Below are 57,671 nucleotides of genomic sequence, written 5' to 3'. Positions count from 1 at the left end.
ACCCACCCTACGCGCTTGGTCGGGTGGTGGGTTTCACCCACCCTACGGCGCAGCGGGGCCGGTTGCCGCGGCCCAGGTGGGGGCGGTCTTCGGGTGATCTTCGATTGCAGGGGTGTGGCGTGAGGCCTGCCGTGCGGGGCGGCTGGCCTCACTCACTGGCCTCAGGCGCCGGCTTCGGCCATGGCGGCAGGGGTTTGCTGGTGGCTCATCAGGCGCCAGCCGTCGCCATCGTCGACATAGGTGGAGGCGCAGAGGGCGGTGTAGAGGGTTTCGCCGTTGCGCTCGGCTTCGGCCTTGTAGGCCAGCACCGCCACAGGGCCCTGCCGGGTGAAGCTGCGGTCGTGGAAGGTGACGGAGCGCCAGGGCTCGCCACCTTCGAGCCCCTTGAGCGAGGCCTCGGCGGAGAGGATGCCTGCCGGGTAGGGAAACACGAAGACCGCATCGTCACGGGTGACGGAGCGGGCGAAATCGGCACCGCTGGTCCACGAGGTTTCTTCGATCTTCCAGAGGTTGGCTTCTGTGCTGTCGGGGGACATGTCGGGCCTCCTTTCCACTGCTCAACGGGCGGGGGGCTGCCGGGGTTCCCGATGACGGGAACGTGAGGCGGTGACGCGCCGGGGCGATGCTAGCCTGCGGCCGGGATGACACGGAACCTCGTGGACAGGGAGACACCTGATGAACAAACCGACCCCAGCGCGCCGGATGACGGCGGCCGATTTTCACCCCAAGCTGCTCGAGATGTACGACGGCTACGTGCATGGCAAGATGACCAAGCGCGACTTTCTCGCCGGTGCCGGCAAATACGTGGCCGCCGGTGTGACGGCCGCCGCCGTGCTGGAGACCTTGCAGCCAAACTACGCGCTGGCCCAGCAGGTGGCGCCCGACGATCCTGAGATCGAGACCGAGGTTGTGGAATACGACAGCCCCGAGGGCCATGGCACCATTCGCGGCCTGATGGCGCGCCCGGCGGGCGTGGAGGGCAAGATCCCGGCGGTGCTGGTGATCCATGAGAACCGGGGGCTGAACCCCTATATCGAGGACGTGGTGCGCCGCGTGGCCAAGGCGGGCTTTCTGGCGCTGGGCCCGGACGGGCTGACCCCGGCGGGCGGCTATCCGGGCAATGACGACGAGGGGCGCGAAATGCAGCGCGGGCTCGACGGGGCCAAGCTGATGAACGACTTCTTCGCCGGGTTCGAGCATCTGATGGGGCATGAGGGCTCCACCGGCAAGGTGGGGGCCGTGGGCTTCTGCTATGGCGGGGGCGTGTGCAATGCGCTGGCGGTGGCCTATCCGGAGATGGGGGCGAGCGTGCCCTTCTATGGCCGCCAGGCGGCGGTGGAAGATGTGCCGAAGATCCAGGCACCGCTGCTGCTGCACTACGGCGAGCTGGACGAGCGGATCAACGCGGGTTGGCCGGAGTACGAGGCGGCGTTGAAGGAGAACGGGAAGGTCTATGAGGGGCATATCTATGCCGGGGCCAACCACGGATTCCACAATGACACCACACCCCGGTATGACGAGGATGCCGCGACGCTGGCCTGGGAGCGGACGGTGGAGTGGTTCAACCGCTATCTGACGTAGAGCGCGGGGCGCGCCGGGCAGCGCCGACCCGCGGGGTGGCGCTGCTGACGCTCGCTCGTGGCACTTTATGGCGCAGCTTGGGTGCTTCCTCGATGGTGAGCACACCCCTCACCAAAGCGCCGCCCCGGGGGGCGGGTCGGCGCTGCCCGGCGCCTTACGGCGCGCATCGGGCGGCGCCACTCTGGAACGGCGCGTCAGGGGCTTGGGGGACATGTCCCGCGCCTACCGCCCCGAAAACAGCGTGCCGAAGATGCCGCGCACCAGCGCCTTGCCGCTGCGGGTGCCGAGCTGGCGGGCGAAGCTCTTGGCGAAGGCCTCGCCCACGCTGTCGGAGCGCGAGGAGCGGGAGCGGGTGGGTTTGGAGGTGGAGCGGGTCACGCCCTTGCCGGAGTAGCGCCGCCCGGCCTTGAACTCGCGTTCGGCCATCGGGGCCTCTTCCTCTTCGGCCTCGGCGGCCTCTGCGGCCCTGGCGGCCTCGGCGGCCCGCTTGGCCAGCATCTCGTAGGCGCTGTCGCGGTCGATGGCGGCGTCATACTTGCCGGCGACGGGAGAGGTGGCGATGAGGGCCTTTCGCTCGGCCTCGGTGATCGGGCCGAGCTGGGAGGAGGGCGGGCGGATCAGGGTGCGCTCGACCACGCCCGGCGCGCCCTTGCGGATGAGGAAGGAGGTCACCGCCTCGCCGGTGCCGACCTCGCGGATCGCGTCTTCGGTCGAGAAGCGGGGGTTGTCGCGGTAGGTTTCGGCGGCCTGTTTCAGCTCGCGGCGGTCCTTGGCGGTGAAGGCGCGCAGGGCGTGCTGCACCCGGTTGCCGAGCTGGCCGAGGATATCCTCGGGCACGTCCGCCGGGTTCTGGGTGCAGAAATACACCCCCACGCCCTTGGAGCGGATCAGGCGGGCCACCTGCTCGACCTTGTCGACCAGCGCCTTGGGGGCGTCATCAAAAAGCAGGTGGGCCTCGTCGAAGAAGAACACCAGCTTGGGCTTGTCGGGGTCGCCCACCTCGGGGAGCATCTCGAAGAGTTCGGAGAGCATCCAGAGCAGGAAGGTGGCGTAGAGCTGGGGCGAGCCCATCAGGCGGTCGGCGGCGAGGATGTTGACGCGGCCCCTGCCCGCCTCGTCGGTGAGAAAGAGATCGTCGAGCGAGAGCGCGGGCTCGCCGAAGAACCGGGTGGCACCCTGGTTGTCGAGCACCAGCAGGCTGCGCTGGATCGCCCCGATGGAGGCGGTGGAGACATTGCCGTAGCGCAGCGACAGCTCGGAGCGGTTTTCGCCGACCCAGACCAGCAGCGCCTGGAGATCCTTGAGGTCGAGCAGCGGCAGGCCCTGTTCGTCGGCCACGCGGAAGGCGATGTTGAGGATGCCCTCCTGCGCCTCGGAGAGATCCAGCAGGCGGGAGAGCAGCAGCGGGCCCATCTCGGCGACGGTGGTGCGCACCGGGTGGCCCTGTTCGCCGTAGAGATCCCAGAAGGTGACGGGAAAGGCGGAATAGGCGTAGTCGGCAAAGCCGATTTTTGCGGCGCGCTCCATGAAGGGGGCGTGCAGCTTGGCCTCGGGGGAGCCGGAGCGGGCGAGGCCGGAGAGATCGCCCTTTACGTCGGCCATGAAGACCGGAACGCCATTGGCCGAGAAGCTCTCTGCGAGGATCTGAAGCGTCACCGTCTTGCCGGTGCCGGTGGCCCCGGCGATCAGCCCGTGGCGGTTGGCATAGTTCAGCAGCAGCTCCTGTGGCGTGGCGTAGTCTTCCCCGCCGCCGCCCACGAAAATCCCCTCGCCCATGAGGCCCTCCAAATAAGTTTCGGGCCCAACATAAAGTATTAACCCTTGTCTGCCAGTATTCATCTTGTTCGGGCCTCTGTCCTCTTGGCCCGGATTGACTTCCTCCCTGTCAGACTGGCCGCGTCACACCTGTGGCGCGGCATTTTTTTTAGCGTGTTCAATTTCTTGGGGGGTGTTCTTTTAGCGGTTGACGGCTGCGGCAAGTTGCCATAGCGTCCCGGCATCAAGTCGGCCAGTCCGGCAGGGAGAACCAAATATAGCGGCTGAAAACAGTCGTCCGGGCCATCAAAACGGACCCGCACAAAAGGGCCTCTCGGGGCCCTTTTTCAGTGCCCGGACGGGTGGCGGATCGGGGGGATCGCGCGCCGTGCCTGCCCGCCTGAGCGAGTTGCCCATCGCCCTGCCCCGCTGCCAGATCACGGCCCCGTCAGTGGTCCCGGATTTCTCCCTGACATCCCCCGCGCCCTGTGCTAGACGGCTCCACGATTTCAAAACCCGAGAAGGTTGTTGAGGACTATGCAGAACCTGACGAAAGCGAGTTTTCTTGCGCTGATGATCGCCGCCACGCCCCTTTGGGCGCAGGAGACGGCCACCGAGGAAACCCCGACCGAAGAGACCACCACCGAACAGGGTGCCACCGAGGCGCCCGCAGGCGAGGCGCCTGCCGCCGAGGAGGCCGAGGCCGCCGGTGAGGGCGCATCCCAGACCCCTTCGCCCGATGACGGGCTCGCCATGGGCACCCCCGAGGGCGAGGAAGAGCAGCCGGCCGGCGGGCTCTTCACCAAGGAGACCCACGGCGACTGGCAGCTGCGCTGCGTGCCCGCCAATGGCGACCAGCCCGAGCAGTGCCAGCTTTACCAGCTTCTGAACGACCAGAACGACAACCCGGTGGCCGAGATGAACCTCTTCGCCCTGCCCCCCGGTGGCCAGGCGATTGCCGGGGCCAACATCGTGACCCCGCTGGAGACGCTGCTGACCGAGCAGATCACGCTTTCGGTCGATGGCTCGCAGGGCAAGCGCTACCCCTACACCTTCTGCACCCAGATCGGCTGCATCTCGCGGATCGGCATGACGGCGGCGGATGTGAACGGCTTCAAGGCCGGCAATGCCGCCACGCTGACGCTGGTGCCCGCCGGGGCGCCCGACCAGAAGGTGCGGCTGAAAGTGTCGCTGACCGGGTTCACCGCCGGGTTCACCGCGCTTCAGGCGGCCCTGCCCGCGGCCAACTGAGCCGGGCCACAGGCCGAAAAGATCAGACGCCGCCCTTCGGGGCGGCGTTTTGCGTTTCAAGCCTCGAGGATGCGCCGGACCACCGGGGCGAAGAGCGGTCGCATGGCCTGCACCAGCCCCGGGGTGAGCGCGGCCCAGCGGTAGGAGAAGATCAGCCCGGCCTCGGCGGGGCTGCCTTCTGCCGCGTGATCCCACGTTTCGGGCAGGCCGGGCGGGGCCTCGAAGGTGAAGAGGTGCCAGAGCTGCGGGGCGGCATAGCCGGGCTCCCAGGGGCGGTGCCATGTGCCGATGGCGCGGGGCGCGGTGAGGGAGAGGCCGGATTCCTCATGCAGCTCGCGGATGGCGGCGGCCTCGGGGGCCTCGCCCGGCTCGAGGGTGCCCTTGGGGAGCTGGTCGCCGGTTTGCGGGTGGCGGAAGATCAGCAGCTCGCGCGCCGTGGCCGGGCCGCGCAGGACGGCGGCGAGGGCCTTGGGGGTGGGCGGGGCGTTGCGCGGGTGCATGGGGGGAGTTTGGCGGGCGTGGCGTGCTTTGCAAGCCTCGGAGTGGGGGGCCAGCCCCCCACGCCCCCCGGAGATATTTGCAGCAAGAAAATGCACAGGGGGCGCGCTTTGTCAGGGGCGCATTTGAATTGAATTTTACGGAGGTAGCGGGGGCGCTGCGGGTTTGGGGGCGGTCAGACCTTTTTCAGCGCCAGCACGGCGTTGAGCCCGCCAAAGGCGAAGGCGTTGGAGAGGACGGTATCGACCTGCGCCTCGCGGGCCTCGTTGGGCACCACGTCGAGCGCGCATTCGGGGTCGGGCTCCTCGTAGCCGATGGTGGGGGCGATGATGCCGTCGCGGAGCGCCATGATGCAGGCGAGAAGCTCGACCGCGCCGGTGCCGCCGATCAGGTGGCCGTGCATCGACTTGGTGGAGGAGATCATCAGCTTGTCGGCGTGGGAGCCGAAGACATCGGCCACCACGGCGCATTCGGTCTTGTCGTTGGCCGCCGTGCCGGTGCCGTGGGCGTTGATGTAGCCGACCTCCTCGGGGTTGATGCCGCCGTCGCGCATGGCGCCGCGCACGGCGCGGGCTGCGCCTTGCTTGGAGGGCATGACGATGTCGGAGGCGTCGGAACTCATGGCGAAGCCTGCGACCTCGGCGATGATCTCGGCACCGCGGGCGCGGGCGTGCTCATACTCCTCGAAGACGAAGACCGCCGCCCCCTCGCCCTGCACCATGCCGTTGCGGCCCAGCGAGAACGGGCGGCAGGCGTCCTTGGACATGACCCGCAGCCCCTCCCAGGCCTTCACCCCGCCGAAGGAGAGCATGGCCTCGGCCCCGCCCGTGACCATGGCGCGCGAGGCGCCGGAGCGGATCATGTGGAAGGCCTGCCCCATGGCGTGGTTGGAGGAGGCGCAGGCGGTGGCGACCGAGTAGCTCGGGCCCTTGAGGTTGTATTCCATCGACACGTGGGAAGTGGCGGCGTTGTTCATCAGCTTGGGGATGACGAAGGGATGCACGCGGTTCTTTCCGTCTTCGTAGACGGTGCGGTAGTTCTCGTCCCAGGTGTTCACCCCGCCGCCGGCGGTGCCGAAGATCGCCCCCGCCTCATCGGCCAGAAGCCCGTGGAACTCGAGCCCGGACTGGGCCATCGCCTCCTTGGCGGCCAGCATGGTGAACTGGGTGAAACGGTCGTAGAGCGCGATCTGCTGGCGGTTGAAATGGGCCTCGGGGTCGAAGTCGCGGACCTGCCCGCCGATCTGCACCGAGAGCCGTTCGACGTCGCGCACGTTGATCGGTGCGATGCCGCATTTGCCCTCGGCCAAGGCTTTGAGGGTTTCGGGCACGCTTTTGCCGAGCGCGTTGATGGTGCCCATGCCGGTGATGACGACACGTTTCATGGATCGGGTCATCGACCTGCCTTTCAGAATTCTGCCAGGCCGGTCAGGCCTGTTCTTTCACCAGCCCCTGAACCGCCTCGACGATGGCCGCGACCGAGGAGATGTCGAAATCGCTCTCGGAGGGCTCGTTGGCGTTGAAGGGAACCTGGATGTCGAAGGCCTCTTCGATGGCAAAGATGCTTTCGACCAGCCCGAGGCTGTCGATGCCGAGGCTTTCGAGGGTGCTGTCCATCTTCACGTCCGAGGGCTCCAGCACCGCCTGCTCGGCGATGATCTGGATGACCTTGTCTTTGACTGCGTCCGACATACCGCCCACCTGTCTGTTACGCTACGTTGCTCATTTATGTGCTCGAGTCCGGTTTGGAAAGCTTCTTTCTCAACTCTGTAACGTCTCTATGAAGCTTGGGAAGGCGGCGTAGGCCCTTGTAGCTTTCGATCGAGGCTTTCATTTCCATCGCCGGATTGCCCAGCATCACCCGGCCCTTCGGCTGGTTGGTGCGCAGCAGGGTGCCAGCGCCGGCGATCACGTCATCGCCGATGTCGAGGTGGTCGGTGACGCCGGCCTGGCCGCCGAGCACCACGCGGTCGCCGAGCCGGGTGGAGCCGGCGATTCCGACCTGGCCGCAGAGCAGGCAGTCGCGCCCGGTGCGGACGTTGTGGCCGACCTGCACGAGGTTGTCGATCTTGGTGCCCGAGCCGATCTCGGTGGCATGGATGGTGCCCTGGTCGATGCAGGAATTTGCGCCGAGTTCGACATCGTCGCCGATGGTGACGCCGCCGAGGGAGTGGATGCGGGCATAGGCCTGTTGGCGGGCCTCGCCGCGCTCGCCCAGCGTGCTGCGCACGGCCTCGACCGCGCCGGCCTCGGGGGTGACGAAGGAAAAGCCGTCGCCGCCGACCACCGCGCCGGGCTGGGCGATGAAGCGGGCGCCGATGGTGACGGAATGGCCGATGCGCACGCCTTCGCGCAGCAGGCAGTCGGGGCCGATGCGCGCGCCCTCGGCAATGGAGACATGGGCGGCGATGCGGGCGTTGGGGCCGATGGAGGCCCCTGCCCCGATCACCGCAAGCGGGCCGATGGCGGCGCCTTCGCCGATCTGGGCGGTGGGGTCGATCACCGCGGAGGGGTGGATGCCGGGGGCGATGCGCGGCCCGGCGTCGAGCATGGCGGTGAGGCCGGCCATGGCGTAGCGCGGGCGGGGTGCGAAGATGACCGCGGTCAGGTTCATTGCCTGCCAGTCCGCGCCTTCCCAAACCATGGCCGCGCGCGCCTGCCCCTCGGAGAGACCGGCGGCGAACTTCGGGTCCATCGCAAGGGCGAGAGCCTCAGGTCCGGCGCGGGCGGGTTCGGCGGCGTGGGTGACGGCAAAGGCACCATCGCCCTCGAAGCGGGCTCCGAGGGCGATGGCGATGTCTTCTATCGTGAGGGTGGTCACGGGGATCAGCTTTCGACCCCGCGCAGCTTCACCCCCATCTCGGCCATGGCGTTCCAGATGCGGGCGTCGCGGCCGTAGATGTCGTCACGGTAGTTCATGTGGCCACGGGCCTGGGTAAAGGCGGTGCGGTAGATCAGGTGAACCGGGATCTGCACGTCGAGCTTGACCATGCTTTCGGCCCCGGTGCGCAGGAGCGACTGGAAGGTGCCCTTGGGGTCGTCGGTCTGGCGCGCCAGCAGGGCGTAGGCGAAGTCGAAGGGGTCGGCCAGCCGGATGCAGCCGTGGGAGAAGGCGCGGACATCGCGGTTGAACAGGCTCTTGGAGGGCGTGTCGTGCAGGTAGATGTTGTACTTGTTCGGGAACATGAACTTGACCAGCCCGAGCGCGTTGCTGCGCGAGGGCGGCTGCTTGATGGCGAAGGGGAAGTTGCGGGCGTTGTAGGCCCGGAAGTTCACCGCGCCGCGCGGCACGACGCGGCCGCGCCGGTCGATCAGCTTGAGGTGGCCGGCGGCGTTGGGGTTGCGCTGGAACAGCGGCAGATATTCCTTGGTGGCGATCGAGCGCGGCACGTTCCAGGTGGGGTTGATCACCATGTGCTCCATGGTGTCGGAAAACTCGGGCGTGCGCTGGTCGGGGACGTTCTTGCCCACCACCGAGCGGGTTTCGAAGGTGACCTTGCCGTTGTCGATGATCTGGGCCTTGAAGCTGGGGATGTTCACCAGCACGTGGCGGGCGCCGCGCGGGCGGTTCAGCCAGCGCTCGCGCTCCATGGCGACGATGACCGACTCCAGCCGCTTGACCGGCGAGACGTTGAGGGCGGCGATGGTGCCCGGCCCGGCGACGCCGTCGGCGCTGAGGCCATGGTCGATCTGGAAGGTCTGCACGGCGCGGGTGATCGCGGCGTCATAGGTCTGCGTGGCCGAGCGGCCGAGGTAGCCCATGGCTATGAGGCGGTTGCGCAGGGCGACCACGGCGGGCCCTTGCTGGCCCGGCTCCAGCGCCTTGACCTGCACCTGCGGCCCCCAGCCGCCCTGGGCGATGCGGTTCTCGAGCTCGAGCTTGCCGCGCATCAGGCGCACATATTCGGGCGTGCGGGGCATGAGGGTGCGGAAATAGGTGATTGGCTCCTGCGAGGCGAAATCGGCCAGCAGCGCCTCGGGGGCGCGGCGGGGGATGTCGCGGACGATGCCGCTGTCGATCCGGCGCGGCTCGGTGGCGCCCGATTGCAGGTCGCGGGAGAATTGCACCAGCATCTGGGCGGCCATGACCTCGACCTTGCCGCGCTCGCGGGTGGAGCCGGCGGCGGCGAAGGCGGCGCGCAGCTCTTCCGGGTCGTAGCGCAGCGAGGGCAGCCCGTGATCGTCGGCCGAGGCGAGCGCGCGCAGCAGGGCGCCGCGGCGCTGGCCGTCGGATTCGCCGGTGAAGAGCGGGGCGTAGTCGCGGTTGCGGTAGAAGGCACCGATGCTCTCGTCGACCGAGGCGGCCTCGGCCACGGCCTGCTTGAAGGCGGAGATCTGGAATTGCGAGGTGACGTCCTGTGCCGCCAGCGGCGGGGCCACGAGGCTGGCGCAGCCGAGGAAAAGCGCCGCAAATCCGGCCCTTGCAAGCCGAGATGGCGCAGGATTGCCCCCTGTGAAGACAGAACTGGCCGGGCTGAACAGGTGGGTAAGAGTCATCTCGTCCTCGGGTAAATCACTTGGTTGAAACAGGATTACCCAAGGTTCCCGGCAGCTTCCATGATTGTCGACTCACTTTTGAGTCAGTTCGGGAGGGCGTGATGCGGGGATGTCGCGGTGCCTGGTAAAATAACTGTTTCAGTTCAGTGTATTGGGGCAAAAATGCGGCGCGGGATCTGTTGCGCCAAAGCCGCGCCGCGGGCTGGTCATTTTCTGGGCGCAATCAACGAGATATTAAGCAAATTCCTGCCTATTGGGTGCTGAATATGCAGCGCGACAGAATTGCGCCTTGGCCGGAGAATCGCTTTGTGGCATAAAAATCTTGCATCTGGGGATGAGATGACAACGCGGTACGTCGAAAAGACGGCCAGGGGCACGGGGACAGGCATGACCACGGAGACAGGATCACCGAAATTCTCGCGGCGCGGGGTACTGGGAGCGTTTGCAGCAACAGCACTGGTTGCAGCCCCAACGTATACCAAGGCCGCCGGGTTCCTTCGAGGCGCAGGAGATATTCGCCGCCTCAAGATGTACAACGGCCGGACCGGCGAAAGCATGGACGCGATCTACTGGATCGAAGGCGACTACATCAAGGACTCGGTCAAGGAAGTGAACTACTTCATGCGGGACTGGCGCCGCGACGAGGTGAAGGCGATCGACATCCGCACCCTCGACATCATCGCCGCCGCCCACAACCTGCTGGATGTGAACGAACCCTACATGCTGCTTTCGGGCTACCGCAGCCCGGCCACCAACGCCATGCTGCGCTCGCGCTCCTCCGGCGTTGCCAAGAACTCGCTGCACCTGAAGGGCCAGGCCGCCGACCTGCGGCTGAAGTCGCGCTCGGTGAACCAGATGGCCAAGGCCGCCGAAGCCTGCCGCGCCGGTGGCGTGGGCCGCTACCACGGCTCCAACTTCGTGCACATGGATTGCGGCGTGGTCCGCAGCTGGGGCGGCTGACGGCGCTTCCCCTCACCATCCGATGAAAACGCGCCTGGGCCTGCCCGGGCGTTTTTCGTTTTGGGGGCCGGGTGCAGGCGGGCGGTTGCCAGCCCGGGGGGCGGCGCTAGATGCGCGGGACCACCACAGAAAGCCCTGACATGATTCCCTATTCCGTGCTCGATCTCTCCCCTGTTCCGCAGGGGGCCACCCAGGCCGAGGCGCTGGCCAATACCGCCGCGCTGGCCCGCCATGCCGAGGCGTTGGGCTACAGGCGCTACTGGATGGCCGAGCATCACAACATGGTCGGCATCGCCAGCGCCGCGACCGCCGTGCTGATCGGCCACGTGGCGGGCGCGACCAGCACGATCCGCGTGGGCGCGGGCGGCATCATGCTGCCCAACCACGCGCCGCTGATGGTGGCCGAGGCCTTCGGCACGCTGGCCACGCTCTATCCCGACCGGATCGACCTTGGCCTTGGCCGCGCGCCCGGCACCGACATGGCCACCGCCCGCGCCCTGCGCCGCGGCCTCTCGGGCGGCGATACCTTTCCGCAGGACGTGGTGGAGCTGATGGGCTTTCTGGGCGAGGCCGAGGAAGGCCAGAGCGTGCGCGCCGTGCCCGGCGCCGGCACCCATGTGCCGATCTGGATGCTCGGCTCATCGCTCTTTGGCGCCCAGCTCGCCGCCCATCTCGGGTTGCCCTATGCCTTTGCCTCGCATTTCGCCCCCGCCGCGCTGGACGACGCGATTGCCACCTACCGCGCCGGCTACCGCCCCTCGGCGGTGAACCCTGAACCGAAATTCATGTTGGCGATCAATGTCTTTGCCGCCGACACTGATGCACAGGGTGAACGGCTGCGCACCTCGATGCAGCAGGCTTTCCTGAACCTGCGCCGTGGCCAGCCGGGCTATCTGCCCGCCCCGGTCGACGACATCACCGCCATCGCCAGCCCCGCCGAGCTGGCCATGGTCGAGCAGGCCCTGAGCGTCAGCGCGGTGGGCAGCAAGGCGACGGTGGGCGCGGCGCTGGAGCGCCTGATTGCCCGCTACGCGCCCGACGAGGTGATCCTGACCGGGCAGATCCACGACCATGCGGCCCGGATGAAGAGCTTTGCCATCGCCGCCGAGGTGCTGGGCGGCTAGCCAGCCCGACAGGGCGATGTTGCGCCCCTGCCCCGGATCACCCCGCGCCGGAGGCCCGGGGCCGACTTCGGTTGGCCCCGCGCTCCGGGCTCGGCTAAACTGCTGATGGAAATGTCCGCAAGACCCGCCGCAACAGGGCCATGGAACAGCAGGAGCAGAGTGAAATGCGCGTGACCTCGATTACCCCGATGAAGAACGAAGGCCCCTATATCCTGGAATGGGTGGCCCACAATCGGGCCATCGGGATCAATGACATGCTGGTTTTCACCAATCATTGCACCGATGGCACCGACCTGATCCTCGAGCGGCTGGACGAGATGGGGCTGGTGCGGCACATGCCCAACCCCTCGATCATGATGCCCGCGCCGCGCCACCACATCGCCCTGACCCGCTACGTGAACGAAATGACCCGCCTGCGCCGCTCGGACTGGGTGACGAACCTCGATGCCGATGAATTCGTGCGGGTCAACACCGGCAAGGGCAGGCTCGAAGACCTGTTCAACGCCGTGCCCGATGCCCATTGCATCACCCTGTCGCTGCATACCTTCGGCTGCGGCTGGGTCGACGAGATTGCGCCGGACGACAAGATGGTGACGGAGACCTTCACCTATCGGGGCGACAGCGAAAGGAGCCGCAACCCGGTGAAGTACATTGCCCGCGGCGATTTTCCTTGGGTGAAGTTCAGCAACAACTCCCCGGCGATCGAAGAGGCCGATCTGGACCGGGTGAACTGGGTCAACGGCAGCGGCACCAGGCTTTCACGCGAGCAGATTGCGGAGCCGTTCAAGGGCATGTTGGCCTCGGAGTCGGGCTTCGATCTGGTGGATGTGGCGCATTACACGATCCGGTCCTACCAGGGTTTCCTGGTCCAGCGCGATCGCGGCTCGGCCAACCCGATGAAGGGCCGGCCGGAAGACGAGCTGGACCTGGAGCAGGCGCTGAAATACTGGCGCCGGTTCAACAAGAACGACGTGAAGGACGAGAGCTTTGCCGCCCTGCCCGGCTTGCGGGACGCGGTGGAGGAGCTGCTGAAGGATGCCGAGCTGCGCAGTCTGCATGAGGCCGCCCTCGCGTGGCACCGGAACCGGGCGCAGGAGCTGTTGCAAAAGCCCGATTACCGCGAGCTTCACGACACCATCCGCGGCCTGCCGGAAGACACCCGCGCGCTCGCCTGACCCTTCCGGCACAGGCCCGGCTACCGCCTTTGCCCCCGCGCGGTTCGCTGCGCGGGCTAAGGGTGCGCGGCGCGGCGTGACACGGCGTGCGGCGCTCCATCCGGTGCGCTGGCACGGCCGGTAGCATTAACCTTTGCCCGCCCCCGTTAACCAAAATTTAACCATTTTTATCAGTGCGTTAACCCTATTTTCCTTTACTCGCAGCCCACCTCTCGCATATCCCTGAAGCCAACGTCAGGGCTGCCTGACCGGCTTGTCGGATCATTGCTGGGGTCTGTTCACCATGAAAACTGCCATCGTCCACTATTGGCTCACCGGGATGCGCGGTGGCGAGAAGGTTCTGGAGGAGCTCTGCCGGCTCCACCCCGAGGCCACCATCGTGACCCATGCCTATGACCCGGAGGCCGTGAGCGACACGATCCGACGCCATGAGGTGCGCGAGACCTTCATTGCGCGCCTGCCCGGCGGGCGGCGCAATCCGCAGCGCTACCTGCCGCTGATGCCGCGCGCGCTGGAAGCGCTGGACATGGAGGAGTTCGACCTCGTGATCTCCTCCGAGGCGGGCCCGGCCAAGGGGGTCGTGACCCGGCCCGATGCGCTGCACCTGTGCTACTGCCATTCGCCGATGCGCTACATCTGGGACCAGTTCCACATCTACCGCGCCGACTCCGGGCTCGCCGCCCGCGCTGCGATGTCTCTCTTTGCCCCGAGGCTGCGGCGCTGGGACATGTCCTGCGCCGCGCGGGTCGATGCGATTGCCGCCAATTCCGCCTATGTCGCCCGCCGGATCTCGAAGGCCTGGGGCCGCAGGGCCGAGGTGATCCACCCGCCGGTGGACTTCGAGGGGTTTGCGCCCGCTCCGGGCACGCAGCCCGAGGATTACTGGCTCTGGGTCGGGGAGCTGGTGAGCTACAAGCGCCCGGAGCTGGCGATCGAGGCCTTCACCCGCTCGGGGCGCAGGCTGATTGTGATCGGCGACGGGGCGCAGCGGCGGAGGCTGGAGGCCAGCGCGGGCGCGAATGTGCAGTTTCTGGGCCGGGTGTCGGCGGAGGTGCTGAAGGACCATTCGGCGCGCTGCCGCGGGCTTGTCTATCCCGGGGTCGAAGACTTCGGGATCACGCCGCTGGAGGTGATGGCGGCCGGGCGCCCGGTGGTGGGATTTGCCCGGGGCGGCCTGTGCGAAACCAATATCGAGGGAGTCACCGGCCAGTTCTTCCGGGAGCAGAGCCCGGAGGCGGTGATTGCCGCCATCGAGCGCGCCGAGGCGTGGTTGCCCGATTTCCGGCCCGAGAAGGCCATGGCCCATGCCGCGGGTTTCGGGGCGAAGCGCTTTTGTGCCGAGTTCAGCGCCTTTGCCGCACGGGCGGAGGCGGCTGTTCAGCTCAAGCCGGTTGCCCGGCAGCCCCGCCCGATCCGGGCGCTGGGGGCTGCCAGGCCGCTGACCATGGCGCTCAGACCCCGGCCGCAGTTTCGAGCCAGGCCGTCAGCGCCGATGTCTCTGCGCCGGTGAGCGCACGGTCGATGACGCCGTAGGCAAAAAGCCGGTCCTCCTGCGGCAGAGTGCGCGCCCCTGCCCCGATGGTCTGCCCGGTATTGATCACCACGCCCGCGGCCGCGCTGGCCCAGAACTCGGTGGCATTGCTGCCGAGGTCCGGCAGGGTGGCGCTGAGGGCGTCATCCGCGAGGTCGTGGCCGAAGTAGGCAAGGCTGCGCTGCCCGGCTTCCGTCACGTCGAAGGCGCCGTTGACCTGCTGGCAAGGCGTTGCCGTGGTGCCGGCCTCGTATTGCGCCCCCTCCAGCCAGAAGAACACCACCGGCGAAGAGCTTCCACCCTCGACCGGGGCGCGGGCCAGCAGTTGCAGCGGCGCGGGCGCGGGCGTGCCCGCCGCAGTCAGCGCGTGGGTCTGCCAGCTGGGGCCGAGCGCGGGAAAGGCGTAGCCGTGGCTGGGGTGGCGCAGGGCCAACACCGGGGCGCTGTCGTCATAGGCGGCGGCGACGATGGAGACCGTGACGCTGGCCGGCGATGCGCCGGGCGTATCTGTCTGGAGGCAGGAAAAGTCGTTGGGATGGCCGAGGTTGCCCCCGTCCAGCCGCCAGAGGTCGGCCGGCAGCCCGTTGGCGCGGGGCTTGATCCGCAACCGGCTGAGGCGGTTGGTGTGGTAGGTCGCATTGGCGATTTCGGAGCGGTGGTAATAGCCGTCGAAGGCCGCCGTGATCTCGCCCCCCTGCACCGCCAGCCCCTCGATCGCATAGCCGCCGATGACGACATATTGCTTGAGCAGGCTGCCGGTGTGCGGGTTGTAGACGCCGATCCGCCCCTCGATATCGTTGTTGCCCGACGAGATCAGCAGCCAGCCGGTGGCGGGGTCGAGCGCCGCGTGGTCGATCATCACACCGGTGTCGAAGCTGGTGATCACCGACCAGTCGTCGGCGCTGTGCAGCGTGATGGTGGAGCCGGGGAACTGTGAGGTCCAGAAGCCGTTGCGCCCGGCGTCATGGGCCAGCGCGTTGGCATCGACGAGGCTGTGCACGTGGCTGTCGCCGCTGCCGTCGGGCGCGACCCGGCGGATGCTGCCCGCCCCGGCATTGGCGCCGGAGCCCGCGTAGTAGATCCAGGTGCCGTCGAAGGCGAGGCCCTGGGGGTTGGCGGCAATGGGGATCTGGGCCGCGACGGCGCCGAGATCGGGGGAAAGGCGGACCAGCGAGGGCGCGGCACCGGGAGCGCCGGGCGAGGCAAGCCCGTAGTTGCCTACCCAGAGATCGCCCTCGGCCCAGGTGAGCCCGGTGCAGGTGAAGCCCCGGGAGGCCTCGGCACCGCTGGCCCCGTCGGGCAGCGGGGTTTCGGCCAGCGCGGGCAGGTGATTGCGCAGCGGCGCCTTGCCCGCCCCGCCGTGCAGGGTGAGCCAGCTGCCCGAATTGTGGCTGTTGTTCAGCAGGTTGCGCCGCCCGCCGGCCGGGGTGCGGCCGAGCGTGGGGCGCTGGCCGGCGCTCGCTTGCAGGGCGTCGTGGCCCTGAAGGGTGCCGTCGCGCACCCGGCCCACCCCCTGCCCCGCCGCCAGCACCGGCTGGGCGCCCGCATCGTCCTGCCAGAGCCCGCCTGCGGCGGCGGCATCGAACCAGGCCCCGAGCGCGCCGCCCTCAAACAGCGCCCCGGGCCAGAACCTCTTGCGCCCGCTGCGGAGCGGACCAACGCCAACGCCGATGTCCATGCGCTCACTCCCAGCCGATCAGGCCGGCGGTGGTGCCGGTGGCCAGCACCCGGTGCGCCCGGAACGGCAGAACCTGCCCGGCGGCGAGATCGTAGCTCACCTCCTGCCCGTTGCGGTCGCGCAGCACCGCGGTGCCCGCGATGTTGCAATAGAGCGCGCGCGGCACCACCGGCAGGTCGGTGCCATCGGAGGGGGTGATGGAAAAATGCACCTCGGCCGGGGTGGTGAGGCTGCGCATGTGGCCTGCGAAATTGTCGGTCATGTTAGCTGATCCTGGGTTGCTGCATTCGGGTGAGTGCTAGCAAGAGCAGGGTCAAGACCGCGTTAGGCCACCGTGCGGTGAGGGCGGACCGGCGCGCGCGGTGACGGGCCGGAGGCGGCGCGGGATCTGGCCGCGGTGGTAGAGCCGGGTCAGGGCGAAGGCGATGACATAGACCACCGGGATGGCGTTGGAGGGCGTGTAGAGGCGGTGTTCGGTCAGCGACATGAGCAGCAGCAGCATGATCAGCAAGCTCCCCAGCCGGCAGATCGGGTCGCTGGAACGGCTGAGCAGCCTGTCGATCCGCGCGAAGGCCAGCAGCACCAGCAGCAGCCCGACGGCGCCCTGCTCGGCCAGCACGTTCAGAAAGCTGTGGTGGGCGTGGGCATCGCTGTGGTTCACCGGGTCGGGCAGGATCATGGCCGGGTCTTCGGGCGGGGCGTGCTCGTCGTCGTAGGCGCCAAAGCCCACGCCGAGGAGCGGCGCGCGCAGCCAGAGGTCGATGGCGCGGGGCCAGAGGATGGCGGAGCGGTTGAAGACGTTGACGCTGTTGCCCCAGAGCAGCGCGCTGCCCTCGTAATTGGCATGGAAGTAGCGCTGCGCCCGGGGCGAATACTCGACCTTGTAGAAGGCATGGGTGGTTTCGTAATGCTTGATGTGGCCTTCCACCGCCGTGGCCAGCGTCAGCCCCAGCAGCCCGAGGAAGACCAGCCAGCGCAGGCGGCGTCCTGTGCCGAGGGCGGCAAAGCATGAGGTGGTGAAGAGGGCGAGGATGCTGCCGCGCGAGCCGGTCAGGAAGACCGCGAGGCAGAGGGAGCAGAACAGGATCAGCCGCCAGCGCCCACGGAAGACATAGAGCGAAATCAATGCGATGGCCGCATAGAACCCGCCTGCCGCGTTATGGGCGAGAAACAGCGCGTTGGCCGAGAGCTTGTTGCTGTCGAAAGGATAGCCCGCCGCGAAGGCCAGCAGCGAGAGCACGGTGAGCAGGCGCAGCAGCATTCGCGCCGAACCGGCCTGCACCATCACGATGCCCGAGACCAGCGCCGCCATGGTCACGAAGAAATTGCCGTCGCGCCGGTAGAAGCTGAAGCTGGCGAAGCTCGCGGGGTCGTAGAGCAGGGTCGAGAGGGTGGTGAGCGCGATCAGCAGGGGCAGCGGCCAGATGTGGGTGAGGATGCTGAGGGCGCGGCGCGAGTTGACGGCGTAGAGCGCGAAGGGCGCGCCGAGCACCGAGATCGGCAGCAGGTTGGTGAAGGAGAACAGCGGCAGCGAGGAGATCAGGAAGCCGAGTGTTCTGCGGATCGGGCGGGCGCTCATCGGCGCGCCTCGCGGGCCGTGGGGGCAAGCGGCGGGGGCGGTGCGGCGGGCCGTCCGGTGAAGGTGGCGTGGGGCGCGACATCTTCGAGCACGAGGCTTGCGGCGCCGATCCGCGCCCCCGCCCCGACCGTCACCGCGCCCAGCACCATGGCCCCGGCATAGAGGCAGGCGCCCGCATCGAGGGTCGGATAGGCCGGGCGGGCCTCGTGGCGCAGCCCGAGGGTGACGTTCTGGTAGAGCGTCACCCCGGCCCCGATTCGAGCCCCCTCGCCCACCACCACCCCGACCGGATGGGGCAACCGCAGGCCGGGGCCGATGCTGGCGTGGAGCGAGATGAAGCAGCCATGGCGCGCCACCCCGTAGCGCCAGAGCAGCGCCGCCAGCAGCCGCCCCGGCGGGCCGTGGCGCTGGAGCCGGCGGGCCATGCGCCAGCAAGTGAGCGCCGCAAAGCCAGGCGATTGCAGCCAGGCGAGCGGCAGGGCGGCAAGGCTGTGGCGCCCGGTGTTGGCCAGCAGGTCGCGGCGCAGGGTGGAGGGGGGCCTGGGGGCGCGGCTCATGGGCGTGCCTGTGCCGCGGCGGCGGCTTGCAGAATGGTTTCGAGCGCGGGGTAGAAGCCGGTCTCTTCTGCCGTGCCCTTGAAGCCGACGAGGCCGGGAAAGGCGGTGGCGAGGCTTTCACGAAAGGCCTCGGGGCCGTTGCGGGCGGCGCGGGCCATGAGCGCGGTGAGGGCTTCGGGGCGGTCGGCCTCGTAGCACCAGCCGAGCCGCTGGTCGCGCACCACCTCGGTTGTGCCGCCGGTGCCTGCGGCAAGGGTGGGCAGCCCGCGCACCGCCGCCTCGATCAGCACCCGGCTCTGCGGCTCGTGCCAGAGCGAGGGCACCACCATGGCATCGGCGCGGCCGAAGACCTCATCGGGCGCGACCTGCCCGAGCCATTCGACCGCGCCCGCCGCGCTGCGCGCTTTCAGCCCTGCGACGTAGCCCGCGCTCCCCTGCCCGCCGATCAGCAGCCGGGGTGCGACCCATGGCGGCAGACGCGCAGGCAGGGCGGCGAAGGCGGCGAGCAGCACCTCGAGCCCCTTTTCCGGCGAGAGCGCCCCGAGGTAGCCGAAGGTGAAGCAGCCGGGCGGCGAATCGGCCCTGCGGGTGGGCACGGTGGGGAGGGCGCGGTTGGTGTTGGTGTTGTGCAGCACATGGGCCTCGGCCTGCGCAAAGACGCCGCTGCCCGCAAAGCGCCGGCGGACGAAATCGCTGACCGCGATGGTGGTGCCCACCGAGCGGGCGGCGCGGCGCTTGCGGGCGGTCAGCACCCGGCACCCCAGGCAGGGCGTGGCGCAGTTTTTGCCGGTGCGGTGCATGCTGGTGCGCGGGCAGAGCAGCGCATAGTCACGCAGATGCTGGCAGACCGGCACGCCGAGTTCCCTAGCCACGCGGTAGAGCGCGGGCTGAAGGGCGGCGGAGTTCTGGGCATAGATCAGGTCGAAGCGCTCGGCGGTGAGAAAGGCCGCAAGCTCGGCGCGGTCGATGGCCCCGAGGCCATTGCGCAGGTGCCAGAGCGCGCGGGCGAGCCGCCCGGCAGGAGCCTTGCCGACCTCGGGCAGGTAGCTGTTGCGATAGCGCAGCCGGTGCAGCCGGTAGGGCCCGCCGCTTGCGCAGGGTCCGGGCGCGGCCCCCGCCTGCCCGGCCCGGCCGAGCGAGAGCACAACCACCTCGTGGCGCTGCGACAGGTTCTCGGCGGTGTGGCGGCTGGAGATTTCGGCGCCGCCTTCCTTCTGCGGGGCGAAGGTTTGGGCCACGAGACAGATCTTCATCGGTGGGCCGCCCCTGCCCGCCCGAGCGCGCGGGCCAGCACCGGGGCGGCGGCGCGCAGGCCGGTCGCCAGCCCGGTGTGGCGGGCCAGCGCGAGGGTATAGGCAATATTGGTGAGCCAGAGCCCCGCCGACCAGGCCAGGGCGGCCCCGAGTGCCCCGGCCCGCGCCGCGGCGAGCGCGATGGCAAGGCAGGTGAGCGCTGCCATCACCGTGCTGATGCGGCTGTAGCTGCGATGGTGGCCGCTCCAGATCAGCGCCGATTGGGCAAGGCCGAAGAGGGCGAAGGAGAGGCTCGCGGAGGTCAGCACGAGGGCCAGCGGCAGCGCCGCGACGTAGCTGGCGCCGAGCAGGCGCAGCCCCGGCAGGGCGAGGAGCGCGGTGCCGGCGGTGCCCAGCAGCGCCCCGGCGGCCATCAGCAGGCTGGCGCGGGCGAGGGTCCGGCGTGCCGCGCCCCTGCCCTGCCCGAAGGCCTGCGCGATCATCGGTGCAGAGGCCTGCGAGGCGGCGGCGATGGGAAAGCGGGCGAGCGCGGCGATGCGCTCGGCGGCCAGCAGCAGGGCGGCGGCACCGGGCTCCAGCATGAGGGCGCCGACCAGCCCGGCGGCGCGGATCAGCACCGCATTGGCGACCTCGCCGGGCCAGAGCCTCAGCCCCGACCGGAGCGGCGCGGGGGCGGGATCGGGGGCGGGTTGCGGGGCGGGCCCGGTCCGGAGGGCGCGGTGCAGGAACAGGGCTTCGAGCGCGAGGGCCAGCAGCAGCGAGGCGAGGAAGAGCAGCAGCGCGGCTTCCAGCGTCATTTCCTGCCCGAACGCCAGCACCAGAGTGCCGCCGCAGACCGGCACCAGCGTTCGGACCAGCGAGAACCCGAGCTGCGACTGCCAGATCCGCCCGACCGCCCGCAGGCAGGTGCGCCCGAGCCCGAGCTGGGCGGAGGCCCCGGCGATCAGCCCGGTCAGCAGGGCGACCGGAAGGCTGTGGGTCGCGTGGGTGGGCAGGCCGAGGGCGCAGGCCGCCAGCAGCCCGGCCAGCAAAAGCGCCGTGGCCGCGCCGATCTGGCGGCGGCTGGCGGCCAATTGGCTGCGGATCTCGCCCGGAGCCCCGCGCGCCCAGGCGCGGGCGGCGGTTTGCAGCAGGATCTGGTCGCGGCCCATGGTGATGACCAGCACCGCCACCAGCGCGACGTTGAGGACATAGAGCGCGGCGGCGAAGGCCTCGGTCGGCAGGGTGCGGGCGAGGAGCACGGTGTAGAGCAGCCAGAGCGCGGTGCCGGCGACCTGCATGGCGAGGATGATGAGCGCGTGGCGGCCCATCTCGTGACCCGGCGGGGGGGCGGCGGGGGGGCGCGGGCTCATCGGGCGACCTCCAGCAGCCGCGCGGCGGCGCGTTCCCAGGTGTAGCGCGCGGCGTGGTCGCGCCCCTTGCGGCCCATGCTCATCCGCAGCGGGCCGTCGGTGGCGATGCGTTGCAGCGCCTCGGACCATTGGGTGGCGTCCTGCGGGTCCAGCAGGGTGGCGGCGGGGCCGCAGATTTCGGGCAGTGCGCCGCCGGTGCTGGCCAGCACGGGGCAGCCGCAGAGCATGGCCTCGAGCGGCGGCAGGCCGAAGCCCTCGGTGAGCGAGGGGAAGGCCAGCGCCATGGCCCCGTGGTAGAGCGCCTTCAGCTCGCCGTCGCTGACATGGCCGAGCACCTTCACCCGCGCGCCGCTTTCGAGCGAGACCCTGCCGTAGATCCGGTTGCCGAGGGCGCCCGCGATCACCAGCAGCGGCGCCTTGCCCGCCCCCTGCTCGGCGGCGCGCAGCAGCAGGTCCAGGTTCTTGTGGGGCGCCGCGCTTCCGACGGCGAGCACGTAGCGGCCCGGCTCGAGCCCGAAGCGCCCGAGGGCGGTGGGGTCGCCGGTGAACTGGCGCATGTGGTCGGCGCCGTTCAGCACCACGCGCAGCTTGCCGCGGGGCACCACGCCGAGCGCCTCGAGCCGGGCGGCGGAATGCGACGAGATCGTTGCCACCCTGCGGGCACGCCGGGCCAGCGCCGGAAGCAGCAGGCGGTAGGCGAGGCGAAACCTGCGCGAGTAGCTCTGCGGCGCGTCCCAGACCTGCGCGTCGTGGATCAGCACCAGCTGGTCGGCCACCGCCAGCGGGCCGGTGGTGCAGAGCGACAGCAGCGTGTCGCCGCCGCGCGCGCGGGGCAGATCGACCTGCTCCCAGAGGTGCCCGCGCCGCCGCCCGAAGGGGTGGAGCGTGAACTTGGCCCGAAACGCGGGCTCCAGCGCCTCGATCCAGCCGGTATCGACCGCCTGCCGCTCGGGGTGGATCAGCCGCAGCCGGGCGATGTCGGGGCGCTCGGAGAGCGCCACCAGCAGCGCCCGCGCCACCCGGTCGACGCCGGAGACGGGTCGGGTGAGGAAGCGGGCGTTCACCGCAAAGCTGCGCCCTGCCCTGCCCTCGCGGCGACGCGGCTGTGTGGCGTGGGTGCGCGACGGACGCTGCCACGGATCGGGCAGATCGGTGCGGAAGAAAGCTTCCGGGGTCAGGTCATGGGGAAGTGGCAAAGGGTCGCCTGCAAAAACATGCCTCATGGACACCCACACGCGACAAGTCGCGGGTGCCCCCCTTCGCAAGCCCATCTAAGCCCGCAAACAGGTGCCGGGTCAACTCACCTCTGAATAAAGGCGGCGTTTTTGCGGGGGTGGCTGCGGAGATGCCGGGCCGCTGGCCGGGCCCTCCCCGGGGGGGGGAGCGCCCGGCAACGCGGGGGTGGCCCGGCTCAGTCCTCGATGTTCAGCGACAGCTCAAGGCAGGGTTCCTGGCTGTAGCGCACGATGCAGACATCGCCGTTCTCGTCGGGCGCGTTGCCGGTGATGAAGCCCGGCAGGTAGAAGCCCTCGCTGTCGTGCTGCTCGTCGATCTGGCGCAGGTTCTCGGGGTAGGTCACGCCCGGGCGGGTGCCCTTGAAGGTGAAGGGGAAGGCCAGAATGTCGGTGTCCACCCCGACCCCGAAGCCGAAGCCCTGGCCGCCGTTGAGGTCGACCCCGCCGAGGCGGCGGTTGAGCACCAGAACCGAGCCGCCGGAGCCGTCGAGCGGCGAGGTCGGATCGTGGGTGACGAGCACGATCTCGTCGCTCATCCCGAAGGTCATGGCGCCCTCGTTGATCGCCAGCACCTGCACGTCGGCCTCGATGGAGAGTTCGTCGTACTCCACCTGTGCCAGCATGTCGAAGCTGCGCTGGCGGAACCAGACATCGCCGTCGATGGTGACATCCTGCCCGATCAGCGCGGGGCCTGCGTGGGTGAGCTGGCCGGTGCCGATGCGGCCGTAGGTCAGCGTGAGCCAGCCATCGGAGAACTCGCGGTCCACGAGGCGCGGGCGGACGTTTTCGAAGTAGTCCGACATGAACAGCACCGGCCCGTCGCCGATGGACTGCACATCGACCGTATCGGCGAAGTCGCCCGCCGCATCGGTGATGAAGAGGTCGAGCCCGTCGGGCGCGGTGGCGTCGTAGAGGTGCACGTCGAGGTGGTCGCCCAGCAGGTCGATGCTCTGCTTGGCATTGACCAGCCCGCCGAAGACCTCGCTGCCGGTGTTGAAGGCGGTGAGCGACAGCGTGTCGGGCGATTGCGCCTCGCGCAGGCCGTAATAGCTCGGTTCGACCAGTTGCAGGGCAACCTCATCGGCGAGGTCCACGGTGGCGCGGCCGATGATGTTGACGCTGAGGCGATCCTGCGCCTCCAGCGCGAGGTCGCCCGCCGCGCCGAGCACGCCGAGCTCCATGGCGCCGGTGGGCGCCTTGAGCGCGAGGTCGCCGGTGTCGGAGAGCGCGAAGCCCACCCGCAGGTCGCCCGCGGTTTCGGTGTAGCGCAGGTCGTGGCGGGCCAGCAGGTGCAGCGTGGTGCCCGCGGCGGTATCGGCGGTGAAGGTATCGCCCGCCGTGCCCGCCAGCGCCCCGCCGAAGGCGAAGAGCCGCAGGTCGCCGCCGGAGAGCACCGCGTCGTCGCCGCGGATGCTGCCGCCGGAGGAGGACACGATCAGCGGCGCATCGGCGGCGCCGACAAGGCGCTGCACGATGGTGTCGCCGCCGGTGAAGATGTCGATCAGCCCGTCGGTGCCTTCGACCGAGCGCAGGGTGATGCCGTCGACCTCGTTGAGGTGGGTGTCGCCATTGGTGACGATGGCGTCCAGCTCGGCGAGCTGGATCTGAAGCCCGTTCGGCCCGACCGGCGCGAGCGCCCCGAGGCGGAGCGTCGTGAGCGCGCCATCGGTGTTGGCCACGAGCTGGGTGGCGCCCTGACCGGTTGTGACCGAGAGCGTGCCGTCGACCGTGAGGCTGAGGGCATTGGCGGTGCCGTTGGTGGTGACGAGCTGCGCCACCTCCATGTCGGCACCGATTGTGGCGTCGATGGTGCCGCTGCCCGCATCGAGCCGCGTGCCGGCGGCCTGGGTGAAGTCTCCAAGGGTTCCAAAGGTGATCGCGCCGCCGTTCGACAGGATGTTGGCGCGCGCCTCCAGGCTGGTGAGCGCCGCAGTGATCGCGCCGCCCTCGGTGGTGATGCCCGGCCCGGCCAGCAGAGTGAGCGGGGCATCGGTGGAGATGAGATCCACGGCGCCGCTGCCGCCTGCGGTGATCTGCTCGATCTCGGTGGCGCGATCGCGCAGGCCGAGGGTGATCGAGCCATCGGTGGTGCTGGCAAAGAGGCTGCCGGTCGTCACGTCGATCCGCGAGGTGGCGCCGATCTCGCCGGTGGAGACCAGCTCGGTGCGCTCGGCCGCGATCCGGCCCTCGGTGACGGCCTCGGCGCGGAGGCGGAACTCGGCCGCGCTCTCGACGGTGCCGATGGACACGCTGCCGCCCGCGATGATGTCGGTATCGGCATCTTCGTGGGTCTGGGTGACGCTGGTGATGGCGAGGCCGTCGCGCTCGTCGATGAACACCGGCGTCGCCGCATCGCCGGTGGCGGTGATGGAGAGCGCGGTGAGCGCGGTGACGAGGCGCTTGTCGCCCCCGGCCACAGGGCCGCCGGTGGTGAAGTCGACGGTACCGCCGCTCAGGTCGAGGCCGGTGGCGGCGCTCACGTCGATGCCGCTCGGGGTGATGAGGGCCAGCGTGGCGGAGGGGCCGAAGCTGATGGTATCGGCCCCGAGCAGGGACAGCAGGCCGGTGGTTTCGAGGGCCCCGCCCCCGGCGATGGAGGCGCTGGTGAGCCGCAGGTCGCCCTGCGCGCGAAGCCAGGCGTCGCCGGTGGTGGTGGTGAGATTGAGCGCGCCGTTCTCGGCGTCGGTGATCTCGATCACCATGGGCGCGGCCTCGGTGCCGACCGAGCCGCCGCTCAGCAGCAGGTCGGCGGCGCGGATGCGGACGGCGCCGGTGGCGGCGTCGTCGGTGATCGCCCCGACCGCCGTGACCCGGGCGTTGCCGCCCGCGAAGATTTCCTGCACCGGCATGTTGCCGATGGCATGAACGTTCACGTCGACGCCCGAGCGGGCGATGAGCGAGCCGCCCGCGTGGATGTTGAAGGTGAGCGGGCTGTCATCGGTGCCGATGGAGGCGGTGTTGCCGCTCTCGACGATGATGGCGGAGCCTGTGATGGCGGCGGTGCCATCGCGGTTGTCGGTCATCGCGCCGTCGGTGCGGATGGAGATGTCGGCCGTGGTGGTGACATCGGCGATCGACACCGCGGTTTCGGCGGCGAGGAAGATGTCCTGCCCGGCGGAGCTGACCCGCAGGTTGCCCTCGGCATGGCCGTTCACGTCGACGCGGGTGAAGGCGAAGTTCACGTCTTCGGCCTGCTTGACGGTGACGGTGCCGGCGGCGTTGTCGATGATCACATCGGCCCGCTCGGCGGTGGAGAGCACGCGCAGGTTCTCGGCGCGGTCACTTCCGAGAACGAAGTCGGGGAGCAGCTCGCCCACGGCGTCGCGCGCGATCAGGGTGATGTCGCCTGCGGCGGTCACGTTGGCGTCTTCGATCCGCACGTTGGTGTCGCCGGTGCCGCGGATCAGCCCGGCGCGGACCCATTCGTTCAGCTCGTCGAGGGACCATTCGATGCCTTCGGTCACATCGGCCTGATCCTGAAGGGTCAGCGTGTATTCGAAGTTGGAGTCGAAGTCGGTCTCGGCGTTCCACGCGGTATAGAGCGCCTCGCGTTCGGCGATGTAGGCGTCGAGCTGGCCCTGGGTCCAGCCGCCGTCGAGCAGCGCCTGGGCCGTGGCGGCATCGAGGCTGAAGCTCTGCGCCGCGCCGCCATCGGCGGTGCGCGCGGCCCAGTATTCCTGATAGCTGCGCTCGCGCTCCAGCTTCAGAGCATTGGTTTGCGCCGCGCGGCGCTGCGAGGCGTCGGCATCGTCCAGCTCGAGGTCGGTGAGCCAGAGCTCGGCCAACTCCGCCTCGGTGCGACTGTCGCGCAGCTCGATGTCGTTGCGATCGAGGATCGCGCCGGCATTTGCCGTCAGCTCGACACTGGCGGTGTCGGAGGTGACCGTGCGCAGCCCGAGGTCGCCCACGGTTTCCTCGATGTAGATGTCGTTGCGTGCGCGCGCCGTGAGCGAGGCACCGTCCTCGTGGATGCGCAGCGACTGCCCGGCGGAGCCGATCCCGCCATCGGTGGAGCGCAGCTCGATGGAGGAGCCGGTGACGAGCGAGCTGGCGTTCTCGGCCAGGATCGTGCCCTCGGCCTGCAGCTTGACCTGCCCGTTCACGCCGGTGCCGGTGGCGGAGGTGCGGTCGGTGGTGCGGATTTCGCCCACGGTCATGTCGCCGTCGAGTTCGCGGATGCTGATGCTGTCGCGGGCGATGGCGTTGAGCACGGAGCCGGCGCTCTGGTCCACCCGGAAGGCGGTGGAGAGCCCGGCGATCCGGCCACCGAGCGCGTTGACGTCGAGGTTGCCGAGCGTGAGCTGCACCGAGGCGTCGGAGGTGACGACGGAGCCCTGCTGCGAGGTGATCGTGCTGTCGCCGACGCTGTTGTTGACGGCGCCGGTCAGCGCGATGCCGCCCTTGTTCACCACGGTCAGCCCGCCGGTGTCGGCGCCGTCGAAGCTGATCTTCACGCCGTAGTCGGCCTTCAGGCGGTGGGTGTAGAGATGGGTGGCGGTGTGCACCGTCTCCCATGTCGTGACCACATCGCCGATGCCGAGGAAGCGCTTGTCGTCGGTGTTGAAGTTCTGGTCGACGCTCGAATTGGCGTAGCGGTCGCCCTCGAAGCGGTAGGTGTAGGTCGCCGAAGGATCCCGCGCGGCGAGGTAGGTGCCGTTGAGGCCGGGGCTGACGGAGGGCGCCAGCTCCTTGGTGCTGACCTTGCCGGCCCGCGACTTGATGGAGTCCGACAGCGGCGCCCAGAAGTAGAAGGTGGTCTGGGTCTTGGTCGAGGTCTGGCTGACAGACTCGGCGCGGTTGATGACGAGATCTACGTTCTGGGTCGGCAGGTAGGTGCCGCTGCGCCCGCCGTTGGCGGTGCTGGAGCCGACGAGGCGGGTCGGCAGGATGCGGGTGGCATCTTCCACGTCATCGCCGTTGAAGTCGAGCGAGAGCGTGTCGAAGGTCTCGTTGTCGAGCTGCCGGAACTGGGTGCCGATGCGGCGGAACTCGGTGATCAGGAAATCGTTGTTGGAGGTCCGGCGCGAGGTGTCGGTGATGCGCACCACTCCCTCGAGCCCCTGCCCCAGGTCGCCGACCTCGCCGAGGTCGACCCGGCCCAGCTCGATCGGCAGGGCCGAGGCGCTGGTGACGTTGACCTTGCCGAAGCCGTCGAGCGAGCGGATCTCGCCGCCGCCGGTCGAGAAGATCTCGCCGGTCAGCTCGACGATGCCGCCCTGCACCACCATCGGCGAGATCACGATCTTGCCGGTCACGTTGCCGTCGGCATCGGTGCCGAAGGGATCGTATTCGATCTTCACGTTGCTGGTGATGTTGTCGTTGCGCACGACGAGGTCGTTCACCGGCTCGGCGGGATCGTAGAGCAGCACCGAGCCACTGAGCGGGCCCATGGCGGCGATATCGGCATCGAGCCCTGCGCCGATGTCGACATTGTAGCTGCCGGTGCCGGCCTGGATCAGGCCGTTGATGTTGAGCTTGTCGGCGGAGATGTACACGTTGCGACCGGCGCGGATCTGGCCGCGGCGCGGGGCGATCTCGAAGTCGGGCAGCGTGCCGAGCGGGAAGGTGATGGTGCCAACGGTAACCGAGAAGTCCTCGCCTTCGTTCACATCGAGGCTGTAGCCCGAGAAGATGGCCGTGCGGGTAATGTCCTCGACCTTCTCGAAGTAGTCTTCGTAGATCTCGCGCGGGTCGCCATCGACCTCGGTGAAGCCGAGGGTGAAGCCCTGGATGAAGTCGCGCCCGGCGCTGAGCTGGACGGTCTTGGCCGAGATGTCGCCCCGCACGTCGAGGTCGCCGTCGTTGGAGGTGAAACGGGCGATGCCGTCGGGGTTGTAGATGCTGCCGTTCACCACGATCGAGCCGGTGCCATAGGTGACCACCTCGATCAGCGGCTCGCCGGCCTGGTCGCCCGAGATCATGGTGTATTGGCTCGGGCCCGGGCGCAGCGGGTCGGAGAGCGCGGCGATGTCGGCGGGGGTGGTGACGTTGACGTCGTTGAAGGTGATCCGCCCGCCCGCGTTCTCGGGGATGATCATGCTGGAGGTGTTGATGAAGGCATCGCTGTCGGCATAGACGATGATCCGCGCATCGCCCGGCGCATCCAGCGTGCCGGTGAAGTTCTCGCCGTGGACGTAATCGGCCCGCAGGATGATGTTGCCTTCCGAGGCGATGATATCGTCGAGGTCGATGAAATCGGCCGTGCCGCTCAGGGTGGCGGCGCGGGCTGCGAGCTGGTCGCGCTCGGCGGTCCAGGCGGCGACGGCGGCGGCATCCCGGCTGAGCGTCGGGTCAGCGATGAGGTTGTTCAGCAGGGTGATCCGGCTCTGGATCTCGCTGGTGAGCAGCACGTTCTCGCGGACGGTGTAGGTGATGCCCTCGGCCATCTCGTCGGTGTAGCCGTCGCCGGTGGAGGCGTTGGCAAGCTCGTTGTTCTCGTCGAGGATCAGGATCTGGCGGTTGCGCGACCCGGCGCGGACGTAGCCGTTGACGAGGATGCCGTCGTTGGAAGTGCTGGTGGAGCTGCCGCTCTCGATATCGAGGCTGACGGGTTCGCCGCCGAAGGCCTCGCTGATCGCGGATCCGACCTCGGCCAGCGCCTCGCGGTAGAGATCCTTGCCGCGCCCGTAGCCGACCACGGTGTGGCTGCCCTCTTCGGCCAGCAGGTAGACATCGCGCACCGCGACCACCTCCGAGCCGAGCTGGATATCGACGATGGAGGTGGTGTGGGCCGCGGCATCGGCCACCGGGTCGGTCGGGATCGGAACCGCCGTCTTGTTGAACACCCGGGTCTCGGCATCGACGTTGATCGACTGCGCCTGCCCGGCGCTGTAGCCGGCCTGGATGCGGATGTCGTTCAGCGCCTCGATCTTCGCCCCGTTGCCGACCTTCACGCGGTTGTCGGCGTTGTAGGTGGCGTAGGACTGGCCGGTGGCCGCCCCGGCAAAGCCGTAGGACGTGCTGTCGACCTCGGCCTTCAGCGCCGCATCGCCGCCGGAGTAGATCGTGACGTCGCCGAGGCTGGTGATCGTGGCCGCCCCGATGGTGACGGTGGCATCGTTGCGATCCACCGTGACCCGGCTGTTGCCGATCGGAATGGCGATGGCGCCACCGGCATCGAGCTTCTGGCGGTCGGTCAGCGACATGTCGGTGAAGGTGCCGATGTTGAAGACCTGGTTGCCGCCCTGCCCGAGGGTCTGGGTCAGGCGGGCGTTGCTGTCGATGGCCATGTCGGTGGTGGCGCTGACGTTGACGGTGCTCTTCATCGCCGGGATATCCAGCGCGCCGCCGGAACCGGAGGTGATGTTGAACCCGTCTTCCGGGCGATCGACGGCGGTGGTGGCCGAAAGCTGGATGTTGGCCGCCTCGATCCGGGTATTGCCGCCGATGCGGGTTGTGACCGCAGAGGTCGAGTCGGTGTCGGCAAGCGCGCCTGATTTGCCCACGGCGGCGGCGCTGACGGTGTTGACCTTGCCGCCGAGCGCGGCCGACTGGCCGGTGGAAATGCGGACCGTATCGGCCTCGACGCGCACGGTGCCGGTGTCGCCCAGCGTGGTGCTGGTGGAGGTGTCGAGGGTCACGTAGGTTTCGGCGCCCGAGCCTGAGACCAGGCCGCCCGAGCCGGAGTCGGAGGAGGCCGAGGCGTCGGGGGCGTTGGTGGTGTCGATGATCACCTGATCGCCGCCGAGGGTGGCGTTGTTGATCGTGGCCGCCACGCTGGCGAGCCGGTCGGCGGCATCGGCGGAGGCATCCTGCCCGGCCTTGGCGATGGTCAGGCCGATGGCCACCGCGCCACCGGCGCGGCCGGTGCTGTGGGCGTTGGTGGTGACCTCGGAGGCGCCGGTCTCGATCCGCAGGGTGTTTCCGGCGGTGTAGGTGCCGGAATAGGCCGCGCTCACATCGTAATGGGCAAAGGCCGAGGCCACGGCCCCGTTGCCCGCGAGCAGGCCACCCGAGGTGGAGGCGGCAACGGCGACGGCGTGATCGTAGGTGCCCTTGGAGATCCGGGTGCGCAGAGTCACGGTGGTGGCGTCGATCTCGGCATTCACGTCGGTGTCGAGGGTGAAGCCCATGTTGGCGGTCGCGACCCCGGCCCCGATGGCGACCGCGCCGATGGCGATGCCGCGCGCCTCGGCATAGGCGGAGGCGGAGCTTTCGTTGGCCAGCGTGACGGTGCCGCCGACGATATCGGTATTGACCGCGGTCAGAAGTCCGCTGCTGTCGCCGTCGGCAGTGATGATGACCGAGTTGACCCCGGCGGCGATCCCGCCCGAGCTGCCCTCGCCCGTCGCGCTCACGCGGGAGGCGTCGGAGGTGGCCACATCGACGGTTTGGGCGCGCACGCGCAGATCGCCGGAGCCGGACCCGGTGCCCAGCTCGATGGCCGAAACGCCGGTGTTGCTGGCATGGGAGACCGCCACGCCGACGCCGCCCACGGCAGAGACCGAAAGGTTGAAGGTGTTGGTGCTGACGGTGCCGCTGCGATCGGCAGAGAGGTCGACGAGAGAGGCACGGGTGCGGGTCAGGCCGGTGATGTCGGAGCCCTGGCCGACCGACACGGCGGAGCGGCCCGAGAGCGTGGCCACCGACACGCCGACCCCGGCGCTGTAGCCGGCGGAGGCGGCCAGGGTGGCGGCCTTGCTGTCGATGATGTCGCGCCCGGTGATCTCGCCGTTGTTGGCCATCAGGCTGATGCGCCCGTCGGCGGCGATGCGGGTGTTCTCGCCGATCTCCACGGTGGCGCCGGTCGCGAGGTTGGCCACGGCGATGCCGCTGGTGGCGCCGCCGAAGAGGCTGACCGAGCCGCCGCCCGCGACCTGCTTGGCCGCCGTGGTGGCGGAGGCCTCGATGTCGATGGAGCCGCGGCTCAGGAGCTGGGCATTGTCGGCCACGCTCACCTGCACCACGTCCTCGCCCGGCGCGCCGACCAGGTCGATCGACTGGCGGGACGCGACGATCCGGCTCTGGCTGCTCTCGCCGCCCGCGAGGGTGACGAGGTGGCCGGAGGTGTTCTTCTTCTCGTGGCCGGTCTTGCCGCTGTCGCCGTCCTGCTCGGCATCCAGCTCGGTCTGGGCGTTGGCGAGGAACTCGCCGCGCTTGTCGTCTTCCTCGTCCTGCGCCAGGGCGCCCATCTCTAGGATGGAAACCGCCCCGGAGAAGGAGATGCCGCCCGCGCCGATGGCGGCAACCGCACTGTCGACATCGCGCTGCGAGAGCGCCTCGATGGTGAGGTTCCGGGTGGAGCCGAGCGGGTTGGCGAGGCCGGCGGCTGCCGGGTCTGCGTCGAGCAGAGCGCCCTCCCCGATCGACACCCGGGTGGTGCCGGCGAAGTTGACGTAATCGAGCGAGGCCCCGACGCCGAGCGCCCCGCCGCCGAGCGAGCCGGCCAGCGAGGTGATGAGCGCGGTGTCCTTGGCCCGCAGGGTCATGGCGCCCTGCGAGGTCAGGGCCTGGTCGGCGCCGATGCTCACGGCGGTTTCGGCCTCGATCAGCGAGATGTTGGCGGCCAGCGCAAGGGCCGCGCCACCAACGGCGCCCGACACGGCATTGCCATCGGCGGTGAGGTCGGATTCGGCCTCGAGCACCATCGCGCCGCCCGAGGAGAGCCCGCCGGTGCGGGTGCTGTCGCCCTCGCCCACCGAGACGCGGGAGGTGGAGTCGAACAGCGTGACCTGGATGCCGCCGGAGGCGCCGACCGCCCCGCCCGCCGCCGCGCCGGTGAGGCCAAAGCTGTCGCTGTCGACGAGGGTTTCGATGCGCAGGTCGTCGCCCGCCTCCAGTGTCGCACCATCGAGGGTCACAAGCGACTGCGCCCCGATGCGGTTGACCGAGGCATTGGCCGAGACGCCGACGAAGCCGCCCGCGAGGCCGAGGGTGACGGTCTCGAGGTTGGTCGTGGCGGAGCTGTCGAGGATGATGTCGTCGCGCGCTTCGATGAGCGCATCCGACACCGACACTTCGGCAAGGCTGGTGGCCAGCGTGTTGCCGGAGCCCGCGCCCACGCCCGCCTTGCCGCCGATGGCGACGTTGGCGACCACGGCGGTGACCTCGCCGGAGGTGGAAGCCAGCAGCCGGGTGTCCTGCGGCGGGGCTGCGGTTTCGACGCCGATCTCGGCCGCGAGGCCGGTGGCGTCGGGGTTGATCTGCACCAGCGTGCCGTTGCCGGTTTCGCCGATCACCACGCGGGCGCTGTCGTCGATCAGGTTGAAGCTGAACAGCGCCGCCACACCGGCCACGCCGCCCACCGCGCCATTGGCCGTGACCATGTCGATCGTGCTGTCGGCATCGGCGGCGACCGTCACGCCATAGTGGAACCCGCCGTCATGCGCGACGCCGGTATAGCCGAGACCGATCACCGAGGTATTGCCCTCGATGGCGGATTTCACGTTGTTTGCCAGTGTGTTGACCGTCACCGACGCGCCAACGCCCGCCACCCCGCCACCGGCGAAGGTGACCGAGATCCCGGGCGTTTCGTCGGTGCCCGCGAGCAGCGCGATGGTGTTGCTGCCCTTGGCCGCAACCAGCACCGAGCCGGAGGTGGCGATGTCGCTGCCGATGTCGAGGCCGGAGGCGACGGTATCGGTGTCGCGCACCAGCGCCTCGACGGTGTTCTCGGCGGAGTTGCCGATGCCCGAGCCGGTGACGGCGGCGGTGCCCGAGGCCGCGCCCGAAACCGCGTTACCCGAAAGGTGGCCGGTGGAGGTGGCCAGCACCTGCACGGCGCCGATGGCGCGGACGGTGGAGCTGTCGACATCGGCCCGCACGGTCTGGCGGGTGACATTGGTGACGATGCCCACCCCGGCGGCCACCGTGGCGCTGCCCGAGATCGCCCCGGCAATGCCGGTGAGCGTGGGCGTGGCGCTGGCCTCGACCGTGACGGCAGAGGCCCGCGCGGTGGCGCGGCGCAGGGTGGAAGACACCTCGCCATCTGCGATGTTCACCCCGATGGAGCCGGCAAAGGAGCCGCCGGTGCCGCTGCCTGCAACGGCGACGGCGAGGGTTTCGAGGGTCATGGTCTGGTCGGCGGAGATCGAGAGCGTGCCGGCCCCGGAGAGCGGCGAGGTGATATCGGCGGTGCTGTCGGCGGTGGAGACGATGGTGTCTTCGATGGTGGCCGCCCCGTCGTCGGACATGACGTTGACGGCGATGGCCCCGCCGAAGCCCGCGTTGGCCCCTATGCCGACCGAACCTGCAAGCGAGGAGATCGTGCCGCCCTGCGTCACGGTGAGCGCCACGTCGTTGCCCTCGGTCACGAGGGCTGTGTCCGCGTCGGCGGAGGCCCCGGCGATCCGGGCGGAGGCCTGGCGGTTCATCACGTTGACGGTGATCGAGCCGGCCCCGCCGACCGAGCCGCCGCCGCCTGCGGCAACGCCAGCCGTCGAGACCGCGCCGGTCTGGGTGACGCCGAGGTTCACGGCGCCGTCGATGGTGGTGATCTCGCCTGCGGGCAGGATCAGCTCGGCCTCGGCCTTGCCGAAGAGCAGGTTGACCGAGATCCCGGCACCGAAGCCCGCCGACGACACGCCAACGCCGACCGCACCGGCAAGCGAGCGGGTTTCGGCGGTGTCGATGGTGGTGAGGGTGAGCGCGGGCAGCGAGGGGGTGGCCCCGGTCAGCTCGACGCGGGCGCGCACCACGTCATCGGTGTCGAGCGCAAGGGCGAGGTCGCCCGAGGTGACGGAGGTGGAGCCGGTGAGCGTGTCGGCGAGGTCGGTGATGGCCTCGTCGCGGGCATCGACCACGGCCTGCTGGCCGTCGCCGAGGGGATCTTCGCCCGGATCGCCGCCGGGCAGCGGGTCGACCGAGGGAGCGATCGCGCCGGGGCGGCCGATCTGGGTGTAGACCAGCGAGCCCGCGCCGCCTGCCCCGCCCGCGCCCACCGCGCCCGCCACGGCGAGCGCGTCGATGGTGCCGGTCTTGGAGGCGGTCACGTCGAGCGAGGTACCGGTGACGGTGCCGCTGGTGATGAGGTCGGCGGTGACGCCGCCATGCAGCGTGGCAATGGTGAGCGCCGCGCCCACCGCGTTGGAGCCGCCGATGGCGGCGCTGCCCGACAGGATGTCGATATCGCCGGTGCGGGTGGCGCTGATGGCCACGGCGCCGCTGCCGCCGGTGAGCGTGCCGCCCGCCGCCTGGGCGCGGGTGGTGTTGCCGATGTCGCCGATGGCGATGGAGCCGGCAAAGGCGTTGGAGCTGCCCCCCGCGAGGCCGACCGCCATGCTTTGCAGCAGCGCGGTGTTGCTGGCGGAGAGGGTCACGCCCTCGCCCGAGAGGCTGCTGCCATTGGCCAGCACGTTGGTATCATGCGCGATGAAGTTGGCCGCGACGGCCCCGCCGACGCCATTGCCCCCGGCCGAAATCGCCGCCCCGCCCGCGAGGCTGGAGATGGTGGCGCTGTCGGTGGCGGTGAGCGCGAGCGCGCCCGCTGCGGTGAGCGCGGCCCCGGTGGCCGAGACGCCGGTTTGCCCGGTGGTCACGTTCACGGTGACGGCCCCGCCGATGGAGGTGTCCTGCGAGGCGGAAATGCCGACCGCCGCGGTGGCGATCTCGCCCGTTGCCGTGGCGGTGGCGGTGAGCGCCCCGTCGTCGCGGGTCGAGAGGGTGGCGGAATCGAGCACGACCTTGGTGTCGTTGGCGAGCAGCAGGTTGACGGTGGCCGCAACCCCCGCCGCGCCGCGCCCCGACACCGCCGCCCCGCCGCCGAGGCTGCGGATCGTGCGCCCGCCATCTGCGGTGGCAAGGATCGAGGCGGCATCCGTGACGCTGGAGCCTTCGAGCGAGGCCAGCGTTCCGGCGGTGATCTCGTTGACCGACAGGCCCACGCCTGCGGCATTGCCGTCGATCGCGGCCGCCCCGGCCACCGCGATGGTGGTGATCGTGCTGGCGCTGTCGCTGTCGAGGACCACGGTGCCGAGGTCGCCGGTGTTGCCGGTGACGATGGCATGATCGAGCCGGGCCTCGGTGCCCGCCGTCACCACGTTGACGGTGATCGCCGCGCCAACGGCGGTGCTGCGCCCGCCCGCGAGCGCGCCGCCGAGGGCGAAGATGGTGTTGGTCTCGCCCGCATCCACCAGCACGCTGTCGGCGCTGACGCCGAAGTTGGCCCCCGCCGTGCCGAGCACCTGCGCATCGGCCCCGCCGGTGATGGTGTTGACCGAGATCGAGCCCGCAAGCCCGGTCTTGCCGACGCCCGCCGAGGTGGCGAAGGCATAGATCGACTGGGTGCTGTCGGCGGTGAGGCTGAGCGCCCCGGTGGTGACGGAGCCCGCGCCGCTGACCTTGGCCAGCGCGCTTCGGTTGATGTTGTTCACCGCAACGCCGACGCCCACGCCGTAGCCCTGCGTGGCATCCATGTTCACGCCCACCGCGCCGCCGACGCTGACCGTGGTGGAGGTGTCGTCGGCATCGAGCGTGAGCGAGGCCGAGGTCAGCTCGACATCGAGCAGCTCGGCCGTGGTTTCGCCCCCGATCTGAGCCCAGGCCACCGATCCGGCAAGGGCGATATCGCCGCGCGACGTCCCTGCCCCGCCAACGGCGATATTGACCACGGTGGCAAGGTCTTCGGCCTTCACCGTGACATCGCCGGCGTTGATCTCGGCCCCCACGATGCGGCTGCGCAGCTCGCGGTCTTCGACATGGATGGCAAAGGCCCCGGCGAGGGCGTTGGTGTCCTTGCCCGAGCCGAGCCCGGCCGAAACGGCCCCGCCGACATTGACGCTCACCGCATTGCTGCGGGCGGTCACGTCGAGGGCGCCGGTCAGGGTGATTTCGTTCTTGGTCAGGATCTCGGCGGAGGTCTGGCTGTCGAGCGTCAGGTTCAGCACCGCCGCGCCGGAGACGGCCCAGCCCGATTTCTGCTGGCTGCCCTCCTGGTCGGGGGGCGTGCTCACGTCCTGCTGCGCCGTGGCGGCGTCGTTCTCGTCTTCGTCGAACAGCCAGCTCGGGATGATCATGTCATCCTCGTCGTCGTTCGGCGGCGGGGTCTGCTCGGGCTCGGGGTCGGGCTTGCCCACAACCTTGGTGCCCGCGACGCCAACGGCGATGTCGATGGCATTGTTCTCGGCCAGCACGGTGAGGGTGGCGGCGTCGATCACGGTGAGCGAGGCGTCGGCGAGCGTTGCCGTGCGATCCGCCGGGCCGATCCCGGCCCAGACGTTGCGCCGGTTGAAGTTGAACACCCCCGAGGCGCCCACGCCCACGTTCTCGGAGCCGGTGATCGCCCCGGCGCTCGACCATGTGACGGAGTCGTCCGTGGCCGTGACGCGCACGTCTTCGGCGCTGATGGTGGCGGCCTCGCCGATGCGGGCCAGGGTATCTGCCTCGTTGATCTGCGCCGCGACGGATGCGTTCACCGCCACGTCGGCCCCCTGCCCGCCCGAATAGGCGAGGCTGGCGACGATGTTGCTGTTGGTGGCGGTCACGTCGAGATCGCCCGCGGTGACGGTGACGGCGGCGCCGGATTCTACCACGGCGCTCACATCGCTGACGGTGCGCCCGAAGTGGATGCCGCCGCCGATGGAGTCGTTCACCTTGGCCGAACCGCCGAGCGGGTTCTTCTTGGGCAGGTTGGTGACATGCAGGAACAGCGATTCCTGCAGCGCCGTCACGCTGGCCTCACTCGCAAGCGTCACCTGCGCCCCGTCGCGGATCACCGCCTCGGTGGTGTTGTCGGTGTTGAAATAGGTGAGCGTCAGGCCGATGGCGAGCTGCTGCTCTTCGCCCGGCACAACCACCCTGTCGCCGGCCACCGGCGCCTCGCCCTTGGCCTTGCTGTCGGTCGTCAGGTAGGTGAGCGGGTTCACGATGTCGATGAAGCCGGCGAGGTCGGGCGCGGGCGGTGCGGCGGGCTCGGGCGGGTTGGGGGCGCCTGCATCGGAGACCGGGGAATAGTTCGTCACCTGATCGACATAGGTGTCCCACTGGTTGATGAGCGACTGCACCGGGTTGGTGTTGGGGTAGCGGGTGAGCGCGTTGACGTCGAGCGAGCCGGCGTTGATCGTGGCATTGGCCCCGATCTCGGCAATGGTGTTGCCCACCATGGAGGACACCGAAACGTTCAGCATGAGCGCATTGGAGAAGCGCCCGAGCAGCTCGTCTTCGGTTACCCTGTTGTTCGGATTGGCCGCGTTGTGGCGCTCCACCATGTACTGAAGCGCGCGGGTCAGCTTGCCGAAGGCGGCGGAGGTCGAACGGGTAAAGCCACCGCCCCCTTCCGAGCCACGATCGGCAAAGCGGTAGGCCGAGTTCACCGTCACCGCGCTGCCGGTGGCGGTCACGCTGGTGGGGTCGAGATCGAGCATCACCGAGTGATCGTCGAAATCGTGGTAGCTGCCGCCGAGGGTCGCGCGGGTGGTGTCTTCGCTCAGCTGCACGTTGACCGCCACGCCAAGACCGAAATGCGCCGCGCGGTTGGGGTCGGGGGTGCTGCCGGAGGAGCTGTTTCGCAGCGCGTTGGTAAAGCTGGTGACGCTGTTGTTGCTGTTGCGGTGGTTGGCGATGGCGCGCTGCACATTGGCAAGGCCCATGGTGGCGCTGGTATTGTGGGTGACGTCGAAGAACAGGGTCTCGGCATCGAGATCGACCGCATCGCCGGTGACGATGGTGCCGCCGAGCGCGGCCTCGGTCAGCCCCTGCGAGATATCGACCACCACGGCCACCGCCAGCCGCCCCTCGGCGCCGGAGTTGGCCACGGTGCTGGTCGAGAGGGTGCGCCCGGTGAAGGCCCCGGCGTCGAGCCGCCCGGCGCTGTCGATCGAGCCGCCATCGACCACGAGCTGGTTGGCGAGATTGCGCACCGTCACCGCCACGGCCGCGGCGCCATTGGCGATTTTCTTGGCCGCGATGTTGACGGTGTGGTTCTCGGTGGCCGTCGCCCCGAGCCGGACGTTGCCGGCATCGGTGGTGAGAGCGCTGCTGGTGATGTCGACCTGCGACTTGGTGTCGGTCGAGGCCACGGCAACGCCGAGCCCGTAGGCCAGCGGCGAGATGTTCAGCGCCGTTTCGGCGTGGCTGTGGATCACGAGGCTGTCGCTGGCGCCGTCGAAGACGGTGGGGAGCGAGATGCGCATCTGGTAGGCGTTGTCGCCCAGCAGCGCGTCGAACCAGCTGCTCGCGGCCAGAAACTCGTATTCGTCTTCGCGCAGGCCATCGCTCTGGAGATAGCCGTTTTCGGCATATTCCGGGGTCTCGTTCTGCACGCTGGCGCTGATCGGGTCCCAGTTGCCGTTGGCGGTGATCTCGCTGTCGGTGATCGACACCCTGGCATCGGCACTCAGCACCTGCACCTGCACCGGCACGAGACCGTTCACGGTGGTGATGCCGCGCTCGAAGACCTGGGTGACGGTGAGCAGCGTGTCGTCGAGCATCTGCTCGAACTGCGCCTCTGTGGTGGCGCCTTCCAGCTCCTCCACCTGCGTCGCCTCGACCGCCTCGTCGATCGCGCCGAGGCTGTTGGAGGCCTTGGCCACCGCGCTCACAACAACGGTGCCGCCGATGATGCTGGCGCTGCTGATGGTGACCTTGGCCACCTCGGACTCGGGGTTGATCGCCCAGGCGATGCCAGTGTTGGTGTTGCGCGCCATGAGGCCCACGAAACCGCCGCCGTCGGCGCTGGCGCTGTCGGCGCGCAGGGTGGCGCCGGATTTCACGTCGATCTCGCGGGAGGAGATCACCAGATCGCCCGCCGCAGCGGTGGAGGGGGCGCCGGTGAAGGCATCGGCCGCACCGGGGCCACGGGTGGAAATGCCCGCGCCGGTATCGACTGTCACCTTGGTCAGGCCGCGAATGCCGATCGAGCCGCCCCCCGTCGTCAGATCGCCGGAGACGGTCACGTTCTCGCCGAGCAGGAAGCTCTCGCCGCCTGCCCCGGTGTCGATGTTGCCCTGGGCGTCGGTCACGTCGCCGACGGCCCGCAGGGCAAAGAAGCCGCCCGAACCGGCACTGGAGCTGGCGGTGACATCGAGTGCCGCCTCCATTACCGCGGAGCCACGGGTGAACATCATCACCGAGCCCGCGTCGCCCGCGCCATTGCTCACGTCGATGCTGGCGCCAAGGGTCATGTCGCCATCGGCAATGCCCTCGATCAGCCCGCCATGGGGAAAAGTCCCCGCGGTATCGGCCTTGGCGCTGACCTGGCCGCGCACCTGCATCGCCCCGCCCGACACCAGCCGGATCACCCCGCCCGCGCCGATCTGCACGCCGCCCGCCGTGGGCACGCCCTCGACGTTGACGGCCGGGTCGATCCGCCCGGTGGACGTGTTGCTGCGCACCGTGATGCGCCCGTCCACGATCATCCGCAGGCCCGCGCGCATGTCGAGCCGGGTGGCGTTGATCTCGCCCAGCATCTGGATCTCGGAGGCCGCGTTCAGCGGCTCGCCCCCGGCAAAGAGCGTCTGTGTCGGGTTGCCCAGCACCGAGCCGCCGTTGGCCTCGGCTGTGAGGTCATCGACGAAGCCGCTGGTGGGCGTGGTCAGGGTCAGGTTTCCGGCGTTGATGACACCGCTGCTCGACACCACGAAGCCGTCGGCGTTGACGAAATAGACATTGCCGCCGATCACGCTGGCCCCCGGAATGCCGACCCGCGCATTCACTATGCCGTCGATCTGCGAGGGGCCGCCACTGCGGATGATGTTGACCAGCGCGGTCGAATTGACCGGCTGGAACAGGTCCACCGTGGTCGTGTCGTTGACGTTGAAGGATTCGAACTGGTTGTAGGCGGTGGAGCCGCGCACGTTGCTGGTTTCGACGGTGACGGCACCGGAGGGGGCGGACACCGAGGTGCCGCTGCCCGCCACCGCCACGACCTGCCCCGTCGCCGGGAGCACCTGCATCGCCACCATCGAGACCGAGCCGAGCAGCCCGGCAATGGTGCGGCGCGGGAACGGCCAGCGCTTGTGCGCAGTCGGCGCCGCCGCTGTGCTGGGTCTGCTGGTCCGCTTGTCGTGGCTGGTCATGGCTACCGCCCCTTTAATTCCGTTCCGGGCGCAACGACCTCCGCCGCGCCCGAAGTGTTCAACTTGCGCTGTCGCGCAACTTCTGCACCGCCTCGGCGAAGCGCGAGATATCGACCCGCAGCACCACCGGCTCGCTCTCTGCCGTGGGCCGGAACCCGAACAGCAGCGCCTCTTCCTCGGCAAACACCGCCAGCTCCTCCTCGCTGAGCGGCGCGGCGGCCTCGCAGACGTTCTCGGCGCAGCGTTGCCAGATCATCTCGCGCTGCTCCTGCGCGTCATTGCCGGCAAAGCGGTAGACCGCGCCGCCGGGCAGGTAGACACCCATCGGCACCTGCGCGAGCAGAATGGCCCCGTCGGACACCGGCAGCGCGACGAAGCGGGCCACGAGCTGCCCGCTCTCCTTCAGGCGCTGCTCCTGCACGAGGCTGCAGGCCGTCTTCTTGATGGTCACGGCCTCGCAGCTCACGATCCAGTCGCCGAAGGCGGTGTTGTTGCCCACATCCTCGCTCGGCTCGGCGGCGGGCTCGGTGGCCTCCTGCGCCAGTGCCGGTGCCGAGCTGGCACAGAGCGCCATCGCAAGGGCTGCGGCAAGGTTGGCAATCGGTTTCATAGGCTCATCCACTTCGTTCACGTCCTTTGGTGGCCTCAGAAATTGTAGTCGAGGCCAAGATAGAATTTCGGTTGCCCGGCCTGGTCGAAGCCGAGGGTGTTCTTCATCGGCACCCCGACCATGGCCAGCACATTGGCCTTGCCGATCTGGATCGAGGCGCCGCCGCCGATCGAGGCCAGCACGTCCTGCTCGCCGTCGATCCCGCCATCGGGGCGGAATGGCACGATCAGCGCGGCGTCGACGAAGGCGAAGGGGCTGATCTTCCACTTGGGCATGTTGCGCGGGGTGTAGGGCTTGCGTGAGGAGACCTGGAGGTTCACCAGCACACCGGAGTCCCCGGCGCGGATGTCGTTGGGATAGCCGCGCACGGTGCCCACGCCACCCACGGTGAAGAGGCGGGCCACCGGGAGGTTCTCGCCATGGGCATATTGGTAGCGCAGCGCCCCGTTGAACATCAGCCGGTCGTTGATCGGGCCGGCATAGGTGCCCTCGCCATAGATCAGCCAGTAGTCGCCCTCGGTCTGCGAGGTGCCAAGCGCATCGGCCTGGCCGATCCGCAGCCCGGCGCTGAAGCCGAGGGTCGACTTGTCGAAGCGCCGATTGTAGCGGGCCGTCATGAAGACATCCCAGAGCTGCACATCGGCAAAGGTCAGCCCGTCGATGGTGGATTCGGTGCTGTCGAAGGTCACGCCGCCCTCGAACAGCCAGTAGCGGTCGGGCCGCACCCAGGCCGGGCGCCGGTACGACAGGCTGCCGCCCAGCGAATCCGACACGATGCTGACCGGGGTGAACTCGCCGCCGATGATCGAGGATTGCGAAAAGCTCAGCGTCGCCACCACGCGCCCGCCCCCGGGCCCGACCGGGCGGGAATAGCCCAGCGACGAAGACTTGGCCCCCTGCGAGGCCTGGATCTGGAACGACAGCGTATCGCGCACGCCCGTCACCGAGGACCAGCGCCCGAAGACCGTGGCCCGCGCCTCGCCGGTTTCGGGGCGGCCGAAATTGTCGACCGAGGCGGTGATCGCAAAGCGCTTGGGCTCGTCTGCGGTAACGATGGCCCGGGTGGTGCCAACCTCCCGGCCCGGCCCGAAGCTGAGCTGGGGCGAGATGTCATGGGCGATGTCGAAGACCTGAAGATCACGCTCGATCCGGTCGAAATCGGGCTTCTCGCCCGAGGGCAGCGAGATGTTGCGCCGCAGGAACCGCTCGGAGGTGTTGCTGAGCCCGACAAACTCGACATCCTCGATCTCGGCCTCGATCAGCGACACCTTGAGGATCCCGTCGCGCACCTCCTGGGGCGGCAGGATCGCCTGGGCGGTGGGCACCCCGGCGGCGTTGTAGAGGCCGTTGATCTCGGCCAGCATCTGCTGAAGGTCGGCGAAGGTGATCGGGCGGCGGATGTACTTGCCGGTGACATCGGCGATCACGTCGGGGTGGAGATAGGCCGAGGCCTCTACGGCAACGCCCTTGATCTCGAAGGTCTGTGCCTGGGCGGGCTGTCCCGCAAACAGGGTGAAGGCGAGGATCAGGGCGGCGAACAGCTGCTTCATTCCACGCCCTCCGCCGCAGCGCCGAGGGCCGCCGTCAGCCCCATCAGCGATACCTCATATTCGATCGGCGGCGCGGTGGACGACGGGCGATAGCGCAGCCGCGCGGCACGGGCACGCTTCCAGCTGGTCAACTGTCGCTCGGAAATGCTGACGCGGGCGTCGCAGGCCTGATTGGTGCAGGTGAGATAGGTGGCCTCGGCGATCTTCTGGCCCGGCACCGCCACGAAGAGGCCCGAGGCAAGGTGCACGCCCGGGGGCACGAGGATCTGGACCGGCAGCTCTCCCGCCGCCTGCCCCGGCTGGACCCGCAGCGTCGAGAGCCACGTGCGGTCTTCGGCAAAGCTGGTGATCGAGGCCGTGCAGGCCCGCCCCTCGCCCGGGCAATCGACGCGCCAGTCGGTGAATGTCTGCTCGGCCGCAACCGCCTGAGACGCCTGCAAGGCAGCAAGCGCCAAGGCCCCCACGGCAAGGCCCCACGACCACCGTCGCGAACCGCCGCTGTCGCCACTCATATCATTGCGCATCTGCGCATCCCCTCCGGCACCGGTAATCTCGGCGCCCATTCCCGCTTCCAGGTGCCAGGATCATCCCCGCCCGGCACGGCCAAACCAGCGTTCAGCCGGAAAGATCTTTTCAATAAAAAGTGTTATTTGACATACTGAACATCGCAACCAGTTCGATTAAGCACCGATAGCGGACCCAACGTCAACCTCAACGGCCCGCCGCAGGGCAGATTTCGGGGGCGTTCGGAGCAGGGAAATCTATGGCGGACCCAAGAGGATTCGAACCTCTGGCCTCTGCCTTCGGAGGGCAGCGCTCTATCCAGCTGAGCTATGGGTCCACGCAGGCGTCCGTATAGCGGCCCTGCCCCGGCCTCGCAATCGGGAATTTGACGGCAGGCCTGACCGGGTGGCGGAGGGCTGCAAGCGGCGCGGTGACGGGGATTGGCGAGGCGTTTTCCGGCCCCGCGCGCCCCTCGCCGTCAGGCGAAGAGCTCGTGGCAGAGCTCCAGCGCCGAAACCAGCCGGTCGACCTCTTCCTCGGTGTTGTAGAGCCCGAAGGAGGCGCGGCAGGTGGCGGTGACGCCGAGGTGCTCCATCAGCGGCTGGGCGCAATGGTGGCCGGCGCGCACGGCGACGCCGCGCTTGTCGAGCACGGTCGAGATGTCATGCGCATGGCCCGCACCTTCGATGGTGAAGGAAAAGATCGCACCCTTGCCCGGCGCGTCGCCCTGCACGTTGAGCCAGTTCAGGCCGAAGAGCTTGGCGCGGGCGTAGTCGCGGAGGCTGGCCTCGTGGGCGGCGATGTTCTCCATGCCAAGGCCCATCATGTAGTCGAGCGCGGCGCCGAGCCCGATGGTGGACACGATGCCCGGCGTGCCGGCCTCGAACTTCATCGGCGGGTCGGTGTAGCTGACCGCCTCGCGGCCCACCTCGCGGATCATGTCGCCGCCCCCCATGAAGGGGCGCATCTCGGCCATCCGCTCCTTGCGGATGTGGATCGCGCCGGAGCCGGAGGGGCCATAGAGCTTGTGGCCGGTGATGGCGTAGAAATCGGCGCCGATCTCGTCGACGTTGACGGGCATGTGCACCGCCGCCTGCGAGCCGTCGACCAGCGTAGCCACGCCCTTGTCGCGCGCCGCCTTGCAGATCGCGGCCACGTCCACCACCGTGCCGAGCACGTTGGACATGTGGGTGATGGCCACGAGCTTCGTGCGCGGGCCGATCGCGTCGATCACCTTCTGCGACGGCAGGCTGCCGTCGGCCTCGGGCTCGACCCACTTCAGCACCACGCCTTGCCGCTCGCGCAGGAAGTGCCAAGGCACGATATTGGCGTGGTGTTCCATCACCGACAGCACGATCTCGTCGCCCGCTTCAAGGCGCGGCGCGGCCCAGCCGTAGCTGACCAGGTTGATGCCCTCGGTGGTGCCGGTGTTGAACACGATCTCCTGCTCGTCACCCGCGCCGAGAAAGCGGGCGATCTTGCCGCGCACCGCCTCGTAGTTGTCGGTCGCGAGGTTGGAGAGGTAGTGCAACCCGCGGTGCACATTGGCGTATTCCATCTCGTAGGCCCGGGTGATCGCCTCGATCACCGCCCGCGGCTTCTGCGCCGATGCGCCGTTGTCGAGGTATGTCAGCGGCTTGCCGTTCACCTCGCGGGCGAGGATCGGAAAGTCGGCGCGGATGGCGGAGACGTCATACATTGGGCGGGGTTCCGGGGATGGTGACACCGATGATGGTGAGAATGATCGACAGGCCGATGATGCCCCCGATCATGGTGAGGATGATGCCCAGAAACACCAGCGGCGGCTTGGTGAAGCCGTGCAACTGCGTGGTGAAGCTGGTCAGCAGGTAGAAGAAGACGAAGACGTTGAACAGCATCACCCCGGCGGCGAGGCCGGGGAAGATGAGGATCAGCAGGATCTCGACGGCCTGAAGCACGATCAGCGCAAACTGGAGCAGCGCCATCAGCAGGATCGCGTCTTCCAGCCGCCCGGTGCCGCCGAAGGCGCGCCCGACCCAGTGCAGGCCGAAGACCATCAGCACCAGCAGGCAGCCCTGGATCGCGCCCAGCAGCATCGGGCTGAGGGCCAGCGCCGGGGCCAGCGCCCCATCGGCGGGCACATCGACCGGGCCGAGCATGAGGCCGAGCAGATGGGCGAAGATCAGCTCGATCACCAGCACCAGCGCAAAGACCTGCCAGGCCACCGCCGAGGTCAGCTGGAGCGATTGCACATGCGCCATCGCCTCGCGCGGGCGGCGGGCGGTGAGCTGCATCAGGGTCAGTAGGTTGGAGCTCATGGGGTCGCCTTTCCGGCTTCGGGGCCAAACTCGGCCTCCACGAGGCACAGCCCCCAATGCACGAAAAACCCGATGACCACCACGGCCCCCACCAGCGTTGCCTCCGGCCCATCGCCGATGAACCCCCGGGTCAGCCCGTAGAGCAGCATCAGCGGCGACACCACCAGCACCGTCCAGAACAGCGCCAGCCTTGCGCCATAGCCGCTGCCGCGCCCGCCGAAGGGCTTGAGCGCGAGATGCGACAGCAGGGCCAGCAGGTAGAACACGATGGGCATGATGAAGAGCCAGGCCAGCAGGGTGCCGCCGATCAGCATCTGCAGCGGCTGTTCGGCCTCCGCGCCGAGGGTCTGCAACTCGGCATCGCGGGCAAGTCGCGGCCACTGCGCGATGAAGATCACGAGGCAGCCCGCCATCAGCAGGATCAGCGCCCTGTCTTCGCGGGTGCCGGCCGCAAGCATCCGGCGCAGCGTGACGCGCGGCGCACGCCAGCTGGCCAGCATGTTGGTGGTGACAGCCACGCGCCCTGCCCTCTCAGCCGCGATGCCGCTGGAGCCAGCCGGCAAGACGCTCGGTCAGCTCCCCGGCAAGATCCTTGTTCTCGATCTCTTCGATGGCCTCGGCCACGAAGGCCAGCACCAGAAGGCTCTGCGCCTCGGAGCGCGGAATGCCGCGGGAGAGAAAGTAGAACAGCGCATCCTCGTCGATCGCGCCGGTGGTGGAGCCATGGGAACAGGCAACATCGTCGGCGTAGATCTCGAGTTCGGGCTTGGCGAGAAACTGGCTGTTGTCGTCGAGCAGAAGCGACTGGCTGATCTGGTAGCCATCGGTCTTCTGCGCGCCCTCCTTCACCAGGATCTTGCCCTGGAACACGCCCTTGGCGCCGTTGCGCAGCACCTTCTTGAAGACCTGCCGGCTTTCGCAGTTCACCGCGTCATGGGTCACGAAGACCGTATCGTCGTGGTGAAAGTCGCCATCGCCAAGGCAGGCCCCGGCGATATGGGCCACCGCATCGTCGCCGGTGAACTCGATCACCGACTCGTTGCGCGTGAGCACCCCGTTCACCGTGAGGGTGAAGCTCTTGAACACGCTCTCCTGCCCCAGCCGGGCAAAGATATGCGAGGCGGCGCGGCGCTCGTGGTCGCGGCCTTGGGCGCGGATGTGGTGGAAGGCGCCGGTATCGGCCACGTCGACCTCGAGCACCTTGTTCAGCCGGGACGCGGCGGGGCCGTTCTCGAGCAGGGTCAGCTCGGCGCCCTTCTCGACCTTCACCACGTGATGCAGGATCACGTCGGAGTCGGTCTTCTGGTGCAGGTAGGTGATGTGCACCGGCTTCGACACCTTGCCGGTGGCACGGATCAGGATGCCGTCGCTGGCCAGCGCGGTGTTGAGCGCCGCGAGCGGGCGGGCAACCGGGCACTGGCCACGGGTTTCCAGCGTGCCGTAGAGGTGCTGCGCCCAGTGGATATCGGCCTTTTCGGCCTCGGAAAGACGGGCGATCTCAAGCCCTTCCCCCTCAAGGCTGTCACTCGCCCCGGCGTCGAAGACGCCATCCACGAAGGTCAGGTGCAACCGCTCGACGCCGCCGAAGATCAGCGTCTCCTGCGGATCGAAGGTGGCGGCCTCCGCCGGCTCGGGCTGGCTCAGGCTGGTCGGGTCGGTGAACTTCCAGTACTCGTCGCGCCGGTGCGGCAGGCCGAGGTCGATCACCCGGCTCAGCGCCGCCTGGCGCAGCTCGGCAGACCACCCGGATGCGGCGGGCATGGGCGTTGCGGCCAGCCGGGCCTCGGCCTGGGCGCGGCGGTCGGCGGCCATCACTTCCTTGCGGGATTGCGCTGCCATCAGGCCATCTCCGCCAGAATGTCGGCATAGCCGTTGTGCTCGACCTCGAGCGCCAGCTCGGGGCCGCCGGTCTTGACGATGCGGCCATCGGCCATGATGTGCACCACGTCGGGTTTGATGTGATCGAGCAGGCGCTGGTAGTGGGTGATCACCAGAAAGCTGCGGCCCTCGGAACGCAGCGCGTTCACCCCATCGGCCACCAGCTTCATCGCGTCCACGTCCAGCCCCGAGTCGGTCTCGTCGAGGATGCACATCTTCGGCTCCAGCATCGCCATCTGGAGGATCTCGTTGCGCTTCTTCTCACCCCCCGAGAAACCCATGTTCACCGGGCGCTTCAGCATCTCGGCGTCGATCTGAAGGCTCTTGGCCTTGGCGCGGACCTCCTTGAGGAAATCGGTCGCGCTCATCTCCTCCTCGCCCCGCGCCTTGCGCTGCGCGTTTACGGCAGTGCGCAGGAAGGTCATGTTGCTGACGCCCGGAATTTCGACCGGATACTGGAACGCAAGGAAAAGCCCGGCTGCGGCGCGCTCTTCGGTTTCCATCTCCAGCAGGTCGGCGCCCTCCATCACGGCGGACCCATCGGTGACCTCATAGCCCGCGCGGCCCGAGAGCACATAGGAAAGCGTGGACTTGCCCGAGCCGTTCGGCCCCATGATGGCATGGACCTTGCCGGTTTCGACCGTGAGGTCGACACCCTTGAGGATCTGCTTGTCCTCTTCTTCAAGTTTGACGTGCAGGTTTTTGATTTCGAGCATTTTTCTACCTTTGCATACCGAATGGCCCGACAGCCCCATTGGGCGCCGGGTGCGTGAGAAACCGGGCAGTTGCCCCGGTCAGAAGAACGAGAGGTCGTAGCCCGCGAGGATCAGCGAGACATATTGATCGTTGAACAGAGCTGTTGCGAGCCCCGGCGCGACCTCGGGCAGGAAGCTTTCCAGCAGCCCCATGCCGAAGACCCCGGCCACCACGCCGCCCATGCCCGGAAAGCCCTTCACCGAGAAGGTGGTGATCAGCAGGTAGGCCGCCGCAAACACCGCGACCGAGCCGATGAAGGAGCCCTCGCCGGTGATGTAGGCCATGGCGTCGCCGCCGAGCCAGAGATGGAACTCCACGATCGAGGCAATCAGGTTGGCCACCACGCCCACCAGCAGCCCCAGCGCCACATCCAACGGCCCCGGTTCGCGGGGCCTGCGCGCGGGCGCGCTCGGCGCGGACGCCCGGGCCATCGGTGCGGCCGCAGGTTCCGGCTGCGTGTTCAGCCGGGCAAGGCGTTGCTGGAAATCCTGCTGAGACATGCCGCGCGCCCTTCCCTAGACAGGAAGCCGTTGCAGCAGGTGCCCGTAGAGCACCATGTTGGGTTCGGTCGTGCTGAGCACCGCGTTCACCCAGGCCGGGCCGAAGAACTGGGCGAAGATTTCGGGCGCGCGATGCACCACCATATGCATGGTCAGCGCCCCGGCCCCGGTGCCGATGACGGCCACCGCAACCTGCGAGATCGAGCGCATCTGCACGATCTGGCAGAGTATGAAGGCCAGCACCACGCCCAGCACCGCGTCCAGCGCGAGCGTGCTGGTCAGCACCTGCCCGCCCTCGGGCAGGCCGCTCACCGCCATCCGCGCATAGCGGGCCACGGCCATGGCCAGAAGCCCCAGCGCGAAGGCCATCGGCAGCGAAATCGTGTGGAACATCCGCGCGATCGGCCCATTCCGCCCCTTGCGACGCGCCTTCTGCACCGGCGTATGCACGACCCCCTCGGGCGCCCACTGGCTGCCCTTGTTGATCCGGGTGATCCGGTCGTTGAACGTGTCCAAATTCGCCACGGGTGCTCGGTGCCTCTGCCTTCATCCTTCGCGTTAAAGAAGAATTAACCACCTGATTGGGGCAAGAGTTGGGTAGACCCGGCGCAAAACGCGGGCATGGTAAACGCCTCTGACGGGCGGTGGATCGGGAGAAATCGCGCATCGCTCAGGCGCTTTCCGGCCCGAAGACGGTGCCGGGGGCTGCCCCCGTCGGCTCGGTTCCGATCGCCCAGCCGGTAGCGATGGCCTTGCGGCCGCCGACCTGCTGGCCCTCGACGAAGGAGTTGGTGCTGATAATCATCGGACCGCTCCTCAGCTCTTGGGTTTCAGCAGAATGTTCTGGTTGGTCTTGTTGGCCTCGAAATCATGGACCGTCTCGTAGCCCCAGGCTTCCAGCATCTCCCAAGCAGCCTCCTTGTTGACATGCTCCAACTCGATGAAGAGATGCGGCTTGCTACGGGTGATGGTGCCCTCGAGCCCCTTCAGCGCGCCCACTTCCATGCCCTCCACGTCAATCTTGATGAAATCGACATGCGTGTCCCCCACCAGGCTGTCACCGGTGCGGGTGGGCACGGCCGTGGCATCGCCCTTGGCCTCCTCGACCGGCTTCAGCTTGACCCAGCCGAGATTGTTGCGCGGGCTGTGAATGGCCAGCCCCTCGCCCGCCTCGGCATCGAGCCCGTAGCCCAGGGTCGAGAGGTCAACCCTGTCAAAGAGGCCGTTGTACATGACATTGGCGACCAGCAAGTTGATCGCCTTGGGGTTGGGCTCCACCGGCAGCACCCGGGCCGCGCCAGCCATCAGGGCCATGTAGAGCGTGTGATTGCCCACATTCGCGCCCACATCCATGAAGGTGCCTCCCTCCGGGAAGTGGCTGGCGATGGTTTCAAGCTGCTGCTGTTCGTAAAACCGGCCCTTGAGGTGGTTCTTGTGGATCCGGTCCTCGCGGTTGTCGACAGTGAAGATCACCGGCTTCCCATAGCGGTGCGAGAGCACCACCCGCGCCTGGCGCGGGCTGACAAAGCGCACGCCGTTGCCGAGCGCCGCCACAACCGCAGGATGCAGCTCATCCCCCGCCCGCAGCGCGTTGATCCGGCGGGTGGTTTCGGTCTCTTCCTGCAGCACGCCAGTCTCGGGCGTGTTCTCGGTTTCCTCGTCTGTCATCGCAGCCCTCATGCCTATGAGATCAACGGCCGGTTAGCGGGTTTCGCGCCGGGCCGCCTTAACCAACCGAACCTTCGAGCGAGATCGCCACAAGCTGTTGAGCTTCCATGGCAAATTCCATCGGCAGGGCCTGAAGCACCTCCTTGCAGAAGCCGTTGACCACAAGCGCCACGGCCTCCTCCTCGTCCATGCCGCGCTGGCGGCAGTAGAAGAGCTGGTCGTCGTCGACCTTGGAGGTGGTGGCCTCGTGCTCCACGCGGGAAGAATTGTTCTTCACCTCGATGTAGGGCACCGTGTGCGCCCCGCAGTCGGAGCCGATCAGAAGGCTGTCGCACTGGGTGTAGTTGCGCGAGTTCTTCGCCTTCGGGTGCATCGAAACGAGGCCGCGATAGGTGTTCTGCGCCTTGCCGGCGCTGATGCCTTTCGAGACGATCCGCGAGCGGGTGTTCTTGCCGAGGTGGATCATCTTGGTGCCGGTGTCGGCCTGCTGCATGTTGTTGGTGATGGCGATGGAATAGAACTCGCCCTGGCTCTCCTCGCCGCGCAGGATGCAGCTCGGATACTTCCAGGTCACGGCAGAGCCGGTTTCCACCTGCGTCCACATCACCTTGGCCCGATCACCGCGGCAATCGGCGCGCTTGGTGACGAAGTTGTAGATCCCGCCCTTGCCGTTCTCGTCGCCCGGGAACCAGTTCTGCACGGTGGAATACTTCACCTCTGCGTCGTCCATCACCACGATCTCGACCACGGCGGCGTGGAGCTGCGAGGTGTCGCGCTGCGGCGCGGTGCAGCCTTCGAGGTAGGACACGTAGGCGTTGCTGTCGCAGATGATCAGCGTGCGCTCGAACTGTCCGGTGTTCTCGGCGTTGATGCGGAAATAGGTCGAAAGCTCCATCGGGCAGCGCACGCCGGGCGGCACGTAGACGAAGGAACCGTCAGAGAAGACCGCCGAGTTCAGGCAGGCATAGAAGTTGTCGCCCTGCGGCACGACCGAGCCGAGGTACTTCTTCACCAGCTCGGGGTGCTCCTTGATCGCCTCGGAAATCGAGCAGAAGATCACGCCCTTGCTGGCCAGTTCCGCCTTGAAGGTGGTGCCGACGCTGACGGAATCGAACACCGCATCGACGGCCACCTTGCGGCCTTCTGCGGGCGCAGCCTCGGCGCCCTCGACGCCGGCCAGAATCATCTGTTCCTTCAGCGGGATACCCAGCTTGGCATAGGTCTCCAGAAGGGCCGGGTCGACCTCGTCCAGCGACTTGGGCTTCTCCATCATCGACTTGGGTTTGGCGTAGTAATACTGGTTCTGGAAGTTGATCTCGGGGTAGTCGACCATCGCCCAATCGGGCTCTTCCATCTGCAACCAGCGGCGGTAGGCCTCGAGGCGCCAGTCGGTCATCCACTCGGGCTCGCCGTTGTTGGCCGAGATCAGCCGAACGATCTCCTCGTTCAGCCCCATGGGCGCGAAATCCATCTCGATGTCGGTGTTCCAGCCGTATTTGTAGGCCCCCATGGCCTTCACGGCTTCCACGGTCTCGGCATCGACGCCTTCTTTTACGTCAAGATCGTTCATCGTCTTTCCTTATCAACAGCTTGGGGCGCGTTCTTCACGCAACCCTCGCTTGGTGTCTCTTGTATTGCGCAGCCCAGGCTTCGGCGAAGCGGGCGATATCTTCTTCACTCGTGTCCGGCCCCAGCGACACGCGAATGGCCGAGCGGGCGATCTCTTCGCCATGGCCCATGGCCCGCAGCACCCGGCTTTCCTTCACCTTGCCCGAGGAGCAGGCAGATCCGGCGGAAATGGCAAACCCGGCAAGGTCCATCGCCATCACCTGGGTTTCGCCCTTCCAACCCGGCGCGGCAAAGCAGGCGGTGCCCGGCAGGCGCTCGGCCTCCTGCCCTATGAATATGGCCCCCGGCGCGGCTTCTGCCACCCGGGCTTCCAAGATGTCGCGCCTCTCTGCCACCTGCGCCCACACTCCGGCTTCCAGCCGCTTCTGCGCGGCCTCCACGGCAGCGCCGAAACCGGCAATTCCAATCACGTTCTCGGTGCCCGAGCGCCGGCCCATCTCCTGCCCGCCGCCCTTGAGCAGCGGCGCAATATCAAGACCCTCGCGCACGATCAACGCCCCCACGCCCTTCGGGCCGCCCAACTTGTGGGCCGACAGGATCGCAAGATCCGCCCCCGACCAGCCGAAGGCAAAGGGAATGCGGCCGACCACCTGCGTGACATCGAGCAACAACAGCTCGCAGGGGCGTTCCTGTGGCACCGGCAGGATCACCCCGGTCTCGCTGTTGGCGAGCCCCATGGCATAGATCCGGCCCTCCCCGGCGTGATGGGCCCAAAGCGCGTCATGGGCCGTCGGCTCCACCACAGCGCCAGCGGACAACACCTGCGCCGCCTCGGTGGCCCCGCCGGTAAACACGACCTCCTGCGGCTTGCAGCCCACGCCGGCGGCCACCTGCGCGCGCGCCCGCTCCACCGCCGCCTTGGCCGCCCGCCCCTCGGCATGGACCGAGGAGGGGTTGCCGCACAGCTCCATCGCCGAGAGCATCGCGGCGCGGGCCTCGGGCAGCAGCGGCGCCGTGGCGTTGTAATCGAGGTAGACCCGGCTCAAGCCTGCGCCCCCTCCGCCGGTTCATCGACGATCTCGAAGAGGTTGGGCACCGCCGGGCACGGGGTCATGCCGTTCTCGATCACCGAGGCCAGCGTGGCGGAGTGCAGGAACACGTAGACCTGCGCCGAAAGCCCCTCCCAGACCCGGTTGACCATGCTCTGCGCCCGGCTCCCCGAAACGGCGCCCTTGGCCCCTGCCCCGGTGTGCAGCGCGCTCACCGTCTCGTCGACCGCCTCCAGCACCTCCGACACCCGGATCTCGCCGGGGCAGCGCGCCAGCCGGTAGCCGCCACCCGGCCCGCGCACGCTCTCCACCAGCCCGCCCTGGCGGAGCTTGACGAAGAGCTGTTCGAGGTAGGGCAACGAGATGCTCTGGCGCTTGGAGATTGCCGCCAGCGAGACCAGCGTGCTCTTCTCTCCCGATTGCGCCAGCGCCAGATCGGCCAGCGCCACCATCGCGTAACGTCCTTTGGTCGAGAGCTTCATGGGTCCGTTCCTCTCGGATGAGCGCCAAACATACGGCCAAATTGCATTGACGAGGGAGGCAATGACAATTACCTCCATCGCACCCCTCCGGGTGGGTCGCGCCGATTTAGAATAATTCTAGATTGCGCCCGCTACCGCGTCAACTGCCCCCGGGACATAAAAGAGGACAAAAAAGGTCAGGTATGCCCGAAGTGATTTTTCCCGGCCCCGAGGGTCGGCTCGAAGGCAGGTATCACCCCCAACAAGGCGTGAAAGACGCACCCATCGCGATCATCCTGCACCCGCACCCGCAATTCGGCGGGACGATGAACAACCGGGTTGTCTATAACCTGCACTACACCTTCCACAAGATGGGCTTCACCGTGCTGCGGTTCAACTTCCGCGGCGTGGGCCGGAGCCAGGGCGAATACGACCAGGGGATCGGCGAGCTTTCCGATGCCGCCTCGGCGCTCGACTACCTCCAGTCGATGAACACCAACGCCAAGCATTGCTGGGTCGCGGGCTTTTCCTTCGGCGCCTGGATCGGGATGCAGCTGCTGATGCGCCGCCCCGAGATCACCGGCTTCGTCAGCGTCTCGCCGCCCGCCAACATGTACGACTTTTCCTTCCTCGCGCCCTGCCCCAGCTCGGGCCTGATCCTCAACGGCACCTCCGACCGCGTCGCGCCGCCCAAGGACACCCACGCGCTGGTCGACAAGCTGCACGAGCAGAAGGGCATCACCGTCACCCATACCGAGGTCGAGGGTGCGGGCCACTTCTTCGAAGATCCCTACATGGAAGAGATGCTGGGCGAGGTCGACACCTACGTGCGCCGCCGCCTCACCGAAACCACGCGCTGAGGCGCTCAGGCGGGCTGACGGCCCGCCTGGTTTTCACGCTCCAGCCAATGCCGCGCGCCAGCGCGGAAGGTGGCCAGCGTCAGGCAGAGCCCGGCAAGGGTCAGCCCGAAGCGCACCTCTGCCGGCACCTGCATCAGCGGCGTGAGAGGCGCAGCGTCTCCGAAGATCGCACTCAGCAGCAAGGGCTGGCCATAGGTCAGCCCCATCAGCACCGCCGCCATCACCGCGAGATGTACCACAAGCGGCAGCCCTGCCGGGGTGGCCTCGGTGCGTCGCCCATGGTTACGCCCGGCAGCATAGCCCGCAACCCCGGCAGCCAGCAGCCCGGCAGCCGGCAGGCCCTGGTTCATGAAGAGCAGCAGGCACAGCTCCAAAAGCCCGAATGCCAGCGAGATCGCACAACACCACAGCGCAAAACAGGCCGCCGTCAAAGCGTGATTTTTCATTCTGCTCTCTCCTTCGCCGGGGCCGCTTTGGTGCAGCCGCCTCTTATGGTGCGAGCGCGCGGCTCGGGCCAGAGCGCGCATTTGCGCGCACCATGCCCCCGATCTGCACGTCGGACCCGGAGAAGACACCCGGAATACGACCAATCTGAGACACATCCGTGCCGATGAGAAGGTGATCTGACGCCGGGCAAATGCTCACCTCCTCGGGTCGATCTGCAAAGCGGGGTTGAACTCGGGGGTGGATTTCAAGCAAATGCAGGCAGGCAGAGCCGAGCAGGAGAGCAGCCATGGGCGTTTTGGAAGATCTCGCGGATGAACTGGCAAAGGACACCATCGCCAATGCCGCCCGGCTGGGCGACGAGGACGAGGTGATCAGGGCCGTGGCCAAGAAGCTGGGCACCTCCTCGACCACCATGGAAGAGACCTTCATGACCTCGATCCGCGTGCGCCTTGCGGAGCGGCGGGCCCGCGCCTTCCTGACCAAGCAGATCGAGCAGGGCTACCTCGAAAAGGACACCGGCCCCAAGCTCATGGATGACGGCCACTAGTGTCACCGCTCGATGCCCGCATCGCCTTTCTGACCGAGGCCTGCAAGCTGCGCTCCGTCGAGCGCGCCTCCAAGCTGGCCGATGGCTCGCGGCACGAGAACTCGGGCGAACATTCCTGGCACCTCGCGCTCTTTGCGCTGGTGTTGGCCGATGAGGCCCCCGAGGGGGTCAGCATCGACCGGGTGATCCGCATGGCGCTGATCCACGACCTCGTCGAGATCGACGCCGGCGATGCTCCGATCTTCGAGGCCGGGCTGGACCAGGGCGCGATCGAGGCCGCCGAGGCCGCCGCAGCCGACCGGATCTTCGGCATGCTCCCGCCCGGCCAGGGCGCCGAGCTGCGCGCCCTCTGGGACGAGTTCGAAGAGGCCCGCACCCCGGATGCCCGCTTCGCCAAGGCACTCGACCGCTTCCAGCCCCCGGTGCTCAACCTCGCCAACGGCGGCGCAAGCTGGGTGCCCTACGGCGTGGATTACGCCAAGGTCGAGGCCCGGCTGAAACCGCCGATGGAGCGCGGCGCCCCCTCGCTCTGGGCCTGGATCGGCCCGCGCATCCGCGCCTTTTTCGGCGCGACGGCAGACTGACCGGATTTCACCGGCAAATTTGCCACAGAGATGTCGTGTGACACCTCCGCCTCAAACCCCGCCACATTCCCGCCACATTTCGGCCCGACCTTGGCCCCGAGATCCGCAAAAGCGGGCAATACTTTAGAGGCAGACGCGGGAAACATCCTGCGGGACGGAGACAGGAATGGGACCGAACCTGGCACAGGCACAGCGGCTGACGCGTGCCGATTTGCAAGCCGACATCGAAGAGTTCACCGCGCATACGGTTGCTGGAACCGGCATGTTTTCAAAGGCCTACGTGGCCCCCGGGCTGGCACAACTGCTGCCCAACGCCCGCAAGCTGACCAAGGCCCTCAAGCCCAAGCTCAAGAGCTTCTCGCGCCTCCCCGAGCCGGGCACCTGGCTCGAAAGCGCCGTATCCGCCAATGCCCGCGTCCTGACCCCCTCGGGCGCCGTGCCCGCCGGTCAGATCCGGGTCGGAGACGTGGTCGACACCAAGGATCTCGGCGCGCTGCGGGTCAAATGGATCGGACTCACCCGCGTGACCCGCGAGCAGCTGTCGCAGAGCCCCGCGCTTTGCCCGGTGCGGATCAAGGCCGGCAGCATCGACGGCACCTACCCGCGCCACGACCTCGAACTGTCTCCCAATGCCGGGCTGCTGATGCGCTCCAATTCCGACCCCGCCGACGAGCGGCTGGTCTCGGCCACGGCGCTGACCCGCCGCGCCGGCTTCTGCAAGTCGATCCCGCGCAACGGCATCACCTACGTCCAGATCCTGCTGGAGCGGCATGGCGTCATGGTGGTCGAAGGGCTGGAGATGGAAAGCTTCCACCCCGGCAACCTGCGCCCCACCGCCTCCGAGGCCGGCCTCTGGTCCGAGATCATGGCCGTTCTGCCCGAGCTGGAGCACGAGATGGAAACCTACGGCCCCCGGGTCCGCCCCGGCCTGAGCGAGCGCGCAAGAGCCTCCTAGGCGCGCCCATGGCCCGTCCCGAAAAGCACTCCCTCACATTGGCCGGACACCGAACCTCGGTGTCCCTCGAACCCGAGTTCTGGGCCGCCTTCCGGGAGATCGCGCAGGAAAAAGATATTCCGATCAACGCACTGGCTGCCGCAATTGATGCAGATCGCGGGGTAGAGCGCGGCCTGGCCTCCGCCATCCGCGTCTTCGTGCTCGGCCATTACATCGGGCAGAAGTGAGCCGCCGCTAGCGCCGCGAAATCTCCAGATGAATCCCCTCCGCCGCCCGCACCGTCAGATGCGCCACCGGCCGCGGCACCCGACCCTCCACCGTTGCAAACCGCAGCCGCCGCAGCAGCATCGCCAGAATGAGCGGCCCCTCCACCATCGCAAACCCCGCCCCGGTGCACACCCGCGCCCCGGCCGAGAACGGCATGTAGGCCTCCCGCCCGCAGCGCCGCCCCTCCTCGGTGCTCCACCGATCCGGGTCAAACCCGTCCGGATCGCTCCACAGCCGCTCATGGCGCTGCTGATGCCAGGGCGACAGCACGATCTGCGCCCCCGGTTTTACCGTCCGATTACGGAAGGTCTCGGTCTTCACGTTCTGCCGCACCATCATCGGCACCGGCGGATAGAGCCGTAACGCCTCGCGGAACACATCGCGGATGAACTTGCAGCCCGAGATATCTGAAAACGATGGATTTTCCGGCAGGCCAGCCGCCTCCGCCGCCGCCCGCTCCTGCACCTCCGGAAAGGCCGCCAGCAGATAGAGCGCCCAGGCCAGCGCCGAGGCCGAGGTTTCATGCCCGGCAAGAAAGAAGATCGCCACCTGGTCCACCATCTCCTCGGTGTCGAACCGCGCGCCGGTCTGCGGGTCGGCGGTGGTCATGATCTTGGTGGCCAGGTCATCGGGCGCATCCCCCGCCGCAATCTCCCCCGCCCGCGCCGCCGTCAGCTCGGTGATCAGCGCCCGGATCGAGGCGGCGGTGCGCTTCACCTCGCGGGCATGAAACCGCGGAAACCAGCGCGGCAGCGGCAGGAAGGCGGCAAGGTTCAGGATCGGCTGGGCCCGCTGATAGGCCCGAAACTCCGAGAACACCCGCGAGGCGATCTCATGCTCGATCGGGATCGAGAACAGCGTCCGAAAGATCACATCCGCCGCCGCGTGGCTGGTCTCCTCCTCCACCTCCGTCACCCCCTCGCGCGCCTCCATCCGCGCCACGCAGGCCCGCGCCGCCGCCAGCATCGCCGGAAAGGTCTCGCGCAGCCGCCCGCCTTCGAAGGCCGGGTCGATGATCCGCCGCTGCCGCTTCCAGGTCTCGCCATTGGTCACGAACACCGAGTTCCCCAGCAGCGGCGCCAGCCCCTCGCGCACCCTGTCGGACTTCGGAAAGTCGTCAGGCCGCTCCTTCAGCACAAGGTCCACCAGCGCCGGCTCGTTCACCAGGTAGCTGCGAAAGAACGGCGTGCGAA

Annotated in this window: 43 protein-coding genes and 1 tRNA gene (1 of these 44 cut by a window edge); 11 read left to right on the top strand and 33 right to left on the bottom strand. The window is 68.4% G+C overall.

What is annotated here, in order from left to right:
• Nucleotides 1–161 precede the first annotated feature (161 nt).
• Nucleotides 162–536, bottom strand: a complete 375-nt coding sequence (locus GTH22_RS04520) for a DUF4440 domain-containing protein (protein ID WP_252943551.1) — start codon at nt 534–536, stop codon at nt 162–164.
• Between the two features lie 139 nt (nt 537–675).
• Between GTH22_RS04520 and yghX the strand changes: the two genes are divergently transcribed.
• Nucleotides 676–1,581 (top strand): YghX family hydrolase, encoded by a 906-nt coding sequence (gene yghX, locus GTH22_RS04515; RefSeq protein WP_252943550.1) that lies wholly within the window; start codon nt 676–678, stop codon nt 1,579–1,581.
• Nucleotides 1,582–1,803: 222 nt separating this feature from the next.
• On the opposite strand, the gene GTH22_RS04510 is transcribed toward yghX, so the two are convergent.
• Nucleotides 1,804–3,357: a helicase HerA-like domain-containing protein gene (locus GTH22_RS04510; RefSeq protein WP_252943549.1), complete on the bottom strand. Its 1,554-nt coding sequence runs from the start codon at nt 3,355–3,357 to the stop codon at nt 1,804–1,806.
• Nucleotides 3,358–3,873: 516 nt separating this feature from the next.
• Here GTH22_RS04510 and GTH22_RS04505 point away from each other — a divergent pair.
• Nucleotides 3,874–4,587, top strand: a complete 714-nt coding sequence (locus GTH22_RS04505) for an invasion associated locus B family protein (RefSeq protein WP_252943548.1) — start codon at nt 3,874–3,876, stop codon at nt 4,585–4,587.
• A gap of 56 nt (nt 4,588–4,643) precedes the next feature.
• Here GTH22_RS04505 and GTH22_RS04500 read toward each other — a convergent pair whose 3' ends face one another.
• From GTH22_RS04500 to GTH22_RS04480, 5 genes are all read right to left on the bottom strand, one after another.
• Nucleotides 4,644–5,087: an NUDIX domain-containing protein gene (locus GTH22_RS04500; RefSeq protein WP_252943547.1), complete on the bottom strand. Its 444-nt coding sequence runs from the start codon at nt 5,085–5,087 to the stop codon at nt 4,644–4,646.
• Between the two features lie 173 nt (nt 5,088–5,260).
• Nucleotides 5,261–6,469 carry a beta-ketoacyl synthase gene (locus GTH22_RS04495; protein WP_252947568.1) on the bottom strand — a complete coding sequence of 403 codons (1,209 nt, stop codon included), beginning with the start codon at nt 6,467–6,469 and terminating at the stop codon, nt 5,261–5,263.
• A gap of 43 nt (nt 6,470–6,512) precedes the next feature.
• Nucleotides 6,513–6,776 carry an acyl carrier protein gene (locus tag GTH22_RS04490; RefSeq protein ID WP_252943546.1) on the bottom strand — a complete coding sequence of 88 codons (264 nt, stop codon included), beginning with the start codon at nt 6,774–6,776 and terminating at the stop codon, nt 6,513–6,515.
• Nucleotides 6,777–6,810: 34 nt separating this feature from the next.
• Entirely contained in the window at nt 6,811–7,905 is a 1,095-nt protein-coding gene (lpxD, locus tag GTH22_RS04485) for a UDP-3-O-(3-hydroxymyristoyl)glucosamine N-acyltransferase (RefSeq protein WP_252943545.1), read from the bottom strand.
• 5 nt (nt 7,906–7,910) lie between these two features.
• Nucleotides 7,911–9,581 carry a murein L,D-transpeptidase gene (locus GTH22_RS04480; protein ID WP_252943544.1) on the bottom strand — a complete coding sequence of 557 codons (1,671 nt, stop codon included), beginning with the start codon at nt 9,579–9,581 and terminating at the stop codon, nt 7,911–7,913.
• A 387-nt stretch (nt 9,582–9,968) separates the two neighbouring features.
• On the opposite strand from GTH22_RS04480, the gene GTH22_RS04475 reads away from it, so the two are divergent.
• The 4 genes from GTH22_RS04475 to GTH22_RS04460 all read left to right on the top strand — a co-directional run bounded on the left by GTH22_RS04475 (nt 9,969) and on the right by GTH22_RS04460 (nt 14,350).
• Nucleotides 9,969–10,541, top strand: coding sequence for a DUF882 domain-containing protein (locus GTH22_RS04475; RefSeq protein ID WP_252943543.1), 573 nt, complete (start codon nt 9,969–9,971; stop codon nt 10,539–10,541).
• A gap of 143 nt (nt 10,542–10,684) precedes the next feature.
• Nucleotides 10,685–11,665, top strand: coding sequence for an MsnO8 family LLM class oxidoreductase (locus tag GTH22_RS04470; RefSeq protein ID WP_252947567.1), 981 nt, complete (start codon nt 10,685–10,687; stop codon nt 11,663–11,665).
• Between the two features lie 140 nt (nt 11,666–11,805).
• Nucleotides 11,806–12,840, top strand: a complete 1,035-nt coding sequence (locus tag GTH22_RS04465) for a glycosyltransferase family 2 protein (protein ID WP_252943542.1) — start codon at nt 11,806–11,808, stop codon at nt 12,838–12,840.
• 283 nt (nt 12,841–13,123) lie between these two features.
• Nucleotides 13,124–14,350 carry a glycosyltransferase gene (locus tag GTH22_RS04460; RefSeq protein WP_252943540.1) on the top strand — a complete coding sequence of 409 codons (1,227 nt, stop codon included), beginning with the start codon at nt 13,124–13,126 and terminating at the stop codon, nt 14,348–14,350.
• On the opposite strand, the gene GTH22_RS04455 is transcribed toward GTH22_RS04460, so the two are convergent.
• The 24 genes from GTH22_RS04455 to GTH22_RS04345 form a co-directional block, all read right to left on the bottom strand.
• On the bottom strand, nt 14,292–16,049 hold the full coding sequence (locus tag GTH22_RS04455; protein ID WP_252943538.1) for a hypothetical protein: 1,758 nt from the start codon (nt 16,047–16,049) through the stop codon (nt 14,292–14,294). The two genes, GTH22_RS04460 and GTH22_RS04455, sit on opposite strands and share 59 nt — an antisense overlap.
• A gap of 4 nt (nt 16,050–16,053) precedes the next feature.
• Nucleotides 16,054–16,311: a hypothetical protein gene (locus GTH22_RS04450; RefSeq protein ID WP_252943536.1), complete on the bottom strand. Its 258-nt coding sequence runs from the start codon at nt 16,309–16,311 to the stop codon at nt 16,054–16,056.
• Between the two features lie 51 nt (nt 16,312–16,362).
• Complete coding sequence (locus tag GTH22_RS04445; protein ID WP_252943534.1) at nt 16,363–17,628, bottom strand: O-antigen ligase; 1,266 nt, start codon at nt 17,626–17,628, stop codon at nt 16,363–16,365.
• The gene (locus GTH22_RS04440; protein ID WP_252943532.1) at nt 17,625–18,185 is read right to left on the bottom strand and encodes a serine O-acetyltransferase; all 561 of its coding nucleotides are present in this window, start codon (nt 18,183–18,185) and stop codon (nt 17,625–17,627) included. The genes GTH22_RS04445 and GTH22_RS04440 overlap by 4 nt, the downstream gene beginning before the upstream one ends.
• Nucleotides 18,182–19,438, bottom strand: coding sequence for a glycosyltransferase (locus tag GTH22_RS04435; protein WP_252943530.1), 1,257 nt, complete (start codon nt 19,436–19,438; stop codon nt 18,182–18,184). Before GTH22_RS04435 ends, GTH22_RS04440 begins: the two co-directional genes overlap by 4 nt.
• The gene (locus GTH22_RS04430) at nt 19,435–20,790 is read right to left on the bottom strand and encodes an oligosaccharide flippase family protein (RefSeq protein ID WP_252943528.1); all 1,356 of its coding nucleotides are present in this window, start codon (nt 20,788–20,790) and stop codon (nt 19,435–19,437) included. Before GTH22_RS04430 ends, GTH22_RS04435 begins: the two co-directional genes overlap by 4 nt.
• A complete protein-coding gene (locus GTH22_RS04425) occupies nt 20,787–21,986 on the bottom strand; it encodes a glycosyltransferase family 1 protein (protein ID WP_252943526.1) in 1,200 nt (399 codons plus the stop codon). Before GTH22_RS04425 ends, GTH22_RS04430 begins: the two co-directional genes overlap by 4 nt.
• 215 nt (nt 21,987–22,201) lie before the next feature.
• Nucleotides 22,202–39,976: a leukotoxin LktA family filamentous adhesin gene (locus GTH22_RS04420; protein WP_252943523.1), complete on the bottom strand. Its 17,775-nt coding sequence runs from the start codon at nt 39,974–39,976 to the stop codon at nt 22,202–22,204.
• A 58-nt stretch (nt 39,977–40,034) separates the two neighbouring features.
• Entirely contained in the window at nt 40,035–40,586 is a 552-nt protein-coding gene (locus GTH22_RS04415; RefSeq protein WP_252943515.1) for an invasion associated locus B family protein, read from the bottom strand.
• Between the two features lie 35 nt (nt 40,587–40,621).
• On the bottom strand, nt 40,622–42,136 hold the full coding sequence (locus GTH22_RS04410; protein WP_252943513.1) for a ShlB/FhaC/HecB family hemolysin secretion/activation protein: 1,515 nt from the start codon (nt 42,134–42,136) through the stop codon (nt 40,622–40,624).
• Nucleotides 42,133–42,660: an invasion associated locus B family protein gene (locus GTH22_RS04405; protein WP_252943511.1), complete on the bottom strand. Its 528-nt coding sequence runs from the start codon at nt 42,658–42,660 to the stop codon at nt 42,133–42,135. The genes GTH22_RS04410 and GTH22_RS04405 overlap by 4 nt, the downstream gene beginning before the upstream one ends.
• 240 nt (nt 42,661–42,900) lie before the next feature.
• Nucleotides 42,901–42,977: transfer RNA gene (locus GTH22_RS04400), tRNA-Arg, on the bottom strand.
• A gap of 141 nt (nt 42,978–43,118) precedes the next feature.
• Complete coding sequence (locus GTH22_RS04395; protein ID WP_252943509.1) at nt 43,119–44,339, bottom strand: cysteine desulfurase; 1,221 nt, start codon at nt 44,337–44,339, stop codon at nt 43,119–43,121.
• Nucleotides 44,332–44,937, bottom strand: coding sequence for a YIP1 family protein (locus GTH22_RS04390; RefSeq protein ID WP_252943507.1), 606 nt, complete (start codon nt 44,935–44,937; stop codon nt 44,332–44,334). The genes GTH22_RS04395 and GTH22_RS04390 overlap by 8 nt, the downstream gene beginning before the upstream one ends.
• Nucleotides 44,934–45,455: a hypothetical protein gene (locus GTH22_RS04385; RefSeq protein WP_252943504.1), complete on the bottom strand. Its 522-nt coding sequence runs from the start codon at nt 45,453–45,455 to the stop codon at nt 44,934–44,936. The genes GTH22_RS04390 and GTH22_RS04385 overlap by 4 nt, the downstream gene beginning before the upstream one ends.
• A 13-nt stretch (nt 45,456–45,468) precedes the next feature.
• Nucleotides 45,469–46,776: a Fe-S cluster assembly protein SufD gene (gene sufD / locus GTH22_RS04380; RefSeq protein WP_371928315.1), complete on the bottom strand. Its 1,308-nt coding sequence runs from the start codon at nt 46,774–46,776 to the stop codon at nt 45,469–45,471.
• Nucleotides 46,776–47,531, bottom strand: coding sequence for a Fe-S cluster assembly ATPase SufC (gene sufC, locus GTH22_RS04375; RefSeq protein WP_252943502.1), 756 nt, complete (start codon nt 47,529–47,531; stop codon nt 46,776–46,778). Before sufC ends, sufD begins: the two co-directional genes overlap by 1 nt.
• A 78-nt stretch (nt 47,532–47,609) precedes the next feature.
• A complete protein-coding gene (locus GTH22_RS04370) occupies nt 47,610–48,071 on the bottom strand; it encodes a hypothetical protein (protein WP_252943500.1) in 462 nt (153 codons plus the stop codon).
• A 15-nt stretch (nt 48,072–48,086) separates the two neighbouring features.
• The gene (locus GTH22_RS04365) at nt 48,087–48,596 is read right to left on the bottom strand and encodes a hypothetical protein (RefSeq protein WP_252943498.1); all 510 of its coding nucleotides are present in this window, start codon (nt 48,594–48,596) and stop codon (nt 48,087–48,089) included.
• Between the two features lie 145 nt (nt 48,597–48,741).
• A complete protein-coding gene (locus tag GTH22_RS22045; protein WP_256471551.1) occupies nt 48,742–48,876 on the bottom strand; it encodes a hypothetical protein in 135 nt (44 codons plus the stop codon).
• Nucleotides 48,877–48,887: 11 nt separating this feature from the next.
• On the bottom strand, nt 48,888–49,739 hold the full coding sequence (locus GTH22_RS04360; protein WP_252943496.1) for an FkbM family methyltransferase: 852 nt from the start codon (nt 49,737–49,739) through the stop codon (nt 48,888–48,890).
• Between the two features lie 58 nt (nt 49,740–49,797).
• Entirely contained in the window at nt 49,798–51,309 is a 1,512-nt protein-coding gene (sufB, locus tag GTH22_RS04355) for a Fe-S cluster assembly protein SufB (protein ID WP_252943495.1), read from the bottom strand.
• A 34-nt stretch (nt 51,310–51,343) separates the two neighbouring features.
• On the bottom strand, nt 51,344–52,354 hold the full coding sequence (locus GTH22_RS04350) for a cysteine desulfurase family protein (protein WP_252943493.1): 1,011 nt from the start codon (nt 52,352–52,354) through the stop codon (nt 51,344–51,346).
• Nucleotides 52,351–52,839, bottom strand: a complete 489-nt coding sequence (locus GTH22_RS04345; RefSeq protein ID WP_252943490.1) for an Rrf2 family transcriptional regulator — start codon at nt 52,837–52,839, stop codon at nt 52,351–52,353. The genes GTH22_RS04350 and GTH22_RS04345 overlap by 4 nt, the downstream gene beginning before the upstream one ends.
• A 182-nt stretch (nt 52,840–53,021) precedes the next feature.
• Between GTH22_RS04345 and GTH22_RS04340 the strand changes: the two genes are divergently transcribed.
• Nucleotides 53,022–53,678: an alpha/beta hydrolase gene (locus tag GTH22_RS04340; protein ID WP_252943488.1), complete on the top strand. Its 657-nt coding sequence runs from the start codon at nt 53,022–53,024 to the stop codon at nt 53,676–53,678.
• 5 nt (nt 53,679–53,683) lie between these two features.
• Here GTH22_RS04340 and GTH22_RS04335 read toward each other — a convergent pair whose 3' ends face one another.
• The gene (locus GTH22_RS04335; RefSeq protein WP_252943485.1) at nt 53,684–54,124 is read right to left on the bottom strand and encodes a hypothetical protein; all 441 of its coding nucleotides are present in this window, start codon (nt 54,122–54,124) and stop codon (nt 53,684–53,686) included.
• Nucleotides 54,125–54,411: 287 nt separating this feature from the next.
• Between GTH22_RS04335 and GTH22_RS04330 the strand changes: the two genes are divergently transcribed.
• The 4 genes from GTH22_RS04330 (at nt 54,412) to GTH22_RS04315 (ending at nt 56,438) form a co-directional block, all read left to right on the top strand.
• On the top strand, nt 54,412–54,672 hold the full coding sequence (locus GTH22_RS04330) for a hypothetical protein (RefSeq protein ID WP_252943483.1): 261 nt from the start codon (nt 54,412–54,414) through the stop codon (nt 54,670–54,672).
• Nucleotides 54,672–55,256, top strand: coding sequence for an HD domain-containing protein (locus GTH22_RS04325; protein ID WP_252943482.1), 585 nt, complete (start codon nt 54,672–54,674; stop codon nt 55,254–55,256). Before GTH22_RS04330 ends, GTH22_RS04325 begins: the two co-directional genes overlap by 1 nt.
• Before the next feature lie 166 nt (nt 55,257–55,422).
• A complete protein-coding gene (locus GTH22_RS04320; RefSeq protein ID WP_252943480.1) occupies nt 55,423–56,211 on the top strand; it encodes a Hint domain-containing protein in 789 nt (262 codons plus the stop codon).
• 8 nt (nt 56,212–56,219) lie between these two features.
• Nucleotides 56,220–56,438 (top strand): ribbon-helix-helix domain-containing protein, encoded by a 219-nt coding sequence (locus tag GTH22_RS04315; RefSeq protein ID WP_252943478.1) that lies wholly within the window; start codon nt 56,220–56,222, stop codon nt 56,436–56,438.
• A 7-nt stretch (nt 56,439–56,445) separates the two neighbouring features.
• Here the strand turns inward: GTH22_RS04315 and GTH22_RS04310 are convergent, their stop codons facing one another.
• On the bottom strand, nt 56,446–57,671 hold the 3' portion of the coding sequence (locus GTH22_RS04310; protein ID WP_252943476.1) for a cytochrome P450. Its footprint extends 136 nt past the window's final position; the window shows 1,226 of its 1,362 coding nt (coding positions 137–1,362); its start codon lies beyond the right edge, outside the window; it ends in the stop codon at nt 56,446–56,448.

The organism is Oceanicola sp. 502str15 (assembly GCF_024105635.1).
Taxonomy (GTDB): domain Bacteria; phylum Pseudomonadota; class Alphaproteobacteria; order Rhodobacterales; family Rhodobacteraceae; genus Vannielia.
This window is presented reverse-complemented; position numbering and strand designations above follow the sequence as displayed.

Excerpts from the sequence above, each read along its gene's own strand:
- GTH22_RS04370 (WP_252943500.1), bottom strand. The coding sequence starts at position 48,071 with ATGTCTCAGCAGGATTTCCAGCAACGCCTTGCCCGGCTGAACACGCAG.
- GTH22_RS04340 (WP_252943488.1), top strand. The coding sequence starts at position 53,022 with ATGCCCGAAGTGATTTTTCCCGGCCCCGAGGGTCGGCTCGAAGGCAGG.
- GTH22_RS04480 (WP_252943544.1), bottom strand. The coding sequence starts at position 9,581 with ATGACTCTTACCCACCTGTTCAGCCCGGCCAGTTCTGTCTTCACAGGG.
- GTH22_RS04330 (WP_252943483.1), top strand. The coding sequence starts at position 54,412 with ATGGGCGTTTTGGAAGATCTCGCGGATGAACTGGCAAAGGACACCATC.
- GTH22_RS04495 (WP_252947568.1), bottom strand. The coding sequence starts at position 6,469 with ATGAAACGTGTCGTCATCACCGGCATGGGCACCATCAACGCGCTCGGC.
- GTH22_RS04345 (WP_252943490.1), bottom strand. The coding sequence starts at position 52,839 with ATGAAGCTCTCGACCAAAGGACGTTACGCGATGGTGGCGCTGGCCGAT.
- GTH22_RS04430 (WP_252943528.1), bottom strand. The coding sequence starts at position 20,790 with ATGAGCCCGCGCCCCCCCGCCGCCCCCCCGCCGGGTCACGAGATGGGC.
- GTH22_RS04420 (WP_252943523.1), bottom strand. The coding sequence starts at position 39,976 with ATGACCAGCCACGACAAGCGGACCAGCAGACCCAGCACAGCGGCGGCG.
- GTH22_RS04490 (WP_252943546.1), bottom strand. The coding sequence starts at position 6,776 with ATGTCGGACGCAGTCAAAGACAAGGTCATCCAGATCATCGCCGAGCAG.
- GTH22_RS04435 (WP_252943530.1), bottom strand. The coding sequence starts at position 19,438 with ATGAAGATCTGTCTCGTGGCCCAAACCTTCGCCCCGCAGAAGGAAGGC.
- GTH22_RS04505 (WP_252943548.1), top strand. The coding sequence starts at position 3,874 with ATGCAGAACCTGACGAAAGCGAGTTTTCTTGCGCTGATGATCGCCGCC.
- GTH22_RS04315 (WP_252943478.1), top strand. The coding sequence starts at position 56,220 with ATGGCCCGTCCCGAAAAGCACTCCCTCACATTGGCCGGACACCGAACC.
- GTH22_RS04360 (WP_252943496.1), bottom strand. The coding sequence starts at position 49,739 with ATGACAGACGAGGAAACCGAGAACACGCCCGAGACTGGCGTGCTGCAG.
- GTH22_RS04405 (WP_252943511.1), bottom strand. The coding sequence starts at position 42,660 with ATGCGCAATGATATGAGTGGCGACAGCGGCGGTTCGCGACGGTGGTCG.
- GTH22_RS04395 (WP_252943509.1), bottom strand. The coding sequence starts at position 44,339 with ATGTATGACGTCTCCGCCATCCGCGCCGACTTTCCGATCCTCGCCCGC.
- GTH22_RS04465 (WP_252943542.1), top strand. The coding sequence starts at position 11,806 with ATGGAACAGCAGGAGCAGAGTGAAATGCGCGTGACCTCGATTACCCCG.
- yghX (WP_252943550.1), top strand. The coding sequence starts at position 676 with ATGAACAAACCGACCCCAGCGCGCCGGATGACGGCGGCCGATTTTCAC.
- GTH22_RS04460 (WP_252943540.1), top strand. The coding sequence starts at position 13,124 with ATGAAAACTGCCATCGTCCACTATTGGCTCACCGGGATGCGCGGTGGC.
- GTH22_RS04415 (WP_252943515.1), bottom strand. The coding sequence starts at position 40,586 with ATGAAACCGATTGCCAACCTTGCCGCAGCCCTTGCGATGGCGCTCTGT.
- GTH22_RS04475 (WP_252943543.1), top strand. The coding sequence starts at position 9,969 with ATGACCACGGAGACAGGATCACCGAAATTCTCGCGGCGCGGGGTACTG.
- GTH22_RS22045 (WP_256471551.1), bottom strand. The coding sequence starts at position 48,876 with ATGATTATCAGCACCAACTCCTTCGTCGAGGGCCAGCAGGTCGGCGGC.
- GTH22_RS04410 (WP_252943513.1), bottom strand. The coding sequence starts at position 42,136 with ATGAAGCAGCTGTTCGCCGCCCTGATCCTCGCCTTCACCCTGTTTGCG.
- GTH22_RS04390 (WP_252943507.1), bottom strand. The coding sequence starts at position 44,937 with ATGAGCTCCAACCTACTGACCCTGATGCAGCTCACCGCCCGCCGCCCG.
- GTH22_RS04440 (WP_252943532.1), bottom strand. The coding sequence starts at position 18,185 with ATGAGCCGCGCCCCCAGGCCCCCCTCCACCCTGCGCCGCGACCTGCTG.
- sufD (WP_371928315.1), bottom strand. The coding sequence starts at position 46,776 with ATGGCAGCGCAATCCCGCAAGGAAGTGATGGCCGCCGACCGCCGCGCC.
- GTH22_RS04335 (WP_252943485.1), bottom strand. The coding sequence starts at position 54,124 with ATGAAAAATCACGCTTTGACGGCGGCCTGTTTTGCGCTGTGGTGTTGT.
- GTH22_RS04510 (WP_252943549.1), bottom strand. The coding sequence starts at position 3,357 with ATGGGCGAGGGGATTTTCGTGGGCGGCGGCGGGGAAGACTACGCCACG.
- GTH22_RS04500 (WP_252943547.1), bottom strand. The coding sequence starts at position 5,087 with ATGCACCCGCGCAACGCCCCGCCCACCCCCAAGGCCCTCGCCGCCGTC.
- GTH22_RS04520 (WP_252943551.1), bottom strand. The coding sequence starts at position 536 with ATGTCCCCCGACAGCACAGAAGCCAACCTCTGGAAGATCGAAGAAACC.
- GTH22_RS04455 (WP_252943538.1), bottom strand. The coding sequence starts at position 16,049 with ATGGACATCGGCGTTGGCGTTGGTCCGCTCCGCAGCGGGCGCAAGAGG.
- sufB (WP_252943495.1), bottom strand. The coding sequence starts at position 51,309 with ATGAACGATCTTGACGTAAAAGAAGGCGTCGATGCCGAGACCGTGGAA.
- GTH22_RS04320 (WP_252943480.1), top strand. The coding sequence starts at position 55,423 with ATGGGACCGAACCTGGCACAGGCACAGCGGCTGACGCGTGCCGATTTG.
- GTH22_RS04450 (WP_252943536.1), bottom strand. The coding sequence starts at position 16,311 with ATGACCGACAATTTCGCAGGCCACATGCGCAGCCTCACCACCCCGGCC.
- GTH22_RS04445 (WP_252943534.1), bottom strand. The coding sequence starts at position 17,628 with ATGAGCGCCCGCCCGATCCGCAGAACACTCGGCTTCCTGATCTCCTCG.
- sufC (WP_252943502.1), bottom strand. The coding sequence starts at position 47,531 with ATGCTCGAAATCAAAAACCTGCACGTCAAACTTGAAGAAGAGGACAAG.